The sequence below is a fragment of the Seohaeicola saemankumensis genome (assembly GCF_021021435.1).
GTDB lineage: Bacteria > Pseudomonadota > Alphaproteobacteria > Rhodobacterales > Rhodobacteraceae > Seohaeicola.
Window position 1 is genome coordinate 1 of the sequence record NZ_JAINWI010000005.1, and the last position, 56017, is coordinate 56017.

At 60.1% G+C, this 56017-nt stretch carries 57 protein-coding genes (1 of these 57 cut by a window edge); 29 read left to right on the forward strand and 28 right to left on the reverse strand.

Going from position 1 to position 56017, the window contains the following annotated elements; genetic code table 11:
• The first annotated feature begins 191 nt into the window (after nt 1-191).
• Both K7H22_RS03560 and K7H22_RS03565 read left to right on the forward strand, forming a co-directional pair.
• Complete coding sequence (locus tag K7H22_RS03560) at nt 192-683, forward strand: oxidoreductase (protein WP_230799368.1); 492 nt, start codon at nt 192-194, stop codon at nt 681-683.
• Between the two features lie 145 nt (nt 684-828).
• The gene (locus tag K7H22_RS03565) at nt 829-3324 is read left to right on the forward strand and encodes a hybrid sensor histidine kinase/response regulator (protein WP_230799369.1); all 2496 of its coding nucleotides are present in this window, start codon (nt 829-831) and stop codon (nt 3322-3324) included.
• A gap of 95 nt (nt 3325-3419) precedes the next feature.
• Here the strand turns inward: K7H22_RS03565 and K7H22_RS03570 are convergent, their stop codons facing one another.
• Both K7H22_RS03570 and K7H22_RS03575 read right to left on the reverse strand, forming a co-directional pair.
• A complete protein-coding gene (locus tag K7H22_RS03570; RefSeq protein ID WP_230799370.1) occupies nt 3420-3599 on the reverse strand; it encodes a hypothetical protein in 180 nt (59 codons plus the stop codon).
• Nucleotides 3600-3971: 372 nt separating this feature from the next.
• Nucleotides 3972-4397 carry a hypothetical protein gene (locus tag K7H22_RS03575; RefSeq protein WP_230799371.1) on the reverse strand — a complete coding sequence of 142 codons (426 nt, stop codon included), beginning with the start codon at nt 4395-4397 and terminating at the stop codon, nt 3972-3974.
• Between the two features lie 75 nt (nt 4398-4472).
• On the opposite strand from K7H22_RS03575, the gene flgB reads away from it, so the two are divergent.
• The 11 genes from flgB to K7H22_RS03630 all read left to right on the forward strand — a co-directional run bounded on the left by flgB (nt 4473) and on the right by K7H22_RS03630 (nt 16249).
• On the forward strand, nt 4473-4862 hold the full coding sequence (gene flgB, locus K7H22_RS03580; protein WP_230799372.1) for a flagellar basal body rod protein FlgB: 390 nt from the start codon (nt 4473-4475) through the stop codon (nt 4860-4862).
• A gap of 1 nt (nt 4863) precedes the next feature.
• Entirely contained in the window at nt 4864-5274 is a 411-nt protein-coding gene (gene flgC, locus K7H22_RS03585) for a flagellar basal body rod protein FlgC (RefSeq protein ID WP_230799373.1), read from the forward strand.
• A 22-nt stretch (nt 5275-5296) separates the two neighbouring features.
• Nucleotides 5297-5962, forward strand: a complete 666-nt coding sequence (locus K7H22_RS03590) for a flagellar hook assembly protein FlgD (RefSeq protein ID WP_230799374.1) — start codon at nt 5297-5299, stop codon at nt 5960-5962.
• Nucleotides 5963-5988: 26 nt separating this feature from the next.
• Entirely contained in the window at nt 5989-7260 is a 1272-nt protein-coding gene (locus K7H22_RS03595) for a flagellar hook protein FlgE (RefSeq protein WP_230799375.1), read from the forward strand.
• 8 nt (nt 7261-7268) lie between these two features.
• Nucleotides 7269-8036 (forward strand): flagellar basal body rod C-terminal domain-containing protein, encoded by a 768-nt coding sequence (locus tag K7H22_RS03600; protein ID WP_230799376.1) that lies wholly within the window; start codon nt 7269-7271, stop codon nt 8034-8036.
• A gap of 73 nt (nt 8037-8109) precedes the next feature.
• Entirely contained in the window at nt 8110-8898 is a 789-nt protein-coding gene (gene flgG, locus K7H22_RS03605) for a flagellar basal-body rod protein FlgG (RefSeq protein WP_230799377.1), read from the forward strand.
• Between the two features lie 6 nt (nt 8899-8904).
• The gene (locus K7H22_RS03610) at nt 8905-9555 is read left to right on the forward strand and encodes a flagellar basal body L-ring protein FlgH (RefSeq protein ID WP_230799378.1); all 651 of its coding nucleotides are present in this window, start codon (nt 8905-8907) and stop codon (nt 9553-9555) included.
• Complete coding sequence (locus K7H22_RS03615) at nt 9552-10676, forward strand: flagellar basal body P-ring protein FlgI (protein ID WP_419248142.1); 1125 nt, start codon at nt 9552-9554, stop codon at nt 10674-10676. Before K7H22_RS03610 ends, K7H22_RS03615 begins: the two co-directional genes overlap by 4 nt.
• A 10-nt stretch (nt 10677-10686) precedes the next feature.
• Nucleotides 10687-10980 carry a rod-binding protein gene (locus K7H22_RS03620; protein WP_230799379.1) on the forward strand — a complete coding sequence of 98 codons (294 nt, stop codon included), beginning with the start codon at nt 10687-10689 and terminating at the stop codon, nt 10978-10980.
• Between the two features lie 5 nt (nt 10981-10985).
• Nucleotides 10986-14993, forward strand: coding sequence for a FlgK family flagellar hook-associated protein (locus K7H22_RS03625; protein WP_230799675.1), 4008 nt, complete (start codon nt 10986-10988; stop codon nt 14991-14993).
• 11 nt (nt 14994-15004) lie between these two features.
• A complete protein-coding gene (locus K7H22_RS03630) occupies nt 15005-16249 on the forward strand; it encodes a flagellin (RefSeq protein ID WP_230799380.1) in 1245 nt (414 codons plus the stop codon).
• Between the two features lie 54 nt (nt 16250-16303).
• Here K7H22_RS03630 and K7H22_RS03635 read toward each other — a convergent pair whose 3' ends face one another.
• Nucleotides 16304-17026, reverse strand: coding sequence for a lytic transglycosylase domain-containing protein (locus tag K7H22_RS03635; RefSeq protein WP_230799676.1), 723 nt, complete (start codon nt 17024-17026; stop codon nt 16304-16306).
• A 203-nt stretch (nt 17027-17229) separates the two neighbouring features.
• Here K7H22_RS03635 and K7H22_RS03640 point away from each other — a divergent pair, with 203 nt between their 5' ends.
• Nucleotides 17230-18471: a hypothetical protein gene (locus tag K7H22_RS03640; protein WP_230799381.1), complete on the forward strand. Its 1242-nt coding sequence runs from the start codon at nt 17230-17232 to the stop codon at nt 18469-18471.
• A gap of 71 nt (nt 18472-18542) precedes the next feature.
• Here K7H22_RS03640 and K7H22_RS03645 read toward each other — a convergent pair whose 3' ends face one another.
• The 3 genes from K7H22_RS03645 to K7H22_RS03655 are packed head-to-tail and all read right to left on the reverse strand — an operon-like array spanning nt 18543 to nt 22346.
• The gene (locus K7H22_RS03645; RefSeq protein ID WP_230799382.1) at nt 18543-19256 is read right to left on the reverse strand and encodes a sigma-70 family RNA polymerase sigma factor; all 714 of its coding nucleotides are present in this window, start codon (nt 19254-19256) and stop codon (nt 18543-18545) included.
• Nucleotides 19234-20169, reverse strand: coding sequence for a hypothetical protein (locus K7H22_RS03650; protein ID WP_230799383.1), 936 nt, complete (start codon nt 20167-20169; stop codon nt 19234-19236). Before K7H22_RS03650 ends, K7H22_RS03645 begins: the two co-directional genes overlap by 23 nt.
• Nucleotides 20170-20174: 5 nt before the next feature.
• Entirely contained in the window at nt 20175-22346 is a 2172-nt protein-coding gene (locus K7H22_RS03655) for a flagellar biosynthesis protein FlhA (protein ID WP_230799384.1), read from the reverse strand.
• A 202-nt stretch (nt 22347-22548) separates the two neighbouring features.
• Here K7H22_RS03655 and K7H22_RS03660 point away from each other — a divergent pair, with 202 nt between their 5' ends.
• Genes K7H22_RS03660 through K7H22_RS03680 form a run of 5 tightly spaced genes read left to right on the forward strand, consistent with a single transcriptional unit; the run spans nt 22549 to nt 25729 of the window.
• On the forward strand, nt 22549-23139 hold the full coding sequence (locus tag K7H22_RS03660) for an LPP20 family lipoprotein (protein ID WP_230799385.1): 591 nt from the start codon (nt 22549-22551) through the stop codon (nt 23137-23139).
• 2 nt (nt 23140-23141) lie between these two features.
• Nucleotides 23142-24254 carry a flagellar assembly protein T N-terminal domain-containing protein gene (locus K7H22_RS03665; RefSeq protein WP_230799386.1) on the forward strand — a complete coding sequence of 371 codons (1113 nt, stop codon included), beginning with the start codon at nt 23142-23144 and terminating at the stop codon, nt 24252-24254.
• A gap of 20 nt (nt 24255-24274) precedes the next feature.
• Nucleotides 24275-25024 (forward strand): flagellar basal body P-ring formation chaperone FlgA, encoded by a 750-nt coding sequence (gene flgA, locus K7H22_RS03670; RefSeq protein WP_230799387.1) that lies wholly within the window; start codon nt 24275-24277, stop codon nt 25022-25024.
• Nucleotides 25012-25314 (forward strand): flagellar biosynthesis anti-sigma factor FlgM, encoded by a 303-nt coding sequence (flgM, locus tag K7H22_RS03675; protein ID WP_230799388.1) that lies wholly within the window; start codon nt 25012-25014, stop codon nt 25312-25314. Before flgA ends, flgM begins: the two co-directional genes overlap by 13 nt.
• A 10-nt stretch (nt 25315-25324) precedes the next feature.
• Nucleotides 25325-25729 carry a hypothetical protein gene (locus K7H22_RS03680; RefSeq protein ID WP_230799389.1) on the forward strand — a complete coding sequence of 135 codons (405 nt, stop codon included), beginning with the start codon at nt 25325-25327 and terminating at the stop codon, nt 25727-25729.
• A 138-nt stretch (nt 25730-25867) separates the two neighbouring features.
• Here K7H22_RS03680 and K7H22_RS03685 read toward each other — a convergent pair whose 3' ends face one another.
• Nucleotides 25868-26464, reverse strand: coding sequence for a sel1 repeat family protein (locus K7H22_RS03685; protein ID WP_230799390.1), 597 nt, complete (start codon nt 26462-26464; stop codon nt 25868-25870).
• A gap of 326 nt (nt 26465-26790) precedes the next feature.
• On the opposite strand from K7H22_RS03685, the gene K7H22_RS03690 reads away from it, so the two are divergent.
• Complete coding sequence (locus K7H22_RS03690) at nt 26791-27912, forward strand: sigma-54 interaction domain-containing protein (protein WP_230799391.1); 1122 nt, start codon at nt 26791-26793, stop codon at nt 27910-27912.
• A gap of 37 nt (nt 27913-27949) precedes the next feature.
• Here the strand turns inward: K7H22_RS03690 and fliD are convergent, their stop codons facing one another.
• The 3 genes from fliD to K7H22_RS03705 form a co-directional block, all read right to left on the reverse strand.
• Nucleotides 27950-29587, reverse strand: coding sequence for a flagellar filament capping protein FliD (fliD, locus tag K7H22_RS03695; protein ID WP_230799392.1), 1638 nt, complete (start codon nt 29585-29587; stop codon nt 27950-27952).
• A gap of 64 nt (nt 29588-29651) precedes the next feature.
• On the reverse strand, nt 29652-30746 hold the full coding sequence (locus tag K7H22_RS03700) for an OmpA family protein (RefSeq protein WP_230799393.1): 1095 nt from the start codon (nt 30744-30746) through the stop codon (nt 29652-29654).
• A gap of 27 nt (nt 30747-30773) precedes the next feature.
• On the reverse strand, nt 30774-31538 hold the full coding sequence (locus K7H22_RS03705) for a motility protein A (RefSeq protein WP_230799394.1): 765 nt from the start codon (nt 31536-31538) through the stop codon (nt 30774-30776).
• A gap of 144 nt (nt 31539-31682) precedes the next feature.
• Between K7H22_RS03705 and K7H22_RS03710 the strand changes: the two genes are divergently transcribed.
• Nucleotides 31683-33155, forward strand: coding sequence for a flagellin (locus K7H22_RS03710; protein ID WP_230799395.1), 1473 nt, complete (start codon nt 31683-31685; stop codon nt 33153-33155).
• Nucleotides 33156-33361: 206 nt separating this feature from the next.
• Nucleotides 33362-34723 (forward strand): RNA polymerase factor sigma-54, encoded by a 1362-nt coding sequence (gene rpoN / locus K7H22_RS03715; RefSeq protein ID WP_230799396.1) that lies wholly within the window; start codon nt 33362-33364, stop codon nt 34721-34723.
• Between the two features lie 80 nt (nt 34724-34803).
• Here the strand turns inward: rpoN and K7H22_RS03720 are convergent, their stop codons facing one another.
• The 18 genes from K7H22_RS03720 to K7H22_RS03805 all read right to left on the reverse strand — a co-directional run bounded on the left by K7H22_RS03720 (nt 34804) and on the right by K7H22_RS03805 (nt 50157).
• A complete protein-coding gene (locus tag K7H22_RS03720) occupies nt 34804-35505 on the reverse strand; it encodes a hypothetical protein (RefSeq protein ID WP_230799397.1) in 702 nt (233 codons plus the stop codon).
• 63 nt (nt 35506-35568) lie between these two features.
• Nucleotides 35569-36297, reverse strand: a complete 729-nt coding sequence (locus K7H22_RS03725; RefSeq protein WP_230799398.1) for a hypothetical protein — start codon at nt 36295-36297, stop codon at nt 35569-35571.
• A gap of 337 nt (nt 36298-36634) precedes the next feature.
• Nucleotides 36635-37780 (reverse strand): EscU/YscU/HrcU family type III secretion system export apparatus switch protein, encoded by a 1146-nt coding sequence (locus K7H22_RS03730; RefSeq protein ID WP_230799399.1) that lies wholly within the window; start codon nt 37778-37780, stop codon nt 36635-36637.
• A 1-nt stretch (nt 37781) separates the two neighbouring features.
• Complete coding sequence (fliR, locus tag K7H22_RS03735; protein ID WP_230799400.1) at nt 37782-38594, reverse strand: flagellar biosynthetic protein FliR; 813 nt, start codon at nt 38592-38594, stop codon at nt 37782-37784.
• Between the two features lie 6 nt (nt 38595-38600).
• Nucleotides 38601-38867, reverse strand: coding sequence for a flagellar biosynthesis protein FliQ (fliQ, locus tag K7H22_RS03740; protein WP_230799401.1), 267 nt, complete (start codon nt 38865-38867; stop codon nt 38601-38603).
• Entirely contained in the window at nt 38867-39607 is a 741-nt protein-coding gene (fliP, locus tag K7H22_RS03745) for a flagellar type III secretion system pore protein FliP (RefSeq protein WP_230799677.1), read from the reverse strand. Before fliP ends, fliQ begins: the two co-directional genes overlap by 1 nt.
• 29 nt (nt 39608-39636) lie before the next feature.
• Nucleotides 39637-39924, reverse strand: a complete 288-nt coding sequence (locus K7H22_RS03750) for a flagellar biosynthetic protein FliO (protein WP_230799402.1) — start codon at nt 39922-39924, stop codon at nt 39637-39639.
• A 95-nt stretch (nt 39925-40019) separates the two neighbouring features.
• Entirely contained in the window at nt 40020-40304 is a 285-nt protein-coding gene (gene fliN / locus K7H22_RS03755; protein ID WP_230799403.1) for a flagellar motor switch protein FliN, read from the reverse strand.
• A gap of 38 nt (nt 40305-40342) precedes the next feature.
• Nucleotides 40343-41317, reverse strand: a complete 975-nt coding sequence (fliM, locus tag K7H22_RS03760; RefSeq protein ID WP_230799404.1) for a flagellar motor switch protein FliM — start codon at nt 41315-41317, stop codon at nt 40343-40345.
• A gap of 6 nt (nt 41318-41323) precedes the next feature.
• The gene (locus tag K7H22_RS03765; protein WP_230799405.1) at nt 41324-41914 is read right to left on the reverse strand and encodes a flagellar basal body-associated FliL family protein; all 591 of its coding nucleotides are present in this window, start codon (nt 41912-41914) and stop codon (nt 41324-41326) included.
• Nucleotides 41915-41924: 10 nt separating this feature from the next.
• The gene (locus K7H22_RS20140) at nt 41925-43046 is read right to left on the reverse strand and encodes a flagellar hook-length control protein FliK (protein ID WP_230799406.1); all 1122 of its coding nucleotides are present in this window, start codon (nt 43044-43046) and stop codon (nt 41925-41927) included.
• Between the two features lie 263 nt (nt 43047-43309).
• A complete protein-coding gene (locus K7H22_RS03775) occupies nt 43310-43720 on the reverse strand; it encodes a hypothetical protein (RefSeq protein WP_230799407.1) in 411 nt (136 codons plus the stop codon).
• Nucleotides 43717-45090 (reverse strand): FliI/YscN family ATPase, encoded by a 1374-nt coding sequence (locus K7H22_RS03780; protein ID WP_230799408.1) that lies wholly within the window; start codon nt 45088-45090, stop codon nt 43717-43719. The genes K7H22_RS03775 and K7H22_RS03780 overlap by 4 nt, the downstream gene beginning before the upstream one ends.
• On the reverse strand, nt 45080-45931 hold the full coding sequence (locus K7H22_RS03785; RefSeq protein WP_230799409.1) for a FliH/SctL family protein: 852 nt from the start codon (nt 45929-45931) through the stop codon (nt 45080-45082). Before K7H22_RS03785 ends, K7H22_RS03780 begins: the two co-directional genes overlap by 11 nt.
• Before the next feature lie 2 nt (nt 45932-45933).
• On the reverse strand, nt 45934-46938 hold the full coding sequence (gene fliG, locus K7H22_RS03790; protein ID WP_230799410.1) for a flagellar motor switch protein FliG: 1005 nt from the start codon (nt 46936-46938) through the stop codon (nt 45934-45936).
• Between the two features lie 13 nt (nt 46939-46951).
• The gene (gene fliF, locus K7H22_RS03795; protein WP_230799411.1) at nt 46952-48646 is read right to left on the reverse strand and encodes a flagellar basal-body MS-ring/collar protein FliF; all 1695 of its coding nucleotides are present in this window, start codon (nt 48644-48646) and stop codon (nt 46952-46954) included.
• 28 nt (nt 48647-48674) lie between these two features.
• Nucleotides 48675-48974 carry a flagellar hook-basal body complex protein FliE gene (fliE, locus tag K7H22_RS03800; protein ID WP_230799412.1) on the reverse strand — a complete coding sequence of 100 codons (300 nt, stop codon included), beginning with the start codon at nt 48972-48974 and terminating at the stop codon, nt 48675-48677.
• A gap of 10 nt (nt 48975-48984) precedes the next feature.
• Nucleotides 48985-50157 carry a sigma 54-interacting transcriptional regulator gene (locus K7H22_RS03805; protein ID WP_230799413.1) on the reverse strand — a complete coding sequence of 391 codons (1173 nt, stop codon included), beginning with the start codon at nt 50155-50157 and terminating at the stop codon, nt 48985-48987.
• 338 nt (nt 50158-50495) lie between these two features.
• On the opposite strand from K7H22_RS03805, the gene K7H22_RS03810 reads away from it, so the two are divergent.
• The 7 genes from K7H22_RS03810 to K7H22_RS03840 all read left to right on the forward strand — a co-directional run.
• Entirely contained in the window at nt 50496-50801 is a 306-nt protein-coding gene (locus tag K7H22_RS03810) for a hypothetical protein (RefSeq protein WP_230799414.1), read from the forward strand.
• 117 nt (nt 50802-50918) lie between these two features.
• A complete protein-coding gene (locus K7H22_RS03815; protein ID WP_230799415.1) occupies nt 50919-52130 on the forward strand; it encodes a chemotaxis protein CheA in 1212 nt (403 codons plus the stop codon).
• Nucleotides 52127-52951 carry a CheR family methyltransferase gene (locus K7H22_RS03820; protein ID WP_230799416.1) on the forward strand — a complete coding sequence of 275 codons (825 nt, stop codon included), beginning with the start codon at nt 52127-52129 and terminating at the stop codon, nt 52949-52951. The genes K7H22_RS03815 and K7H22_RS03820 overlap by 4 nt, the downstream gene beginning before the upstream one ends.
• Nucleotides 52948-54054, forward strand: a complete 1107-nt coding sequence (locus K7H22_RS03825; protein WP_230799417.1) for a protein-glutamate methylesterase/protein-glutamine glutaminase — start codon at nt 52948-52950, stop codon at nt 54052-54054. The genes K7H22_RS03820 and K7H22_RS03825 overlap by 4 nt, the downstream gene beginning before the upstream one ends.
• Nucleotides 54051-54578: a chemotaxis protein CheW gene (locus tag K7H22_RS03830; protein WP_230799418.1), complete on the forward strand. Its 528-nt coding sequence runs from the start codon at nt 54051-54053 to the stop codon at nt 54576-54578. Before K7H22_RS03825 ends, K7H22_RS03830 begins: the two co-directional genes overlap by 4 nt.
• Complete coding sequence (locus K7H22_RS03835) at nt 54578-55303, forward strand: ParA family protein (RefSeq protein WP_230799419.1); 726 nt, start codon at nt 54578-54580, stop codon at nt 55301-55303. Before K7H22_RS03830 ends, K7H22_RS03835 begins: the two co-directional genes overlap by 1 nt.
• Nucleotides 55303-56017 carry the 5' portion of a methyl-accepting chemotaxis protein gene (locus tag K7H22_RS03840; protein WP_230799420.1) on the forward strand. Its footprint extends 1274 nt past the window's final position, so only the first 715 of its 1989 coding nucleotides appear in the window; it begins with the start codon at nt 55303-55305; the stop codon falls past the right edge of the window. The genes K7H22_RS03835 and K7H22_RS03840 overlap by 1 nt, the downstream gene beginning before the upstream one ends.

A 56017-nucleotide genomic window follows, 5' to 3' on the forward strand; every position in this document is an offset into this window, starting at 1 on the left:
GAGTCTCGCTCACGCTGGATAAAAGTTGGGGGCAACGTCAGAAGGCAACGCAAACGTCGAGGTGTCGTCCAGTAACCCTGTCAAAGCAACTATGACTATCGTTAGATATAGGACAACGGCTTAGGATACTATTGTCTGACACTAAGTGCGGCGCTAGCAGTGGGGAAGATTTTAACAAAGGTAGAGGATAGATGTTTAGAAGAGAATTTCTTGGGGCGATCGGCTCTGCCGGTCTGTTGGCTGCGCTCACAGGGCCCGCATTTGCTGAAGATGTTCTGCTCAGCATTGATGCCCAAGGTGACGGCTCGGCGATCAAGACCTTCACTGATACAGACCTACTTGCTTTGCCGCAGATTGAATTCTCAACATCTACGATCTGGACACCTGAACCGGCCACCTTCTCGGGGCCAAGCCTTGCCTCGGTGCTTGAAGCGGCAGGCGCGGCCAAGGGCGCCCTGAGCATGATCGCGGTCAATGAATACAAGGTCGAGATACCGACAGACCGGATCGAAGACAATGCGCCGATTATCGCAAACCGTATCAATGGTGCGCCGTTCAGTATCCGGGACAAAGGGCCGCTTTGGCTGGTTTTTCCGTTCGACTCGAATCCGCGTTTCCAGACCGAGGAAGTCTATTCCTTCTCAATCTGGCAATTGACCCAGATAAAGGTCGTTCAAGGTTGAGATATTGTTGGCGATCATAGGGTCCAGAGTTCTAAAAAAGGACAGTTCCCGTAGGTTTACGGCGTTCTTTCTGCTGTTCCTGCTGGTGTTGTCCTGTGCTGCGTTGGTGTATAGCGCGCAATCCTTCCGTGACCGGTTGGATGATGTGCGCGCGTCTGACTCCGACAATGCAGGCTGGCTGGTCTCGCAGCTTGATGTCGACCACAAGGCTTTGGCACTGGCACTTGACCGTACCTTGATGGCTTCGGTCTATCCCGAATACAGCAGGGAAGCCGATGGTTTGGATGCGGCGCGTATCAGGTTCGATATCTTTTACAGCCGTGTAAACATTCTTCTTGCGACCTTAAACCGCGAAGAGATTCCGTCGAGCCTGGCTGACAGGCTGCTGGTTCTTGATGATGTTCGCAGCCAGCTTGCCACCGAGCTTGATGCTATCGCGGATGACGATATGAACGCGGTATTGCGCTTTGCGGAAAGCGTCCATCTGGCGGCGCCGTTGGTGCGCGAAATCACGACCATGTCTCTTCAATTCCATGTTGCGCAGTCGGATCGCGTCCGAGAGATGGAGCAATCCCTGCTCAGGCGCTTCTGGGTCCAAAGCATCGTGCTTCTGGTGCTGATGCTCGGGTCGGCCGTTCTGGCGTTGCGCCTGTGGCGCGAGCTTGAGGATCGGACGGTCAAAATGCACCGCGCCTTGGACACGGTTTCAAGGGTCTTTGACGTATCTCTGAGCGCGATCGTCATTGCCGACATGGCGGGACGCATCCAGTTGGCCAATCCGGCGGCTGCTAAAATATTTGGCGTTCCGGCAGACCAGATGGTCGGTCTACCGCTGGAGCAGGTGATAACCCCGTTCGACTTGCGCGAGGTCCATCGCCAGAAAATGGAACTTCATCGACAGGACGGTCACCGCACCATGATCGGTGCAGGGCCGTTGCGTATGGATGCCATGCGGATGGATGGCACACCCTTCCATGCCGAAGTCTCGGTCGTGACTGATTCCGATCTTGAAGGGAAACCGATCCTGATCGGCTTTATCCGTGACATCTCTGATTTCGTCGCAGCCGAGGAAAAGCTGTTGGAAGCGCGCGACGAGGCGCAGCGTCATGCCTCTGCAAAGACAATGTTTCTTGCCACGATGAGCCATGAAATGCGCACACCCCTGCACGGCCTGATGGCGTCGCTTGACTTGCTGGACGGCACGGCGCTGGGGCCCGAGGATCGCGCGCTTTTGCAGACCGCACGCGATTGTAGCGACCGCGCGTTGCAACAGGTCAACGATGTCCTCGAGATAACGCGGCTGGGTGAAAGCACATTGGGCGAAGTAGCCTTCCGGCCCAAGGATCTGGCCGGGGATATCCTGCGCGAACTGACACCGATGGCTGGCGCCAAGGGCACGAAACTGGATCTGGTGCTGAAAGGCGCAGGTGCGGACCGGCTGTGCCTTGGTCTGGCCAATGCCTTTTCGCGCGCCCTTTACAATTTGGCAGGCAATGCCGTGAAGTTCACAGATAAAGGCGGGGTCGCCATTACCCTGACATTCAACCCGGTAGCGGATAGCGCGCTGCGACTGCGTGTAGAGGTCAGCGATACCGGTATCGGCATCGCGCCCGAAGATCAGGACAGAATTTTTGCCGAATTCGAAACCGTCAACGCTTTGGCACGCGGGCGCGATTCAGGTACTGGTCTAGGGCTGCCGATCGTGCGCCTTGCAGTGGCGCGGATGGGCGGAACGCTGTCCCTGCGCAGCGCCCCGGGCGAGGGCAGTGTATTCTCTTTCGAACTCACTCTGCCGATAGCGCCAGACTTGCCCGACCTCCAAAGGGAACAGGCCGAAAATGTGACTTCGAGAGTCCGTCATCTGAAACAGGAAACGCCACTGGATGTGCTGGTTGTCGACGACAACACCGTCAATGTGACGCTGATGAGCAAGATGGTCCAACGCATCGGTCATCGCACAGACCAGGCCACAGACGGTTTGCAGGCTGTGGCCATGGCATCGGCCAAACCCTACGACATCATTCTGATGGATGTCAGCATGCCTGTCATGGACGGGCATGAGGCCACTGGCATTATCCGGTCCGGCGGGCTTTCAAGCAAAGCCGTGATTATCGGCGTGACAGCTTTCAGTGACGAGGAACGGCTGGCAGAACTGACCGCAGCAGGCATGGATTCCGTTCTCACCAAACCTGTGAATACAGCTGAACTTGCCAAGGCAATGGCGCAGCAATGGGGCAATCGCCTTTCCGGTACACAAGCCGACGCGGAATACGAGGCTGATAGCTCGGGCGACTTCGCGCAAGCCTTTGGCCAGTTGCAGGACATGCTGGACCGCCAAAGTGCCTTGCGTTTTCTGGGGCAGGCTTTGACCGAAGCCGACAGGACGACGCAAGGTCTTACCGAGGCGGATATCGACATGGACGCCGCCGCAGACCTGATTCACAGCACAGTCGGCTCTACAGCAGTTGTCGGGTTTTCGCAGTTGTCCCGCCTGATGGCGCAAGCTGAAGACGCGGCCCGCACAGGTAACAAAGCGACCCTCAAGGCACTTTATTTGCCATTAAAGGAAAAGCTGGATCAGGAATTGGCTGCTATGGCGCTTGCAACACACCAGCCTGCAAACGCGGCTGATAGCGACTGATACGCCAAAGAGCCTTGGAATGCTTCATTAGCCGCCAGATAGAAATCTGGCACATAACGGAACCGGCAGGCCGGTTCAGGTAGAGTTTCGGTCGCTCAGTCGATGTTGAACGTGACCGTGAACGCTTGGTTAACCTTTGTAATCTTGCTGGTCAGATCCTGCTGGATCGACGAGGTCAGCACAAGCGTCAGTATGACAGCGCCGCCCGCCAAAGTAATCCAGTCCGCAGTGATCGAGCCGCGTTCGGCTTTGATGAAGGTGATGATCTGTTTCATGGCAGCTATTCCTCTTTGATCCGGTATTTTCCCGTCGGTGCGCGTGCGTGTTATTTCGTGTTGCAATGATCGTGCCTGACGTTTGCTTTCGTTAAAGAACTGGGCGCAAACATGGGGCGGACAATCAATTTTCTCTAAGAAGGAAGAAAATTACATTTTCCCTAAATATATGTTATTAAATGGTAATAATTATTTATTTCGGTGGCGTTTCGGCCTCCGATGCCAATTGCGGCATTTTCGTGCAGGGGCTTGCGCGCCTTCGTCTATAAGGCATCTCTTTGGATAAGTTGGCGCCCGAATGATTGGTCTGAATCCGCTCTAGAGCCAGTTTCTTGCAATCGCTGCGCGCCTTCTCTGGCCCGCAGAAAAGACCTACCCGAAATCCGGATCGACTTTCTTGTCCGACATGTCCGATGCGGTGTCATCGGTGTCTCCGAAGCCTGCGCCCAGCAGAAGGGCCGCATCCTCCAGCCGGACTGACGACATTGACATGCGCGCTTTCTTGCGCTGCGGTTCGGGTGGGGGCGGGGCAACGACCGATGCCTCGGGTATCGGGTCTTCTACCGCTTCCACCGGCACGGGTTCCACGACCGGCAGTACAGGCGTCGCCTGTATTACACAGGCCGCTGCCCGTATCATTGCAATCCGCAAGGCAAGACGGGTGCGTCTTTGCAGTCCTGTCTCGTCGTTCTGATCGAAAGGCGCGTTGGCCCAGTGGATCAGAGCCTGATCCACGGTCGCGTTGGGCAGTGTTTTTTGCAGCGCAGCTACAAGACCTTTGTGCTTCTGGGCATTCATTCCGGTCTCCTCGGACAATCTGGCACTGCTCTTGCAAGGATTGGGCCAGAACTTGCCCAAACTGCAGAGGTCAACATGACAAATGCCCTGAGTGCACATCTTGGAATTCATGCCGAAGCTCTCAAGCTTGGCGAGAGGCGCGGCGCGCTGCTAGCGACGAATATCGCACAGGCGGCGACGCCCGGATACAAGGCGCGCGACATTGATTTCACAACGGAACTGGCGAGGCGCACAGGCGGCGCGGGCGTCTTGGCCGCAACGCATCAGGGACATATCGCGAATGCGGCAGCGGTTGGTGGTGGCGCGGGTTACCGTGTGCCTGTCAACGTATCCCTTGATGGCAACACGGTCGAACCGGCTGTGGAACAGGTGCAATTCGCCGAGAACGCCCTGCGTCAGCAAGCAAGCCTGACTTTTCTGAACCGCCGTATTTCCGGACTGATGTCCGCGATCCGAGGAGAATGACATGACCGAAATCCGCAACGTCTTTGATATTGGATCGCGCGCCCTGTCGGCCCAGATGCAACGGTTGAACACCACAGCCTCGAACCTTGCCAATGCTGGCAGCGTGGCGACAACTGCGGAAACCGCGTTTCGTCCGCTGCGGCCTGTCTTTGTCGTTGATGAAGCCGCACCGGGTAGCGGTTTGTCCGCCCCGCGCGCCGACCGGATCGTGGCACTGGACCGCGAACCAGCCCGCATGTTCCGGCCCGATCATCCGAAGGCGGATGCCGAGGGCTATGTCTACGAGTCCCCCGTTCAGGTCGAAGAGGAAATGGTCGAGATGCTGGAAGCCAGCCGGAATTACCAGAACACGCTCGAGACACTCTCGACACTCCGGGCGCTGATGGCCCGTACCCTGACCATGGGCCAATAAGGCCGCATCAAGGACATTTCCCATGACCCAGATTTCCCAGATCACTCCGGCGACGTCACTTTCACCCTCGCTGAATACGCCAGCTTCCAACGCACTGGGACAAAAGGACTTTCTGACCCTGCTGACTGCGCAGTTGAAAAATCAGGACCCTCTCAAGCCGATGGAGAATACCGAGTTCCTTGGCCAGATGGCCCAGTTCTCGACCGTGGCCGGGATTGACCGTCTGAACGAGACTTTGGCGGGGCAGGGCGGCGGCCTGCGCGACTCGAGGCTGACGATGGCGACCAACCTGCTGGGGCATTCCGTGCTCGTCCAGACGCCCGTCGCGCGACCGGATAATGATGGTGCCATCCGTGGCGCGGTCAACCTGCCGGACGCCGCCGAGGCGCTCGTCATCAGCTATTCCGACGCCACGACAGGCGCCATTCTGCATACCCAGACAATGGGCGCCCAACCCGCAGGCAAGGCCGCTTTCGAATGGACGGAATTGCCCCCGAATATTCAGGCCAACCGCAACCCGGTGCGCGTGACGGTGACGGCCTCGCAGAATGGTGGGACGCGGATGCATGACCCGATGGTCTATGCGCGCGTCCTTTCGGCCAGTGCAGACGCCGGTGCGGATGATGTGAGCCTCCAGATCGAGGGCTATGGCGCTCTGAGCACGCTCGAGATCGAAGCCTTCCGCTAGTCTTTTCCCTCCAAAGGAGTTTCCGAATGTCGTTGAACACAGCCCTGTCCGGTTTGACTGCCGCGCAGACAGATATCGCCGCTACCTCGCATAACATCGCCAATGTCGGCACTATCGGCTTTCGTGGAAGCCGCGCCGAATTCGCCGATGTTTTCAGCTATACACCCCAATCTGTAGCAGGCACGACCGTTGGGTCGGGCACGCAAGTCAAGCGGATTGCACAGGACTTTTCCCAAGGCAGCATTGTCGGTACCGGCAAGCAACTGGATGTCGCGATCGAAGGACCAGGATTCTTTGCGTTGCGCGCGACGACCGAAGCTGCGGGTGCTCAGGCGACGACAGTATTCTCGCGGGCGGGTGCTTTCGGCATGGCCGCGGATGGTACTATTGTGAACGCCTCGAACCAGCAGCTTCTGGGGTGGCCGACAGCCGCGAACGGTCAGGTTCTGTCCGAGGCACTCACGGCGGCGGTCCCGTTCCAAGTTCCGCTTTCGATGGGCACACCGGTCGAGACAACCAGCCTGTCGCTGGGTCTGCGCCTTCCGACCGATCCGGCCATGTCCGGCAGTCAAGCAGCAGTTCCCCCCGCCGCACCCTTTGATCCGGCCCAACCCGAGACTTGGGCGCATCGCAGTCAGGTTCCTGTCTTTGATGACGCCGGCCTGCCCGTTGAGGCCGAGATGTTCTTGGTCCGGCTTGCCGACCCCACGCTTGCCGCGCCCGAAACTACCTATGAGGTGCATGTTATTCGCAATGGTGCCGCGATGGCACCGGATGCGGGCAACACCGTCAGCTTTGGCGCGGATGGCGCCTTGCTGCCCGGAACGGTGCCTTTGGTCTTCAACGGTACGGCTGGCTCCTTGTCGGTCGATCTGGAAGGATCGGCACTGAACGACGCCCCGTTTCAGGTAGTTTCGGCCTCGCATGACGGTCGGAGCGTTGCAGCGCTCAGCGCGCTGGATATTGATCCGCAGGGCACAGTATGGGCCACTTATGGCGCAGAACAGCGCGTCTCGCAGGGCCGCTTTGCCTTGGTCAATTTCGCCAATCCGGGCGGTTTGCGGGTTATGGGCAATGCCGCTTTCTCGGCCACGGCACAATCCGGTGACCCACTGACAGGCAGTCCGGGCGCGGCGGGGTTCGGGCAACTTCGCTCGGGCGCGCTTGAAAAGGCCAATGTCGATCTGACCGAGGAGTTGGTGGATCTGATCACAGCGCAGCGTAACTATCAGGCCAGCGCAAAGGCGATGGAAACATCGACAGCGATGACCCAGACCATCATGAACATGCGAACCTGAGGCGCATCATGGACCGTCTGATCCATACGGCGCTAAACTCTCTGGCCAACTTGCGTGATACGCGTGTCACCTCGGCGCAGAACCTTGCCAACCTTGCGGTTCCGGGGTTCCGGCGCGACCTGCAAAACGAAGGTTCGGCACACTTCCTGAATGTGCTGAATACCCAAAGCGCCCGCGCCTTTCAGCTTGAGCGGGCCGATAACGGATTTTCCCGTCAAGCCGGACCGATGGACCGTACGGGCGATCTGATGGATCTAGCGATTGCGGATCGCGGGTTTTTCTACATCCTGCCCCCCGAAGGCGGAGAGCCTGCATTGACGCGCCGCGCCGATCTGCAAATCAATGCTGCTGGTGCCCTGATGAACGGCGCGGGCGAGGCGATGTTGAGCAACGAATTGCAACCGATCATCCTGCCGCCTTTCCGCGACATGGTGGTGGACGATCTGGGGCAAATTTCGATCACCCCGATTGACGGTCCCGACGGGCAGCGGGTGCAGATCGCGACGTTGGCGACCGTGGATCCCGCCGACAACCTGCCGCTGCAAAAATCGCAGGACGGGCGTATCCGGACACCGGACGGCACACCATTGCCCCCGCCCGACCAGATGGCGCGCGTGCTTCAGGGAATGCGCGAGGGCAGCAACGTCAACGCAACCGCCGAGTTGATCGCTTCGGTCGAGTTGCAACGCACATTCGAGCTGAACTTGCGGATGATCCAGACCGCCCGCGAGATCGACGAGGCAGGTTCGTCGCTATTGCAAATGCCGTCAGGCTGATCTGGCACGTGGTTTGCAGGTTGCAGGGTGACACCCATCACGGACCCCTTCAACCAGCAGGCTAGGACAACAGATGTCGACCAACGCGATGCACGTCGCCCGAACGGGCCTTGATGCACAACAGACCCGCATGCAAGTGATCGCCAACAATCTGGCGAACGTCAACACCACAGGTTTTAAACGCGATCGCGCAAATTTCGAAACGCTGCTCTACCAGACGCATCGTCCGGGCGGCGCGCAAACTTCGGACACGACTGCCCTGACCGGCTCGCTGTCTGTCGGCACCGGAGTGCGTGTGGTTGCCACTGAGAAAATCCATTCTCAGGGAGGCCTGACCAGCACCGGCAACGCGCTGGACGTGGCAATTGACGGGCAGGGCTTTCTGCAGATCCTGATGCCTGACGGCCGCATGGGCTATACCCGCGATGGCAGTCTGTCGCGCTCTGCCGAGGGGCTTCTGACAACCGATAGCGGTTATGTCCTCCAGCCCGAGATCACCATTCCCGAAGGCGCATTGTCGATCGTCATTTCCGGTGACGGGATCGTTTCCGTCAACCTACCCGGCGAAATCGAGGCACAGGAAGTCGGCCAGATCACACTGGCCTCGTTTGCGAACCCGCGTGGCCTTGCCCCTGTGGGTGAGAACCTTCTGGTTGAAACGCCGGCTTCGGGGGGTGCTGCAGTTGCGGCGCCAATGGCGGACGGCATGGGCAAACTGAACCAGGGTGCGCTTGAAGCGTCGAACGTGAACGTCGTGCAAGAGCTGGTCGACATGATCGAGACCCAGCGCGCTTACGAGATCAGCTCGAAATCTATTTCAGCATCCGACGAGATGCTGCGCTTCCTCTCCAACAAACTGTGATCCGCAATGACCCGTTTTCCATTTTTTCTGCTTCTACCCCTTGCGGCCTGCTCGACCTATATCGAGGAAGAAGCCTCTCGCAATTATGCCCCTGTCTATGATGAGCCCGCGCCGATGACCGCGATGGCCAGCGGCAGTATCTATCATCAGGGCGCGCGGGGGCTGTTTGTGAATGACAGCCGCGCAACGCGTGTCGGCGATGTCTTGACCGTGCAGTTCAGCGAGAGGTTTCAGGCCAGCAAAAGCCAGACAGCCAATGCATCGCGCTCCACCTCATACGAGGTTGAACTGCCCGAACTGCTGACAGGTGGTTTCGACATGGGCGAACTTGGCCATTCTGCCGCACAAAGCTTTGCCGGTAAGGGCGGTGCAGCGCAGTCCAATTCGTTCACGGGACGTCTGTCTGTGTCTGTCGTGAGGGTGCTGCCAAACGGCCATCTGGAAGTAATGGGCCAGAAGCGCCTGACGCTGAACAACGGTAACGAATATGTCCGCCTGACCGGAGTGGTGCGCCCTGAGGATATCAGCGCCGGCAACATCGTGTCCTCGGACCGGATCGCCCATGCCGATATCTTCTATGTCGGCGCTGGTGACACAGCAGATACCGGCCGCAAAGGTTGGCTGGGCCGTGCCATCGGCACGGTCTCTCCGCTATGAGCGTGTTCAGGCTCTGTATGGCTCTTGCGGTTGTTCTGCTTGGTGCGGGCATAGCCTGTGCTGACCGGCTCAAGGATCTGGCCTCTGTGTCGGGTGTCCGGTCGAACCAGTTGATCGGCTATGGTGTGGTTGTGGGCCTTCTGGGAACTGGGGACGGCAATTCCGGTCTGACGCTGCAATCGCTTGAATCACTAATCTCGCGGCTTGGCCTTCAGATCGAAGCGCGCGATCTGAATACCAAGAATGCGGCTGCGGTGATGGTGACGGCGGATCTTGGGCCCTTCCTGAAGGAAGGGCAGGTCGTGGATGTTACTGTGTCGGCAATCGGCCAGTCGAAATCGCTGCGCGGCGGCACTTTGCTGATGACGCCCCTGATGGGGGCGGATGGTGAGATCTATGCCATTGCACAAGGCAATCTGGTGGTTGGCGGTCTGGGTGTTGACGGCAATGATGGATCGTCCCTGACGGTGAATATTCCAACTGTTGGCCGCATCCCCGGCGGTGCGACTGTCGAAAGGATCGTCGAGACCCCTTATCACGATACGGAATTTCTTGTTCTGAACTTGCACCGCCCTGATTTTTCGACCGCTGCGGCGGTCGCGCAGGCGATTAACACCACCTTTGGCGATGGCACAGCCAGCCCTGTGGACGCCTCGTCGATTGCGGTGCGCGCGCCTTCAAGTCCCAGCCAGCGTGTCGCGTTTACCAGCCTTCTGGAAAGCGTTGAAGTCACACCGGATGCGCCACGTGCCCGCGTTGTTGTCAACTCGCGCACTGGCACCGTAGTGATCGGCGGCGAGGTCAAGGTCACACCTGCGGCTGTCACCCACGGCTCTTTGACCGTGCGGGTGACCGAGGACATGAAAGTCACCCGTGGCAACACTGTCATCGCGGGTCCTGGTGGAACTGTTGTCGTCCCGGACGATGGCGTTGCTAATCCTGACAGCCAGATTGCCGTTCTGGAAGAACCAGCGCGTGCTTTTGTTTTTGACCCGGGCGTGTCGCTTGCAAGTTTGGTGGATGCGATCAACGCCGTGGGCGCCACACCGTCGGATCTGGTGGCCATTCTGGAAGCTCTGCGCGAAGTCGGCGCTTTGCGTGCTGAACTCGTTGTTATCTGAAGAGAAGATCATGGACCTGACGGTATCGAATCTGAAAAGCACCATGTCCGCGACAGCGGATACGCGGCCTTCAGCGCAGGAGTTGCAGAAGGCTGGCGAAGGGTTTGAATCGATGTTTCTTGGCATTCTGCTCAAGGGCGGGCGGGCCGGTCTGCCCGGTGACGAGTTGACCGGTAGCGCCGCTGTCAGCTCCAGCCTCGAGATGCTGGACACCCAACTGGCCAAGGATGCCGCGGGACGTGCCTGTCTCGGAATCGCGGCTGCCGTGGTGCGCCAGTTTTCAGGCGGCGGGGTTGCATCGTGACGAATATGCTGGATATCGGACGCAGCGGTCTGCTGGCTTACCGGACAGCTTTGGCAGTGACATCCGAGAACGTCGCCAATGTTGGTACCGAAGGCTATCGTCGCCGAGACGTGTCGACGGTCGCCGCCGGTGGCGGTCAGGCGACGCCGACAACGGCCCCGTCAGGCGGGCAGGGCGTCAGCGTGACCGATATCCGCCGTGCCTTCGATGTGCTGGCATCGGATCGCGCGCGTGCAGCCAATGCCGGACAGGCCGCCGCACAGTCACATCTGGACGGGGTAACTGCGATCGAAACGCTGATGATTCCCGGTGATGATGGCGTTGACGGAACTCTGCGGCGGTTCTTTGACAGCATTGCGATTCTTGCGGGCAATCCGACAGACCCCGTCACGCGCATGGTCACGCTCCGCAATGGTGAAGCCGTGGCCAGCGATATCTCGGGTCTGGCGCAGTCCATGGTCGGGTTACGCAACGACATGGGGACCGAAGCCGGTCAGGTCGCCAGCAATGCACAAGGCATTCTGGAGGAACTCGCGCATTTGTCTTCGCGGATGGGCGGGTTTTCCAGCTCGAACCCCGCAGCGGCCGCAGCAGCGCATCCGCTGGCTGATATCCGCGACAACCTGCTGGACAAGTTGTCATCCCTGCTTCCGGTCTCGGTCAGTTTGGATCAGGGCGGACGACCGACAATCCGTCTGGGCAGTCAGGCTGGTCCCTTGCTGCTGGACGGGGATCGCGCTGTTGCGCTGAACACATTGGCGACAGATCAGCTGACCCTGCAAATCCGTTCACCCGATGGCAGCATGCGCGAGACACGGTTGTTGCCCGAAGGCCGGATCGGTGGCCTGTCGCGTTCTTTGGGGTCGCTGGATATGGCGATCGCGGAACTTGACGCTTTCGCGCGCACCTTGGCGGATACGATGAACGCCGTGCATCGCAGCGGTACCGATCTGACCGGTGCTGCTGGCGGTGATCTGTTCGAGATGGACGGCTGGCGTGCAACTCCCGCAGCTGGCAATGGCGGACGGTTTCAGGTCGTTGTGACTTCGGGTCCGACAAACGAACCGCGTCAGTCGCTGGATCTGGTCTATGATGCGGCGGCAAGCCTCTGGCGGGCCTATGATGGCGACGGTGTTGAACAGGTCTCGGGCGCCGAAACCCTGCTTCTGCCCGGCGGTCGGGTCGACCTGGTCGGCGCTGCGCGGGATGGCGACAGGATCAGCCTTGCACCAGTCACCGGCCGCGCGATTGATCTGCGCTGGGCTTTGACGGACCCATCGGCACTGGCTGCGGCCTCGGCGTTCGCAACAGCGGCTTCGCCTGCCAATAGCGGCACAGCAAGACTTGCCGCGACTCTCCAGCCTGCGCCTGCCAGCACCGTGCCGGTTCTGGATCAGGGCCCCGGACTTGCGCCTGTGGATCTTCTGGGGGGCGTGTTCGGCCTTGTCCCTGCAGGGACAGACAGCCTGAACCTTGGCAGTCTAGGACGACCGGCCAGCACTATGCTGGCGGTGCCAGCAGATGCCACCCTTCTGCAACTGGCGTTTGACGGCGAGCCCCATGATTTTGCCTTTCCCGTACCGCTTGATGCCGAAGCGATTGCCGGTGGATTGTCTGATGGCAGCCTGAGAACGTCGGAGGGGCGCAGCCTTGCATCGCTGGGGCTGGTGGCCGGACTTGATGTGAACGGTGCGCTTGTGCTGTCACGACCGGGTCAACCGGTTCCCGTTGCGGCAACTTTGTCAGGCGCTGGCGGCACCGAGACCGGAATCGGCACCGCGCCCGAGGCAGCAGGCGCGACAATCCAGATCATCACGCGCAACGGCGTGCATATCGCGGGGGCACCTCTTTCGGCGGCTGATGCGGCCGGTTTACTGACCCCTGCGAACGGCTTTCTTCCGGGCGCGGTTTATGACCCTTCGCCCCTGACCGCCACGGATGGAACAGGCTATCGCGGCACGCAGATCGACCGCTTCGATGTATCGGCATTGCAGACCGCGACCCTGTCGGCACCGGCTTTGCTGACAGCACCGGCATTGCCATTTGCCACACTACCGGCGCGCGAGATCACCCTTGCCAATGATCAGGGCACCACAACCGCTGTTGCCTTGCCGCAAGGGGCGTCGGCTGCCTTGATCGCAGAGCGTCTTGGCGCGGCCCTTCCGGGGATCGGGGCGCAAGCCGCCACAACGCAGGAACTGTCGGGATTTGCGGCGGGCACGGTCCGTTTTGGACTGACCGGTGCGAACGGGCAACCTTTGGAGATTTCCACGACACTGGCCGGACCGGATGCAACGCCGCTCGGTCTTGCGATCAACGCGCTGCGTGCCGCAACCGGTATCAGGGCCGAAGTCTCGCCCGATGGTGCGCGTTTGATGCTGGTTCAGCAGGATGGCCATGATATTTCGTTAACCGGCCTGTCAACCACAGGAGCCACGGGCCTTCTGGTAAGGCAGGTCGACGCGCAAGGCCAGCCGCTAGGTCCAGTAACCGGCTGGGCCGAGGGAAGCGCCATCCGCCAAGGCGGGCAGGTCACCCTGTCTGCCGGGCACGGGTTCAGCTTTTCGGAAGGCCTGTTTTCGACAGGGTCTGTGATCGTTGGATCAGGCAATGTCGCACAGACAACAACAAACGCAGGCGCACAAGTCGCGCTGGCATTTGCGGACACGCCCGAAACCGCCGAAGGCGGGTTACTGCACCGGATCAGCCTTGGCGGCATGTCAGCCGAAGCTGCACATACTGCGGGGACGAATGGTGCCGTGATCGCCGCCAGTCTGGCCGAGGCGTTGCGCCGCCCCGCGCCGGATGTCGTTCTGACAGGCCAACCTCTGGCGGCCTTGCCACCGGATGGCAGCGCGCTGGTGCTGCGGGTTGATGGTGCGTCCTATACGCTGAGGATGGAACAGGGCACACCCGTGGTGTCTGGGATCGAGCCGGACCGTCTGAGCGCGCAATTCGATGCACAGAACCGGCTGATTGTCACAGCACGGGGCGTCACGGACGGAACGGGGATCGGCGTTTCGACTGCTCCGACTTTTGGGTTTGATGCGGGCGAGGGGGTGATGACACTGACCGGCCAGGCGCCTGATCCAGCAGGATTGCCCGCAACCGTTCTGGTCAGCTTGGCTGGCACCGAATACCCACTAGAAATGGCGACAGGGGGTGGTTTGGCTGTTCCTGCCGGTTTTCCGGGCACGGCCAGCCGTGACGCGGCAACGGGTGCTTTGTCCATAGCTCTTTTGACGCCCGCAGATAACCTTGCAGTGACCGCACCGCCGGCTACCGGCTTTGGTGGTCCCGGCGTGGCGATCCGTTTGCAAGAGGCGACACTCCAGCTTGCTGGACGGTCTGCACCGCTTGATCTTGACGTCGATGTCCGCGGTGCGCTGGGCCAGTCACTCAGATTGACCGACCTGCCGCCTGAAGACCTGATCGTGATGACCAGCGGCACCGGATCGCTGCGTCTCGCTGGCGACATCAATGCGGGGACAGCCCCGACAAACCTCGGCGCACTGGAACTGACCGTTACTGATGCAAGCAGGGGGCTTGTCGCTTTGCGCGACAGCGTGACCGGCGATGCGGTGGCGTCGGGCATTCTGGATGCGTCGGGCCGCGTAACCCTTGGAGGGATGGCGCTTGCGCTTTCGGGCACAGCGTCAACCGGTGACCGTTTCGCGATCCTGCCTGCTATGGCGGGCTCTGCAGATGCGGGAACCGCACGGGCGCTGGCCGCCTTGCGCAACGGTGATGTGGCGACTGGCAACCTTGGATTGACCGAACGCCTGACAGGCTTGCAAGCCGATGTCGGAATGCGGGTTGCTGCCGCCGACCGCTCGCTCAAGACAGCCACGGCAACGGCCGAGGCGGCAGAGCGCGCGCAGGCCGCGATCGGTGCGGTCGATCTTGATGTCGAAGCCGCGCGCCTGCTGGAATTGCAACAGGCCTATCAGGCCAACGCGCAGTCGATGACTGTCGCCCGTGACCTTTTTGATACCCTTCTGCGTATGTTCTGATCGGAGACATGATGACAATCGGAGATGCCCTTTTCGCCCGTTTTTCCATCCGGAGCATGAATGCTGTCGGGTTGGAAATCGCGACTTTGCAAGAACGTGTGTCGTCGGGTCTGAACGACCCGCGCGCCTCGGCAGATCCGACCCGCGCGACCGAGCTTTCGGCCTTGCGGGACGTGCGCGCAAGGCTGGACACGCGCGAGGCCGTGGGCCGTAGCGCTGCCGACCGTCTGGCCTTCACGGACCAGACATTGGAAAGTCTGTCCGAGAATCTTCGCCAGCTAAAAGAGATTACCTTGCGCGCGGCGAACGACACTCTGACATCCGAGGCGCATGCCGCCTTGCGTATGGAAGCGGTCACCCTGCGTGACGCCATGCTGTCGGCTGCAAACGCCAAGGATATGACGGGCCGCCCGCTGTTCTCCGGAACATCCCCCGGACCGGCTTTTGTCGAAACCTCCGAAGGTGTGGTCTATCGTGGCAATGATGCTGTGACCCTCAGCCAGATCGGTGAACGGGGCAATCTTGCGACCAGCCTGTCAGGTCGTCAGGTTTTTGGTGAAGACGAACAGAATGTGTTCCGCATCCTTGATGATACTATCGCTTCTTTGACAGAACCGATGTTGTCGGCGCGCCCGATTGTGCGCGCGCAATCGCCTGCCGATCTGGATATTGTCCGAACACGCGGTGACGCCAGCCTTGATGTCGTGCTGACAGGGCCGCTTGGCGCGTCACCTGTTAGGCTGGGTCTTAGAATTGATGCACCGGGTGAAACAGTCGCGGCTATCAACGCCCAATCCGCTGTGACCGGCGTGATTGCCGAACTGGGAACGGATGGCAAGGCTATCCGCCTGCGTGCAGATGGCGAGGTATCGCTGTCAGCCCAGACTGGCGGCGACCGGACCCGCCCCACCCTGACGCTGGGGGCGGTGCAGGAGAACGGTCAACCGGCAGGGCCGGTCACAGGCTTGCGGCCAACCGCCCTTACCGCCAATGCGCTTGTGGCGGATGCGGGTCTGGCGGTCGATCACATGGCAACGATGCGCGCTGCGGCCGGCAGCCTTGCCGCCGAGATGGACCGCCAGCTTGAGGCTTTGGCCAAGCAGCGCCTGACCGTCGACCAGTCTGTTTCGAAATTGCAGGATCTGGACGTGGCGGCGACGCTGACAAAGCTCCAGTCACTGCTGATGACCGAACAGGCCTCGCAGATGACCTTTGTGAAGATTGTCGGGCAGTCGCTGTTCAGCTACCTGCGCTAGTGCACTGGCGCAGGGCCAAACTGGATGTGCAGAAAAACTCCAACTGGAATTGTCTTAGAAGTTCAACTCGCCGATGGGAATGCCGCGTGAATGGCGCAGGTCACCTGCGCCAGAGGCTTGCATCAATCCGCCTGTCGGCACAACCAGCAGGCCAATCAGTCTTGGCGGCTCAGCTTCATCCGTATCGGCAAGCAGCCGGGTTCTTCTGTCACTATCGGGAGGCGGTGCCTTGGCTGACAGACCGACCGTTTCCAGCACGGTGGCCACACGGGCGGCATAGCGTTTGCCGCGCTCAGGATCCGCAGAATGGTAGTGGGCCACAGCAACCGACCAATCGCCGTGACGGTCATGCAGGTCACGCAGAAAACTGGCGGCGTAGCGCGTGTTCTTGACAGGGTCCATCATTTCGGCAGCGTCCGAAAACGCATCGCGGTGCCATCGCCAGTTCAACTGCATGCATCCCAGGTCGACGTTCCTGATGCCCTCGGCAAGGATCGTGTCCAACCGCGACAGCGCGTCGGCTTTGGTCTTGTGATACGAGCCTATTCCGCCTTGATTGAGGGTCCAGGGCCATGCTTTCACGCCATTTTCAGTTCCTTTGCCTGTCTCTACGCGGGCGATTGCCACCAGCAGGCCGGGTGGCAGGCCTGCTGCCTCTCCGGCATCGGCGGCCAGCACCTCGCAATCAGCAGATGGCGTTCCGGCAGATACGGTTCCGGGAAGCAGACAGGCCATGATGGCGGTCAAGACAAGGTGGTGGGGGCGCGGAATAGACATGGCTTGCAAACTGCAGGTTCCGTGCCAATCCGGTACCACCATCCTTTGGGATGGGTCCCCATACCAATGCTTGATGCGCCGTGCGCTCGCGCGATTGTTGGTGCCCATATCGCATGGAACAGTGGTGGTAAAATTTTGATCCAGATTTATGGGAACCTGAACATGACCGGCCTTCTTTTCGTCCGCAGCAATGGTGAATGACCATGCCCGCACTTAAACATCCCGCACTGACGGAATTCCTGATCCACAACCTGCGCGAGACTTGCGCGGGTCTGGCCTGTCTTGTCGGTGCCCAACAAACCGTTTTATATCTGCCATCGGAACTGCAGATGTTCAGCCCGACGCTGGTTGCAGATGGTCTGGCTATCGAGCCTTTCGAAAATAACACTGGTGGCCAACAGGCATGGCCTGCCTATCCGCTTCTGCGGTTGCTGCCTGCCAAGGATGCATCGCCGACCGACCTTGTGAATATTGCTTTGGTCCTGACGGATCCGGATGCTCGTCCGGTGGCCATCATCGCATTGCATGGCGTGGCCCAAGCATGGGATACGCGTTCGCGGCTTGCGACCTGCGAAGTGTTGAGAGGAATGTTGCAACGTCAGATCGTGGCGCTTGGCAAAGGGCCTGCGCTGGTTGCCGGTTCGATGCTGTCACTTGTCAGCAAATTGCAAGAGTTTGATCGCGACGCCGTCTCCCAGATGCTGAAAGGGTTTCTGACTGTCCTGTCCGGCCACCGACCCAGTCCGGCAGAGACTACCGCTTTGAGGATTGCCGGTTTGTCGGATATGCCCTCTGCCTCGGTAGCGAAACCGGATGTAAGCCTGAATGATGTAGCGCGCGATTTGCTGAACGAGGTGGGTTTGCTACAGTTTACCCTGCCTTCTGCTGTCGGCGGCGAAACACAGCCTGATCTGTCAGAGACCGAGCAGCCGCAGACCGGCGATCCCAAGGTTTTTGCAAGGCTGACACTTCTGGATCGTGACTATGGTGTTGCGGAGTCCGAAGGGTCTGCGCAGCTTTGGTTCAAGCCGATGAATACCGAAGACGACTGGTCAATCCTGACAAGCCGGACAGCAGATGGCTGGACCGAGATTGCAGCGGAAGTTCTTGGGAAAACCGCTGATATCTTGCAGGAATTCTCGCGCATGCACCTGATCCGCAGGCGTGACATTCCGACCGATGAAGTAGCGGAAGTCTATGATCTGCACGGCATCTTGTGGTGGCTTCGCAACGGAGAATCCGGCTATGAGGGGCGTCTGGATGATGGCGAATGGACTGTCTGTCCGGTTCCCGCAACACTGGGGCCGAAGGATCGCGCGATTGCTGCGTTGCTTTATCTTGCACCCGACATGAAGGCTGTGCTGGCGGACAGGGCGAGGGATTGGGCAAACCGTATGGCGCAATCCGTACAGGTGACCCCTGCCTTCGCGATGGCGGCAGAATGAATACCACCACTGCAACGCAGTAATTTTACCCCGCCCGGTGAACACTGTGGCGGGTTTCTTGTTATTCTTCCTCAGGCGTGCACGTCTTCCTGCATGAAGCCACGCAACCGCTCGACCGCGGCTTTCTTGATCTGCGAGACACGCCCCGTGGTGACTTTCAGCACCTCGGCGATTTCGTAGACGTTCAACTCCTCGACATAGTAGAGTTGCAGAACCAGCGCCTCGCGCTCGGGCAGTCTTTCGATGGCTTGCTTGAGATGCACTTTCATCCGGTCCTGCGTCAGCCGGTCCTCGGCGCTGGGCGACGCGTCGCGGAACAGCATGGAGTGGTCCGTGTAGATCTCTTCGATTGATTGATGCTGCCCGCTGTCGATCTCGACGCGCCAGCGGGCCAAATCTTCAAGCGACAGCGACAACTCGGCCGCGATCTCGGTTTCTTCAGGACGACGCAACAGGCTTTGCTCCAGCCGTTGCTCTGCTTGGCGCAGCCTGCTTTGCATTTGCAGCACACCGCGTGTCTGGCCAGCCAGATGGCGCAGGTGATCCATGACCGCCCCGCGGATGCGGATACCGGCATAGGCTGCAAACGGGGTGCCCGGCTGCGGGGTATACCGCTGTGCGGCGTCCATCAGACCCATATAGGCGACCTGTAACAGGTCTTCGATTTCGACCCGCCGCCCGGTTTTCATATGAATATGCCATGCGATGCGGCGGGCAAGATTGAGGTTTGTCTCGATCAATTGCTCGGGTGTGGGCAATTGCTCAGAATAGGCGCGCGGTAGCATTGGGCAGGTCCTCCGAAGGTTGGCGCCTGTGGCGGATGAAAATTGATTGTGTGCCGGCCTGCAGCGCGACGGATGTCGGGATGTCGCGGCTATGCGTGTCCGCTGGATGCAGGCTGTCCAGAAGACCGCTTCCGCCAGACAGCAGCGCGACCTGAAGCCCGAATCGTGCGGCAAGGGTCATGTCATCTGCGGTAGGTGGCAGAATATCCGTGCGCGTCAGAACGATAAGACGGGCGATACCGGCCATAGGGGCGCAGATCCGGTCCTGCATCACGGGATGCAACCCGGTCGGCAGAACAAGCCAGACCGCCGTGTCGGGTAGCTGTGCCAGTCTTGCCAGAGCGGTGGAATCAGGCTGCGGCATGTCCGAAAGGTCGATGATCTGGGTCTCGCGGGCATCGGTGGGCGACAACGTTTCGGGCAGCCCGTCTGCCCAGACGGGGCGATGTGGCGTCAGACCCATCAACCGTCCCAAACCGGACAGACGACCAGAGGCAGCAAGCAGATCGGTACGCGGCGCAACAAGAACAGGCACAGCTGCGCCGGGCATACGCATTGCATATGCCGCGAGCCTTGCCGCCAGCATGGTGCGGCCAGATCCGGGGGGGCCGGTCAGGATCACCCGGCCGGGAAGATGCGGGGGCAGCACCTGCGCGGGCATGTCTGTCCGTACAATTTCCTGATACAGCCGATGACGGAAACTGATCCGTGACGGGGTCTGGTTGCCTTTCGTCAAGACGGGCGCATCCGTCGCCGGACGGGGTGAGTGGAATTCCTCGCCGGTGCTGGCCTCAACTTCGACCATGCCATTGTTCTGGCGGGTCGACAGGATCAAGGCATCGGGACCAAGGCGCCGCAGCACCTCTTCGAGGGCCAGTGCGGAATCAGCGGCGCGGATTGTGATGGTAGTCATCGGCATCAGGCTCCGTCAGAGGGCGTGAGAGAGGACAGAAAGGCGCTGGGAAGACTGATGCTCTGCGTGACTTCGACCCTGCGGTTCTCTGGCAGATCGGTCAGGGACAGCACGATGGCATCTTCAAGATTGGGTCGCAGGAAAGCTGCCATGGAACGGCGCAGTGACGGCGTGACCACGATCATCAGCATGTGACCGCCCGCTTGTGCGGCATCCTGCGCGGCGCCCAGATCCTTGAGCAACCGACCCGCGAAATCGGGATCAAGCGTCAACCCGTCCTCTGAAGGGCGTTTGCAGCGCATCAACAGTTGCTCCAACTCGGGCGAGAACGTGACCAGCTTGAGCGTCGCGCTGATCGACCCCATCTGTTGCAGCAGAAGTGGCACTAATGCGGGGCGCAATGACTCGGCCTGTGCGGCCACCGGCATGTTGCGGTCCGCCATTTGTGCCAGCCCTTCAAGGATGCGGCGCAGGTCTGCGACGGGAAGACGGTCGGCCAGCAACTGGCGCATCACGGCCGTCAGCATATGCAGTGGGACAAGTTTCGGCACGACGGTTTCAACCAGAGTTGGGGCCGCCTGTGCCAAGGCAGTCAGAAGCGCCTGCACATCGTCCGGCCCCAGAAGGTCCCCTGCATGGCGTTGCAGAACTTGCCCCATATGCGTGGCAACTACGGCTTCGGGGTCCACCACAGTGTGATCATCGGCTTCGGCCTCGGCACGCTGATGCGGCATGATCCAGACGGCATCCAGACCGAAAGACGGATCTTTGACTGCAATGCCAGCCAGTTTCCGTGTCGAGCCATGCCCCGGAATGGCAAGCTTGCGATCCGCCTGCACCATATCCTCGGCCACGATGGTCTGACCGATCCGGATGCGGTAGGTATTCGGAGGCAAGGACAGATCATCGCGGATTCGTACACCGGGTACGACGATGCCCAATGCCCGCGACAGCTCGCGCCGGATCGCGGTGATGCGGGACACAAGCGTTCCGCCATCCTGACCACTGGCCAGCGAGATCAGGCCATAGCCGATCTGCAACGAGAGCGGTGCCATATCGGTGACTTCTTCGGCTGTGATTGCCGCGGTTGACGAATCCGCGCGATCACTGTCCGGCGCGGATGATCCCGCGAAACCGTCCGATGATGGCGCGCCTGCGGGCCTTGCGGATGGCTGCGCCTTCACCTGCTTTGCGCGGCGCTGCGCCGTCACAGCCGCAATTGCTGCCAGTGCGGACGCCAGCAGGAAAATCAGGTTGGGCATGCCGGGAACAAGGCCCAGCATGAATAGTACAGCCGCAGCCGGTGCCCATGCAGTGGCGATATTGACCTGCTTGCTAATCAGCCCGCCCATGTCCGATGACGAAGAAGACCGCGTGACGATAATCGCCGCTGCCAGCGACAACAGCAGCCCTGGCACCTGTGCCACCAGGCCGTCACCAACGGACAGGCGGACATAGGTTTCGCCGGCAACGGCAACGGACAGGCCATGCTGTGTCGTGCCGATAATGATACCGCCGACGACATTGATAGCCAGAATGATCAGGCCAGCAATCGCGTCGCCTTTGACGAATTTCGACGCACCGTCCATAGAGCCATAAAAATCGGCCTCGGCCGCAACCTCGGCCCGCCGCGCCTTGGCCTCTTCGGGTGACATCAAGCCCGCGTTCAGGTCGGCATCAATCGCCATCTGTTTGCCGGGCATGGCATCCAGCGTGAAGCGTGCGGACACTTCCGACACACGACCTGCCCCTTTGGCAATCACAACCATGTTGATGATCACAAGGATCACAAAGACCAGCAGGCCGACAATGAAATTGCCGCCCACGACAAAGCTAGCAAAGGCTTCGATCACAGCGCCCGCTGCACCCGGTCCGTTGTGACCCTCGGCCAGAACCACACGTGTCGAGGCCACGTTGAGCGCCAGTCGCAGGGTGGTCGCGATCAGCAGAAGCGACGGGAAACTCGAGAAATCCAGCGGCCTTTGCGAATGCACCGCAACCATCAAAACCAGAAGTGACAGCAGGATGTTCGATACAAAGAACACATCCAGCAAAGCGGCGGGCAATGGCAGGATCATCATGGCAAGGATCGCCAGAATACCTGTCGGCATTGCCAGCCCGCCCAACTGGCCGCGCAGTCCGCCAGACTGCGGCCCGACATTGGTCATCGCGCTCATGCAGTTGGTCCCGTTATGGGGTCGTGATGGGCTGGGCAGGAATGGAGCATTGCAGGACTTTCACTGGCGAGGTTTCTTGGCCGGAAAGGTGCAAGTGTCGTGCCAGTCCTGATGGCTCGACACGAAGATGGACCGACCGGCTGGCACGAAGGTTGCAGTAGTTGTCGCAACGCTGCTTGCAGCTCTTGCCATAGGAGATTCCATGACACCCTCGCCTGATTCCCCCTTTGCCCTTACAGCAGAGCGGTCCTTCACCACGAAGGCCCTTGGTGTTGGTGTGGCGATCCTTTTGCTCAGCGCGCTTTCGGGGTGTTCTTCGTCGGAAAAACGCGCGATCGATGCGCTTGGTCCTGATGCAACAGCTGCAACCCGTATGCTGGCCGAGACAAAAGACAGTCTTGATGCGCTGGACCAGGCCACCGTTCCGGCTTCTGCGATCCCGACGATGCAGGCTGTGACCAGCCCCGCACTGACAGGGCGCGGGTTTTCCCAGGTGGCCGGTCAGCCCGGACATACGTTGAACGAAAAACGCCTACTGGCGATCAGGGCGGCGCGGCTGGATGCGCTGCGCGATCTGACCGAACAGATCCACGGTATCCGGATCAGTTCGGACAGCCTTCTGCGCGATGCGATCATGCTTAACGACGTGTTGGCCGCCCATGTTTCAGGGGTCCTGCGCGGTGCGCGCACGGTGGCAATCGAACCCAAAGGCGAGGACGGATATTCCGTTATCATGGAATTGGATGCCGATACCGTCGCTTATATCCTACGGGCTGTCGGCGCGGGTGCATGATCATGCAGTCACGACGTTCCTTGTTGGCGCTCTGCTTTGCGGTCGCAAGTGTATCGGTTCTGCGGATAGATACCGCCGAGGCAAAACAAGCCGGATGGCTGGAGGTGATGGGCAGCGCGACAGCTTTGAACGCCTCTGACCGCGATGCAGCAAGGCGGCGCGCGATGGCCGACGCGCTGTTATCTGCCGCACTGGCAGGCGGGGCGCAGGTTCAGGGCCATTCGGTCATGTCAAATGCCCGCATGACCTCGGATCTGTTGATCGTCCGTCCTGTTGGGCGGGTCTTGGCGCATCGCATTCTGTCAGAGGATTTCGACGGTCAGATATGGCGGGTTACGATCGCAGCACAGGTCGGACAGCCACAAGCAGGCAGTTGTTCCGACCGGCGGCGTCTGGTGGTCACAGCCTACCCGCCGCAAGTCGCCGTGTCACCGCATGCGCCCGCCTGGGCGGATCAGCTGGGGCGGCAGGTTGCAGCCACTTTGCTGCAAAGCGCGTCGCGCAATGCAGTCGTGGCCGAACTGACCCTTGCGGACAGGCTGCCGCGTCACGATCCGTCGCGTGACGCGACTGATTACATCAGCCTGACGCGTGGCACTGCCCGCGTGGTCCCTGGTGGTCACGGTCTACATCTGGATCTGGACCTGCGTTCCGAGGGTCGCCATCTGGTCTTGACCCTGAGAATGCGTCTGGACGGATCGGCACAGGAACGGATGGAAGAAAGCCATGAAGCGCGCGTGCGCATGGCGGGGCCTTCGGTTTTTGGTCGCGCGGCACCCTTGTTGGAAGCAGACAAACAATCCCTGTCCCTGACCCTGTCGCGCGGGGTGCAGCCCGCATTCGAAGCATTCCTGATGCGCGCGGCCTGTCGTCCGCCGCTGGCGGTTCTGACGCTGGCACAGGGAAAGCTGGTTGTACCTCTGGGCCGCGCAAATGGTCTGGGCAGGTCCAGTCTGGCCTTTACCGCCGATAGCGATGCAAGCACCGAAATGCTGGAGGTCGTTGCATTGTCCGAGCGCAGCGCAACGCTGGCACCCTTGGACCCCGCTCGCGCGGCAACTGCGTTCAATGGGCGACCTGTCCGTTTTCTGGATGTGGCGGAGCGGCTGCCGTGAGACATGGCCTGGTTGCCCTGATGACGTCTCTGGCTTGTCTGGGTGGATACCCCCTGAATGCAGGCGCGATTACGGGCGAAGAGGCCGTGCGCCTTGTCGCACAGGCTATGGTCGATGCAGGGCAGGTGCCGCCGCGGATGCAAGCGCCTGTCAGGGCCTTGCCGTCCTGCAGGGGCACACCGCGTGTCACCCCTCTTGCAGGGAACTGGAGCAGCGCCGAGATTTCCTGTGATCAGCCGACTGTCTGGCGTCGCGTTCTGCGCACCGGTGCCGCGCTGTCCATGCCGCTGTCCACGCGCGATTCAACCGGTGCTGCAAAGAATGATTTGCCCCTGCAGACGGTGCTGTCTGTGACCAGACCCTTGCCGCGTGGTGCGCGTATCGGACCGGATGATGTGATGCTGCTTTCGCAAGCCGGGACTGATCCCGCACAGGTATTGTCCGACCCCGATCTGGCTGTGGGCCGCAAGTTGCGCCGTGCCATAGGCGCAGGGCAGCCCCTGCTCGAACGGCATCTGGACCCGCTGCTGGATATCGAGGAAGGCCAGACCGTCACCGTGCAGTTGCAGAGCCAAGGCATTGATATTGCAAGCACGGGCAAGGCTTTGGCCGGTGGCGTCGCGGGGGACCGCATTCTGATTGATCCCCCCTCTGGCGGGCACCCGGTCGAGGCGATGATCCTTGCGCCGGGTATCGTGCGCGTCCGCTCTAACATGCCGCGGCGTATTGCCGTTAAGCAGTCTAAACGGAGGATGTCATGGTCAGTCTGACCCCAACCAACATCACCCGCTTGCGCACTGCAGGCGATGCTGAAACCCAACGTGCCCAAGGCGCGGCCCCAGCACCGGCACGTCCGGCGGGGACCGATACTGCGCGGGCCGATACATTGAGCCTGTCCACGGCGGCGCGCTCGCTGCCCGAGGTCATGCTGAAAGGTCCACCCGTCGATACGGCTTTGGTCGATAGGCTGAGCGCGGCCATAGCTGACGGCAATTATCCTATCGACTCCGCGAAGATCGCCGCAGCGATGTTCAGCGCCTCACTTGACCTGTCCAGCTAAAGGAAGACAGATGAACATGACCCTTACTCTTCCTGCAATGATTGCCGTGACGGCGCTCGTGTCCGGTCTGGTCTTTGTGCTGATCGGTGTTCTGATGGGCTGGCGTGAGGTTGTGCGCCAGTCTGCCCGCATGAAACAGGATCTGATCGCCGAGATCTCGCCGTGTCTGACGGAGCACGCGCAGAAGATCGAAACGATCCTGACAACGCATCAAAGCCAGCGCCAGACAGGCGATGACGCCATGCGTCAGGATCTCTCGGCAATCCGCGCGGATGTCGAATGGCTGGCGGGCGAGCGTATGATCGAACAGGCACTGGACATGTTCCGTGACGGTGTCTCGGCCAAGGATGTGGGCAAGGAACTGGGCCTTCCGCTTGAGACTGTGCGTTCCTTGCAACTGCTGCGCGCCCATTGATCCGCTGAAACCCGCCACAAGGCGCAATGCAGAAGACCGGATCGGCTTGCCGATCCGGTTTTTTATCTGTTCCCGGCACGGGATAACCGGATATTCGGTGCCGGGAACGGATCGGTTCAAGGATAGATGAAAACGGCCTTACTTTGTAACAGGAACGCAGGCAGCAGGGGCATTCTGTGCCTGTCTGCCGCACCAATCCTTGAAAGCGGTCATAGCCTGATCTTGAACCTTCTGGCGGTGTTCCGGCGCAGTGGATTCAAGCGTGGCGTTCCGCGCCGCAATGGCACCAGGCACGTCAAGCGCCGCGGCGATGGATTGCCAGGCATGGGCGGTTGCAAAATCAGGTTCCGGTCTTGCAGCGCTATGCACCGCCGCCAGAGCCAGCATAGCAGCCCCGTCACCGGCTTCGGCGTCGGGGGTCAGTGTTTCCTCTAGGCGGGTTGCAACCGTCGCCTGTCGCTCTGCCGTGAGATCCTGCATCAACTGTATGACCAGTGGTGCGGCTTGGCGCAGGCCCGCAAGTCGCGCCCGCCACGCCCAGAACGCGGCCTCGACGCTGTTTTGCGGCAAACCGCGGCCACTGGCAAAAAGAATGGCCAGATTATGTGCGGCCTCGGGATCGCCTGTAAGGGCCAGTTTGTGGAAACCTGCAGCGGCCTCTCCGTAATTGCCGGCCGCCGCGTCGGACATCGCTTTCTCGAAATCATCCGCCCCCGCAGGGGTTGCCAGAATCATGAGTGAAATCAAAGCGTGTTTGAACCAACCCACAGATCTGTTCCGGCCTTTGGAGGAAAGTGGCAGAACAAACGTTGATTCAGGCATGACGGGTCTCCGGCCAAGGGGCAATGAAGCAATAAATCCTTGGAGCATATACGGCAGGAAGTGCCCTGCGTTTTAGGCCCATCCGAAAGGATGGGGTTTGCCGACCTCTGACAGAGTCTTGTCTTTCGTCACATCCCTGCATCCGACTGGACGATTGTCGGAAAACCCACAATCAGCGATGTGTTGGATAACCGACACCGTCCGGTTTATTAACGAGTGCAACTTCACGAGTAGCCGTCATGACCAAGCATTTCTCGCCTACCCAACACAGTGCCCTTTCCATTCTGGGCGTCGGGCAAGACGAGAACATGCGCGGCGTGCAGGTGGATCGCATGATCCCCGGCGCGTCGCAGGTCATGAGGTCAATGAAACGTTTGATCGTGACAATGGCGCCCGCAGATGCGCCGGTCCTGATCACAGGCCCCAGCGGGGCCGGTAAAGAACTTGTCGCGCAAGCCTTGCATGACCTGTCAGACCGCAGTGGCCCGTTTATCGCGGTCAACTGCGCGGCCATTCCCGCGGATTTGCTTGAGGGTGAATTGTTCGGTTCGGAACGGGGTGCCTATACTGGTGCGGACAGGGCCCGCGCAGGTCTGATCGAACAGGCCGAAGGCGGCACTCTGTTTCTGGACGAGATCGGCGACCTTCCGCATGCCCTGCAAGCCAAGCTGCTGCGCGTGCTGGAAACCCGCACGGTGCGCCGTCTTGGTGGCGGTGCGCCAGTCCAGCTGGATTTCCGTCTGGTGGCCGCAACGCATCAGGATCTGGCCGCCATGACCCTCGGCAACCGGTTCCGCGAAGATCTCTACTACCGTCTGTCGGTGTTCCCCGTTACAGTCCCCTCGCTGTCAGAACGTGTGTGCGACCTGCCGCTGATCCTTGGCCGCCTTCTTGACGATTGCGCCACGGCACAGCCTTCAACGCCCTTGCCCCAGTTCGATGCCTCAGCCTTGCGCGCGCTGTCTCTGCATCCTTGGAAAGGCAATATCCGCGAGCTAAAAACAGTCGTTCTGCGCGCCTGCCTTCTGTTCCCCGGTCGCGCCGTGACCGCGCGCGAGGTGCGCGACAACCTTTTGTCTTTCGCCAGCCCGGCACCGGATGCGGATGCAGGCGCATGGCCCGAAGCGCCGCTTCCCTCCGAGATCGGCCTGCCAAGCCCTGATCGCTTCAGCGAGGCGCTGACCCAGTTCAAATCCGATATCGACCTGAGAAGCTATCTGCGGGATATCGAGATTGCCTTCATCACCGCCGCATTGGAACGGAACGGTAATTGCGTCAGCCGCACCGCCGATACCCTGCGTCTGCGTCGCACGACATTGATCGAGAAACTGCGGAAATACGGCATAGCTTCACAGCGTTGACAGCCTCAGGCGCCAGCCATTCACGGGCAGGCTGTCCTCATCCTTTGGACCAGCTTTCGACAAGACTCTCTAGATAGTTGCCGGTGCTTTTCATTTGCGTGACAACTTGCTCCATTGCGGCAAACTTCGTCAGATAACGCTTTTCCAGCAAGGCGGCCCGTGCTTCCAAAGTCTCGATCTGCCCGGTAGCATCATCTGATAGTTTGCTGATCTCTGCTTCACGCCGCCCCAGAAGTCCGGTGCTGGTGCCGGCTTCGCCCAAAAGCTGCGTCAGCGAGTCCGCAAAGCTGCGACCAAAGCTGAATGTTCCAGAAGTCAGACCTGCCTCCGTGGTCAGCCGCAGGCCCTGCAGCGGTCCTGTCTGCGGAAAATGTGCAAGCCTTCCGTCACCAAGATCAAGGCTCAGCATCCGGCTTCCATCCAGTATGGCATTGCCCTGGGCGTCCAACACAAAACTGTAGCTGCCCGCTTTCATGTCCGCTCTCGGACTTCCCGAGACAGCGACCCCTTCCGTCATGCCGCGCAGGCTGTTGGTAAACAGGGCGTCAAAATCCTGCGCGCGCTGCGCAAAGGTTCTGTCGAAGGCCGGAGGATCGAACCGCAACAGACCGTCGCGCTGAGTGGCAATCCCCAGATCGGCAAGGCTGATCGGTCGCTCGTCGAATCCTGCAATCGGTGTCGAGATAAGGCGGCGCAAACCCTGCTCCAAGCTTTCGACTGTGCGATCTCCTGAAAGGGTGCCCGACGTTTCTTCACCGATCCCGCGCTGTGTCAGCGATTTCATCAGCGACAGTGTCTCGTTCAGCCCCCCGATCAGTTTCTCGAGGTTTTCCTGTGCAACGAACCTGTCACGTTCGATCACAAGACTGCCGGATATGACAGCCGACAGCGTAATCTCCATACCGGGCAGGATATCGCTGACCACGTTGTCGGATCGCGTGATGGCGATCCCGTCAACAAGAAGTCGCGCATCGGTTGCGGCCTGCACCTGCCTTGCTGCGTTGGTCGCTGTCGTATCCAGATCGGACAAGACGATATCCCCGTCGCCGCTACCATTGCTGGCCGTCAGCCGGATGCCGTTCACGGCCCCTGTCTCGCCAACAATACCCAAGGAAAAGCTGCCGTCGCCCTTGTTCAGAACGCGCGCGGTAACGCCTTCGGTTTCGCTCAGCAGAGCGGCAAGCTCTTCCAGCGTGGTGCCTGGCGGTACGGTCAGAGTGACCGGTTCCCGCGTCGTGCCAGCCGTGAAAGCCTGCGGTTCCGCATCGTTCCATTGACCAAAATCTATCGTCAGGCTGCCTGTTTCAACAGTGCTGTTTGCAGCGCTGAAGCCTGCGAATTCCAGCACTTGCCGCGTGGCAAGTGACTGCACCTCCAGCGGAACAGTGCCTTGTGTCAGCAGGTCGCGATTGGTTACGCGAGGCATCAATGCCTGACTGCTGGTGGTCACTGTTAGGACCGGATTGCTGGCAGCTTCGGCCAGAACCCCGCCTAGCTTGTCGAACTGTCCACGGATCTGGGACAGGGCCGACAGGCGTACGGAATCAGTCTCGACCTTGTTTTGCAAAGCAACCAGACGCGGCGTGGTCTCAGCGCTGGCCAAAGTCTGAGCCAGTTGTCGCAGATTGATGCCGCTACCGTTTGTGTTCAGCGTGCTCAGAAGGTCGGAGGACATGATAACCCCTTGCTAAAGTCGTTCAGGGACAGAAACGGCTGATGGCTAGAATATGTTAGGCAGTTCACGGCGCGCTGCCGAAATCGATGACGATCTCGATCCTGCGATTGGCCGAACGGCCGTCTTCAGTGCTGTTATCCGCGACCGGATTGCTTTCGCCGCGGCTGACTGCGGTCAGGCGGCTCGGGTCAATCAGACCCTGTCCACCCAGTTCGCGCACGACCGATGCGGCGCGGGCAGCGGCCAGCCCCCAGTTGTCCACGAAAGGACCACCGCCAAGCGGGACGCTGTCGGTATGGCCGGTCACGGTGATCTGGCCGCGGTCTCCCGCCGAGGCGAGGGCGATGCGGGCCATAACCTCGCGCGCCTCTTCGCTCAACTCTGCCGAGGCGGATTGAAAGGCCCCTCCTGCACCGATGGTTACGATGACTTTGTCTTGCTGTTGCTCGACATCAACTAACCCTTGGGCTTGGATCTCGCGCAGGGCGACCTTCAGCCGAGCTTCGGCAATCGCCGCGCGCCGGGTATCGCTGGCACCGTCATCGCCCGGTGCGGACTGGTCCTGAGGTGAAGAACCTTGACCCTGAAGGTCGGAGGGCTGATCTGTCTTGTCGCCCTGCGCGGTCGCTTCGGGTGCTGCATCGGCCAGCGCCTGCGCCAGCTCGCCTGTTTCGTCGGGCAATTGCAATGTGACCTTGCCATCCTCCGTTCTGACGGTGGCACCTGCCTGCTCAAGCGCATCAGCCAGCGCCTTGCCTAAACCATCCATGGTGTCGGAATTTTCCGCATGTTCACTGCTTTGTCCGGGCGCTGGTTCCTGATCCGGCTCAGGGCTATCCTGCGGTGAAGGTGGTGCGCTAGCGGGGCGGTAGTTCACTTCCAGAACGGTCGTACTGTCGGGGTTTTGCATAATCTCGATCACGGTGGTTCCGAAATGTTCACGCAGCGCGCCCGTCATTTTCTTGAACGAGACCTCGTCGAAATTCGCGAAAGACAGGATCAGCACAAAGAACGCCATAAGCAGGGTTGCCATATCGGCAAATGTGGCCATCCATGCCGGTGCGCCGACGGGCGGGCAGCGCGGGCAGTCTTGCTCGTCGTCGTCATCTTCACGCGGGCCCTGTGGGGCAGGCGTCGGCAATGCCTTGATCTTGGCCATCGGTCAATCCTAGCTGGGATATGCGTTTTAGGCAGCGGCGCGCATTTTTTCCTGATCCGGCGGATCAAGTGCCGCGATCATCTGGTCTTCGATCAGGCGCGGGCTGTCGCCGCGCGCGATTCCGCGTAGACCTTCGATCACCAAAGTGCGGTATTCCACCTCGGCAGAGGTGCGTGCCTGCATCTTGGTCAGCAAGGGGCCGAAAATCACATTGGCAATCATCGCCCCGTAAAGCGTTGTCAGCAATGCCACGGCCATCGCGGGACCAATCGCCTGCACATCGGACATATTGCCCAGCATCAGAACCAGACCGATCAGGGTGCCGATCATGCCCATCGCCGGGCCGATATCCACCCATGCCTTCACCACCCCTTGCAGGTTTTCGTGGCGGGATTTCAGCGATTTTATTTCCTGCTTGAGTTGCTTGACCAGTTTGACCTCGTCAGCGCCGTCCACCAGCATTTGCAGGCCTTTTTCGAAGAACTTATCGGGCACCTGCTGCGATTCCAGCGCCATCATCCCTTCCTTGCGCGCGATGGCTGCAATCTCGGTCATCTGCTTGACCAGCACATCATTCTGCAGGGGCGATGCTTTGAACATCTTGCCGATAGCTTTGAAGCTGCCGGTGAATGTGGACAAGCCGGTTGTAGACAGAACGGAGAAGGCTGTACCCCCGAACACGATCAGGATCGAGGGAACGTCAAGAAAAGGGCCAAGGCCCCCTGCAAAGATCATGGCACCAAGGATCATGCCAATCGCCCCGAGGAATCCGATCAGTGTTGCGATATCCATTTTCTATCCTGTGCTGGCGTTACCCCCGATCAGAGGCAAGCCGCATGCCAGAAATTTTGCGCCCGAGATTAAACTTTTCTGAAAACCGCCGTTCAAAGAAACCAGCGCCACACGGCGTGCAGGTTTTCACCAAGGAGTCCACCGATGACCAGCATTAACACGAATATCGGCGCACTGTCCGCCCAGGCGAACATGACCCGCGTCAACGACCAACTCAACACCGCTATGACCCGTCTGTCGACAGGTCTGCGGATCAACGCTGCCAAGGACGATGCCGCAGGCATGGCCATTGGCGAAAAAATGACATCGCAGATTATGGGTCTGAACCAGGCCGTTCGCAACGCAACCGATGGCAAGAACCTGATCGATACAACCGAATCCGCGCATGTCGAAGTGTCGAACATGGCACAGCGTCTGCGTGAACTGGCCGTTCAGTCCGCGAACGATACCAACACCTCGTCCGACCGTGGTGCGATCGTTTCCGAAACCCGCCAGTTGATCGCAGAGATCAACCGCGTGTCGGAGACAACAACCTTCAATGGCATGAAGGTCATGGATGGCAGCTTTGCCAGCAAGCAGTTCCAGATCGGTGCCGACGCCAACCAGACGGTTTCGGTCAACGTGGAAAGCACCCGCGCAACCGATATCGGCGCCTTCACCTTGAAGTCTGACGTCAACGTTGCCGCTGGTGCATCGGCCATCGCAGGCGGCACCACGCTGGTGATCTCGGGCCATGCCGGATCGGCGGAAGTTGACCAGATTGCCGGAATGTCTGCAAAAGACATGGCGGCTGCCGTCAATGCCAAAACCTCGCAGACCGGCGTTCAGGCGCAGGCATCCACTGTCGCAAAAATCTCGGGTTTGGACGCGGAAGGCACGATGTCGTTTGAAATCAACGGCACGGGCGTCGGTCCTGTCGCTATCTCGGACGCATCCGACCTCCGCTCGCTGCGCGACGCGATCAACGCCAAAACATCGGAAACCGGCGTGACTGCGACGATGGGTGATGACGACAGCGAGATTATCCTGAAAGATTCGACCGGCTCGAACGTCGCAATCACCGGCTTTACGTCAGATGACGGAGCCGGCGGCACCCTGACGATGGATGTCGAGGGTCTGAATGCCGATGAAAGCACGCCTGCTGGCGGCTTTACCGTCACCACAGCCGTAACCGATGGCGACGATGCGACTGTGACCGGTCAGGTAACAATGTCCTCGACCAAGGGCTTCTCGGTCCACACATCCGACAACACTACGGACGCGGCTTTCTTTGAAGCGTCGAACTCGGGTTCGAAGCTTGAGCAGTTGGCTGAGATTGATCTGTCCACTGCGGAAGGTGCGGCAAAGGCGATCAACGTGATCGACACTGCCCTGTCCAAAATCAGCCAGTCGCGCTCGGATCTGGGTGCTGTGTCCAACCGTCTGGACTCGACCATCTCGAACCTTACCAACATCTCGACCTCCGTTTCTGCCGCCAAGTCGCAGATCATGGATGCCGATTTCGCGGAAGAATCGACCAACCTCGCACGTGGTCAGATTCTCAGCCAGGCGGCGACAGCGATGCTGGCGCAGGCCAATGCCTCCAAGCAGAACGTGATGAGTCTCCTGCGGGGCTGACGGAAAACCGACAGTTCAGAAATTCACCCCGGCGGGTTCTCTCGCCGGGGTGTTTTATTTCAATGGCTTAGCGGGCGGCTTTTCAGATCGAACGTCAGAATTCCGACAGTTTAGAGCTGTCATTTAGATTTTTTGCGCCTTGGCACAATTCAGGAAAGATTAGCGGAAAGACGCGGTTTTTTACCGAGTGCCAAAGGAGTTTTCCGATGAATTTCAACCACAGCCATTCCCTTGTTCAGCGGCAGTCTCTGGTCGTTAGCCAGCAACTCCGGCAGGCTATTGTTCTTCTGCAAATGGGCAACCCCGAACTACAGACATTCATCGAGGCGCAGGCCGAAGAAAACCCTTTTGTCGAACTGGCCCCCACACATCCGTCGCAGGCGCCCATTCCACGCGGTGTGGCAGGCGGATCGTCTGGCGACTGGGACCAGATCGCAGCCCTTGCCGATACGCGCGGGCCTTCACTCTATACCCATATCGCGACGCAGATCGGTGCCTTGGGATTGACCGAGGTCGAGATCGAACTGGCTTCTGTCTTTGTTGACGCGCTGGAGCCATCTGGTTGGCTGGGCAGCAGTTTGGAACAGATTGCTGCGCGTGCGGGTGGGACGTTTGAGCAAGCCCAGCAAATGCTGTCGCGCTTGCAGGGGCTTGATCCATCTGGCGTTTTTGCGCGCTCGCTGGCCGAATGTCTGCGCCTGCAGGCGCTCGATCAGGATTTGCTGACGCCGCTGTTCAGCGCTGTTCTGGACAACCTGCCTTTGTTGGCCGCCGCTGATCTGGCCGCACTGGCCCGCGTGTGCAACTGTCAAATGGCAGACCTGCGACCCATCCTGCGCGATCTTCGCAGCCTGGACCCTAAACCGGGGACACAGTTCGACAGCGCACCCGAACCGATCCGTCCACCTGACCTGATCGTGGCAGCCGCACCTGAAGGCGGCTGGCAGGTCGAGTTGAACCGCTCCACTTTGCCGCGTGTGGTGATCAATGACGACAAGGCAGAAGAACTGACAGGACAAAGCCAGTCATCGACCCGCGATGTGCAACGGCAGTCCGAGACACGTGGCTATGTCTCCGAACGGCTGTCTGTTGCACGCTGGCTGTCCCGGGCGGTCGAGCACCGCAACCGCACAGTTCTGAAAATCGGCGAGGAAATCCTGCGCCGTCAGGTGGATTTCTTCGCGAAAGGCCCCGAATATCTGCACCCGATGATCCTCAAGGAGATTGCAGCCGTTGCCGGTGTGCACGAAAGCACTGTCAGCCGTGTCACGACCGGCATTCTGATGGCCACACCGCATGGCACATTCCCGTTGAAGCATTTCTTTACCGCAGCACTTCCTGCGCGCGACAAGGTGAGCGGCTCTGCTGGTGCCGTACGCCACCGTATATACAGGTTGATCCGCGCCGAGTCGGCCGCCAAACCCTTGAGCGATGACCAGCTTGTGCGCCTGATGCATGCGGAAGGCGTGTCTGTTGCGCGACGCACAGTCGCAAAATACCGTGAGCAACTGAATATCCCTGCATCCTGTGTGCGCCGGCGGCAGGCGATCCTTTCGGGTCAAGCCTGAGCTTTCAAGCGCCAGCACCGGGTAGCACACAGTTGCCAAAGCCCCCCGTTTGGGGGGGCGTTTGCACGGTCAAGATCCGATCAGGATGCGGTCGCTTCTGTAGATAGCGATGTGTGGGCCTGCGGGCTGTCAAAGCGAAATCGCGTGCCGGGCGAGATTGCACTCCACGCATTACGCGCTTCGGTCTCGTTACGCGCAGCTACAACGCCGCGCGTGCGGTATCCTGTTTGCTGTCGGTCCTGCCTGACATGGTTTACGCCATTGCGCCAAAGATGCAGGCCGGCCGCAATCCACACACCAGCCATCAACAACGCCCCTCCCGGAAGCGCCAGCGCCAAAGCGGCGAAAAGGGTCGTCAGCAACGAGAACAAGCGAGCTTGCGCCATCCAGAGTGGCGGTGCCAGAAGTGCTAGTAAAGACGGGCGCTGTGGAAAAAGATCATGCGTCCCATCTGGGTGGGCCATGACCTCCCAGTTGCACAACTGTTCGACATGACCGATGGCAGGGACTTGGGCCGCAGGGGGCGGCACGCTTTCCCAGCGTCCAAGATCCCCGCTGTCGCTCAGAACGGTCAGCACGGAATCGCCCCGCAAAAAGCTAAGGGCCTCAGGCTTTTTCCCTTGGGCCACCCTTGCGCGAAACGCTTGTGCCGAGCCGGTCCACGCTTTGCCGCCTACGGCCAGTAGAACATCACCGCTATGCAGCCCAAGCGCGCGACCAGGATCGTCGATGCCGCAGCGAATAAGTTTGAGAGTCGAAGCTGGTGAATCAGTGTTTGTCATGGGGTGGGTCCGGTCCTGCTGAAAATGAAATCAAAAACGAGCGTGCAGCCAGATCAGGGCGCGCTAGGGAAAGCGGAAGGGATTGACGGCTTGGGCCTTTGGGGGCTTGGGACGTGCCACAGGCTTTTCTGTCGGTGTAGCGGGTAAAAGCGGCGATGGCCGAGCTGCCACGTCGGGCGCAACGCTGGCGGCAGCAACAGACCCGCCCGTTGCGCGCCCTGCCTGCATCAGACGCTCGGCCATCGACAGTTCTGCCTCGGCGATTGCGGCAAGGATATCTGCCCGAAGACTGGCAAGCTGCGGGTCCAGCGACATTGCGTCGCCGGTCAGGACCAAGGCGGCAGATGCAGCCGTTTGCTGTTCCTGCAGCGCGGGCAGACGTTCGTCAATCATCGCAATCAACTGGTCAAGCCGCCCGTTTTCCGTGGCGGTTCTGACTTCGGTCGCGTCGATAGCGCCATCCATACGGTCCAGCGCTGCATTCAACTCGGTCAGGCGTTCAACAAAAGCTGCGGCGGCAGTGGCCTGCACCTCGGCAGCTGTTTGCAGACCGCCCGACGTTTTGAACCAGATCGCGCTGCCCGCCACCAGAGCAAGAAGCGAGGCGCCACCGGCGACAGCGGCCATAAGCGCCGTACGCTTTGCGGTGCGCTCCATTGCTGTCGCGGCGTCAGACCGGGCTGTCAGCACGGCCTCGGCCTCATGTGCAGCATCCGTGGCGGCTTGCGCTGCATCAAGTGCGCGGGTGATCGCATCCGCAATCGTGTCTTTCGAAGAGGTATCATCAGTCATTGGAGTATTTTCCCTGAACAGAACCAGGCCGCGCGCTGCGACGGCGGGACAAGCGGCCTACAAGATGCGCGATCGGAAACCGCAGCACAGCCAGACCTGACAGCGCGGCACAAAAGAGCATAAGCCCCTGTCTCAAAGGCGTTTCATCAGGATCGGAGGCCGCAAGAAAAAGCGCCAGCGCGAAGATGGCAAATACCATTGTCGAAATACGCTGACCTGCTGTGCAGATCCGGCATGGCGGATTGGGATGGGACAAATAAAGTCTCCCTGCAAAAGTGGAATGCTTGCTTTCCATGATGAAATGCAAGTCCTGTGCCACCTTCGCCTTGCGCGCCCTTTAGTTCGGCCTGTGACCGTTGGAGTCGAACTGCAGGTCCTGCGGCAACTCGATTTCGGGGATCTCCTCGCGCAGACCGCGGTCGATCCGCCAGATATGGGCCAGAACCGTCGCTACCGCACCGTAAAGCCCCTCGTGGATCGGCGTACCGATATCGCCTGTGAAATAGAGCGCGCGTGCAAGGGGTGGCAGTCGCAGGATCGGCACGCTTGCTTTGCGCGCTGTCTCGATCACCTGTGCAGCCATTCGGTCGCGGCCTGTTGCGATGATGTAGGGCGCATCGTCCTCGCCAGCGCGGTAACGGACGGCGACCGCAAAATGCGTCGGGTTGGTGATGATCGCCGTGGCGCTGGGCACATCCGGCAGGGCGGCACGCTCACGTGCGCCACGGCGGCTTATCTCCATCTGCATGCCCCGCAATTTGCCCTTCATTTCGGGCGATCCGTTGTCCTCGCGCTGCTCGCGCTTGACCTCGTCGAGGGTCATCTTCAACGAGTCTTTCAGTTTTTTGGCTTCCCAGAGCAGATCGACAAGACCGATCAGGCCGAGCACAAGGGTCAGCCCGATAAAAAGTTGCAGCACGAGCGCGAACAGGATTCGGACCGCATCACCTGTGGGCATCTGGCCAAGACTGGTCAGTTCCGGCAGGCCGTTCAGCACCACGGTCAGGGCCACGGCAGACAATAGCGCGACCTTGGCGACCGCTTTGCCAAGTTCAACCAGAGCGGACATTGACACCATCCGCTTGAAGCCCGCCAAAGGATTGATCTTGTCGGGCTTGACCGCATAGCCTTTGTTGGTCCAGTGCAATCCACCCATAGCAGCTTGCGCCAGCACGGATGTCACCGCAACGGGCACGGCAATGAACAGGGCGAGAGCCAGAACCTCTTTACCCGCTTCTGTAATGGCAGGCAGCATTGCGGCATCAAGAGCATCGCCGCTTGCGATATCCAGATGGGCAGCCCAACGGGTCGCCGTCATCGGTCCAAGCGCCGCAAGGATCACGACAAAAAGCGTTCCGGCGGCCATCGAGGCGAATACCATCATCTCTTTCGAGGTCAGGATCTGCCCGTTACGGCGTGCGTCATCCAACCGCTTTTGCGTCGGGTCCTGATTGCGTTCTGCTCCGTCATCGGGGCCTGCCATCTTATAACTCCGTTCCGAGGCGGCCGAACATGTCGCGCAAAGCATGCAGGCCGCTATTGGCGATCGTGACCAATCCTTCGATCATCTGCGGGGCGGTCAGCCACATCAGGACAAGCAGCGCCAGCAGCGCAAGCGGAAAGCCCACCGAAAACAGGTTCAACTGCGGGGCTGACCGTGAAATCACCCCGACCGCAAGGTTCAGAATCAACAGACCCGCCACTACTGGCAACATGAGAGCCGAGGTCAGGGTAAACATGATTGTCCCCGCGCCAATACCCGCCGTGAGCAGCGCAGAAAGATCAAGATCATTGCCCGGAGGATAGCTTTGGTAGCTGTCGAACATGATCCGCAGCGCGACAAGATGGCTGTCGGTGCTCAGGAAAACCATCATCATGGCCAGTCCGAGCAGTTGCGCGATTACAGGGCTCTGCCCGCCTGCCGACGGATCGACTTGCATGGCAAATCCAAGTCCCGCAACATTGGCGATCTTGTCACCAGCCATCGCGGCTGCTGCAAAAAGTGTTGTCAGGACAAGGCCGGCTGTCAACCCTATGGCGATCTCGGACAGAATCATCGGAATGGCGGATAGTTTCGCCAAATCCCGTGCACCGGGCAATTCGGCCTGCGTCGAAACTGCAAGCGTCAAGCAAACCGCTGCAACGATCCGGATCGGCACAGGTACAAACCGACCGCCAAATACGGGCGATGCGATCAGAAAGGCGCCGATCCGCAGCATGACCACAAAGAATCCGGCCATAGGATCGGCCAGACGCGCCAAATCAAGCGCCGGAATGTCAAAAATCGCCCCGTCCATTTCCGTCTACCGGATGCTGCGGATGCTGTCGAAGACGAACAGGAAATAGTCCGTCAACGTGGTGAGCATATAGCTTGAGATCAGCGCCATCGTGATGAAGACAATGACCAGTTTGGGCACAAAGCTCAGCGTGGCTTCGTTGATCGAGGTGGCAGCTTGCAGAATGCCGATCAGCAGACCGACAGCCAGCGCCACGGCAAGAATCGGTCCGGCTGTCTTGAGGATCGACAGATAGGCGAGTTGCAGATGTTCGATGCCGGTTCCGAATTCCATCAGCCCGCACCTCCGGGCACAACACCGTAGCCCGCGGCTAGCGAGCCGACGGTTAAGGCCCAGCCATCCACAAGAACAAATAGCAGCAGCTTGAAGGGCAGGGCCACCAGCACGGGAGAGACCATCATCATGCCCAGTGCCATCAGGATGGATGCGATCACGATGTCGATGACAAGAAACGGCAGAAACAGCAGAAAGCCGATCTGGAAAGCGGTTTTCAACTCGGATGTCATAAAGGCAGGCAGCAGAACGCGGAACGGCACGTCATCAGTCTCGGCATAGGGTTCATTGCCAGCCAGATCCGCGAACATGGCCAGATCATTCTGGCGGGTATTCTCGATCATGAAGGCTTTCATGATCTCGCCACCGCGTGCCAGCCCGTCTTCCTGCGTCATTTGCCCGTCAAGCACGGGGGCCAGCGCCTCTGCATAGGCTTTTTCGAGCACGGGTTGCATGACGAAGAAGGTCAGGAACATCGCAAGCGCGATCAGCACCTGATTGGGCGGTGTCTGCTGGGTGCCAAGGGCCTGCCGCAAGATCGACAGCACAATGATGATGCGTGTGAATGCCGTCATACCCAACAGGATCGAGGGCAGCACGGTCAGGGCTGTCATCAGGGCAAGAACCTGCAACGACAAAGACCAGCTTGCGGCGCCATCCGCCGTTTCGTTCAGCGTGAGGGCAGGAAGGCCCTGTGCGAAACCGGCGAGCGGAGCGACGGTCAAAAACACTGCCAACAGGACGGGCGCAAGGAAAGGTGCTGCGTTTTTCAAACTGCATCCTCCGGCACGGCGGTTGCGGACGGTCCGGACAGAGGATGCAGCGAGATACCGGCCCCTTTGATCTTGAGGATCAGAAACTCCTGCTGGTCTACCCTCAGGATCATCGCCCTGTCTGTTGGACCAAGTGCAGTCGTTTCTGCCAACCGCATGCGCTTGCCGCGTGCCAGTTGCTGCGACAGGCCGCCTTTGTGTCGCTGGACCACCAGCCAGAGCAGAAAAAGTGTGCCAAGGAAGATTACAAGCGTCGCGATCTTGTCGAAGGGGAAAAGCTCCATGTTAGGATCCGTCTGTGAAAGTGGCCGAGTTGCAAGTGATGCTGCAACTCTCGTGCCACCGTCAGACGCCCTGTAAGTGCTGCGGCTCTTCCCGATCAGATCGCATCGGCGCGCTCCTCGGGGGTGATGATCTGACCGAATCGGATACCAAAACGGTCGCCCACCATGACAACCTCGCCCTTGGCAATGGGGGTGCCGTTCACAAGCACATCCAGCGGATCGCCCGCAAGGCGGTTCAACTCGACAACCGACCCTTCCGACAAGCGCAACAGATCGCGGATGGTCAGGGCGGTGCGGCCAACTTCGACTGTGAGAGCGACATCAATGTTTTCCAGCATCCGCAACTGGTCGGAACTGGGTCGGGTGATCGCATCGGTCATGTCAGGGTCCTTTTCATGGGATCAAATTTTTGGAAATGTCAGACAAGCTGGCGTCGTGTAACGGAAACGGCTGCATGTCCGGCCTGCTCGCCGGGCTGCGCCTGAAACATCGGTATACCTTCAACCAGCACATCCACCGCGCCGTTCAGGTTGACAGGCAGAACCTCGCCCTCGACCAGCGACATCAGGCGCGACAGCGGAACAGCCGGTTCACACAGCCGCACTGACACGTCTAACGGCACACGCAGGACCGCCTGTTCAAGCTTCTCGCGCCATGTGATGTCTTCGGTCAACTGGTCGGACTGCATCCGCGAGCGCAGCAAGCTTGCAATCGGTTTCAGGATCTGGACAGGATAGAGGATATCGAACGTGGCCGGTTCCTGATTGGGAAGCTGAACCATGAAAGAGCAGTTGACGACCATCTCGTCATTATCCGCAAAGGCCACGAACTGCATGTTCTCCTCGCGGCTAGTGACGGTGAAACTCAATTGCATCAGATCGCGCCACGCCAGTTGCAACGCCGCATTCAACCGGTCTGAGACCAGTTCGATGACACGGTGTTCTGTCGCGGTGAATTCGCTCCGGTTCACCGATACGCCGGTGATGCTGCCGCCGTAGTAGGCATTGGTCAGCAAGGACACGAAAGAGGGGGACAGCACCAGAAGCTGGTTACCCCTGAGTTCATCGGTTGCGCTGATGGTGAGTGAGACAAAATTGTCCTGCCCGTTGCGGTAATCCTCGAAAGTCCGCAATTCGGGCGGGAAACTGGACAGCCTTGGCTGAAAGCGCAGCATCGGCAAAAACGCTGTCCGCGCAATACGACAGAAGCGTTCGTTGATCATCCTCAACCCGTGGTAATTGCCAAAGCCCGACAGGTCGTTGGATCCGAATGCATAGGGGCGGACAGGCTGGCCGTTAAGCTGGTCTGTATCGGTATTGTCAAAGTCGCCTCCGATCAGGCCACCGACAAGGGCAGCCACTTCGGAGGATGAAAGTCTGGTCGGTTTGGCCATGATGGATCACTGGATGACGAATGAGGGGAAGAAAACGCTTTCCACGCCACCAAAGCCTTCAAGACTTTCAAGCCGCGTGTTGATCGCGTCCCGCAGGGCAATGGCCAGTGCTTCGCGTCCCGCCAGCCCTGTGATCTGCTCTTCGGTGAAGCTGCTGACCACGGCCAGCATGTCTGATCGCAGCGCTAGCTTATGCGTTTCGACATGCTCGATGACTTTGGCGTCATATTGTGTCGACAGGCTGACCCCAAGTTGCACAAAGCGCCGCGATCCGGCGGGATTGGTCGTCAGAGTTTCGTCAAAACTGTAATAGCTGGTGATAAAGCCGCTATTTTCGGGAAACGGTCGCGCCGCCTTCTGCAAACCATCCTTGCCGGGTTCTACCTGCGTGTTCCCATTGTCACGCTCGATCAGGCGTAAGGCATCGCTCATCGGTGATTGCGCGTCCGAGAACATGAACCAGCCGCCTGCAAAACCGCCACCGGCACAAACGCCTGCCCCGATAACAAGGCCGAGAATGCGCAAGATGCCGCCTGCGCGGCCTTTGCTGGCAGGGAGTGTGGCATCACCCTCGAGAGTTGCGGTCTTGGTGGTCATTGGGAATACCTCAGGCGATCAGATTGATAACCCCGCCTGCGACTGGCAGGCGGGTGTTGAGTTGAATGTCGGGCTCGTCAGCTGTGTGATCTTTGCCCGCGTTCTGGCCGGACTGCTGGCCCTGGTCCTGCGACTGTCCGCTAGTGGCGGCATCATGCTTGCCCAGCGTCAGGCCGTGACGATTGAATTCTGTCGAAAGCTGGCGCTCGGCCTCATTCAGCAAACGCGCGGCTTCAGGGGTTTCGGTCTGGAAGCGGACAGTCGCGGTGTCCCCCTCCAACGTCAGTGTGATCCGCAGCGGGCCAAGGGCTTCGGGTGACAATTCCATGATCATCGTGCCGCCATCAGCCGATAGACTTGTGACAGTCGCGGCAACCGCCGTGGCGGGCCAGTCGGGGCGTGTCATCTGTAACTGTGGCATTGGTCCCGTGCTGCCGCTCGCGGTCGTGGTCGCCGTAGCAGTCGCGGATTGCGCCAACGAGTTTTCGCCGAGCGGCTGGGTCGGCAGGGTCATTGCAGAGGTCTGTCCAGCCGTAGCGGAACGCGGCTCAATTCCGGACTCGGGCACTGCCGCTTGCGCTAACGGCTTTTTTTCGGTCGCCGAGTCTGCTGCCCCCTGATCAGAAGCGGGAAGCTGCGCCGCCGGCTGTGCCTTGTTCGCAGGTGCATCGTCGATTGTCATGTCCTGTTGCGATTTAATGGCTTCGCTGGTTGTAGGGGCAGATGCGGCCTGCGGGGCTACACTATCGGGCCGCTGCACTGGCAGGGTGACAGAATCGGATCGGGGCGTGGGCTGTTCGACGTTCTCGTTGGGCGTAGCGCTTGCTTCGGTCTGCCCCGTTGGTGTGGCGATAGATTCATCGGCGGCTGTAGCCAGTTCCGGCAGCAGGGACATCGTAGCCTCGCCCGTTTCGTCGGGCAATGGCGTTGCTCCCGTCGCAGCGCCTTCGCCTGCGACGATGGCGGGGCTGCGCTCTTCAAGTGGCGCTTGGGTGTCAAGGCTTGCAACATCCATGATTGCCCGCGGCATTTCCACGCCAAGCTGCTCTGCGGCAAACATCATTTGCGGGTCAAGTCCTGCCTCCGCATCAGGCAACAAGGCTTTGCCAACCGCAGGAGCGTGTAATTTCACCTCGCCCGTTCCTGACGGGGGTATTACCATACACAAGCGTAGGTTTTCCTCAAAGCCTGTAGGCACTGTGACTGCCGCTGCGTCCCCCGCACCGTTGGCAGGAAAGGCACTGACCCCCTGTTCCGGCATAGCTGTAATGGCGGACGGAAACATGATCCGGCTTTTTCCCTTGCTCTCTGTGCAGCTTCGTCTTCTGCGGTGCGGCTCAGGCTTGAATTGCAATTTCGGTGCCAGTTTTCCGCCGTGTCAGCGGAACCGGGATTTTATGTGCGGCGCGTGGCAGGATGTGCCGCCTCAACCCGCTTTTCCCGTTCTTCGGCATTGGCAAGGCGGGCAGCTTTGGCTGCGTCCTCACTTGTCTTGCGGCGTTGCTCATGCGTGGCAATCTGTTGCTGTAGCTTCAGAACCTCGTCGGCGGCGTTGCTTGCGCGTAGTCGTTGGCGTGCGGCTTCATCTGCGAATTGCGCCAGCATCAGACCTGTATTTCGTAAACTCGACACCGTGATTGCGCCTAAGGGAATTGCCATGTCCGACATCAATCGCTGCAAGCGCGCCTCAAGCGCGCGGGCGGCGTCGTGATCCGCTCCAGCTGCGCGCATCTCGCGGGCAAGGCCAGCCGCGCGCAGGGCTGCGGTCTTGGAATACAGATCCAACAGCCGTGCGCGCGACGTCATGCCTGCCCTGCCAAGGAAACCGCGCTGTTGGTGCCAGCCAGCGCCAGCAAGGCCGCGCGGCTTTCGGCCAAGGTGCTGCTCTCATGCCGCCCTTGGGAGATCAGCGCCCTGATCTGGGGCCAAAGCGCCATTGCCTGATCCAGAACCTTGTCCTGACCCGCCGAATAGCCACCCATCATCACCAGATCGCGGTTGTCCATATAGCTTGAGATCAGTTGCTGCAGGTGCAAAGCAGCGGCCCGGTGCTGCGGGTCGGTCACATCGCCCATGACGCGACTGACCGATTGGGGAACGTCGATCGCAGGATAGATTCCCGCCTGCGCCTGACGCCGTGACAGCACCAGATGACCATCCAGAATGGCGCGCGCTGTATCCACCATCGGATCGTTGGTCGTGTCGTCACCATCTGCCAGAACCGTGCAGATCGCCGTGATCGTGCCTTGTCCCGGTAATCCCGGTCCTGCGCGTTCCAGCAGGGTCGGGATCATTGCCACTACCGAAGGGGGATAGCCCTTGGCCGTGGGTTGTTCGCCCAAGGCCAGACCGATTTCGCGCTGGGCATGACCCACGCGTGTCAGGCTGTCGAGGATCAGCAGAACCCGCTTGCCTTCGGACCGGAACCATTCTGCGATGGACATGGCGCGCCGCACACCGCGCAGGCGCAGCATAGGCGACTGGTCGGCAGGGACGGCCAGAAGACAGGTGCGGCGCGCCGCATCGCCGGTCATCAGACGACGTGAGAAATCCCCGACTTCGCGGGCACGTTCGCCAATCAGCGCGACGATAACAACATCGGCTTTTGCCTCGCGTGCCATCATCTCGATCAAGACGGATTTGCCCACGCCTGAGCCTGCGATAATACCGATCCGCTGCCCCTCGCCCAAGGTCAGGGCGGCATTGATCACGCGCACACCCACGTCCAGTGGTTTGTCCACCGGCGTGCGCATCAGCGGGTTCAGCGGCCGCCCGTGCAACGGCCAGCGGGCCTCGCAAACGGGTTGCGGGCCGCCATCCAGCGGATTGCCTTTCGCGTCGATCACGCGACCCAAGAGTGCTGGACCCACATCGACTTCCTGCCCGCCCTTGACCAGCCAGGCCTTGGCTCCGGCCTCGATCGGGGCATAGGGTTCGTTCAGGAACAACAGGTTGCGACCATCACGAAATCCCACGATCTCGGCCTCGGCAGGTAGTCCGCCCTGTGTTTCGATATGCACCAACGCACCGGGACTGGCCGGAAACCCAGTGGTTTCCAATTGTAAACCGTCATAGCTGAGGACCTGTCCGCTGAACCTGGGCTCGGGGTCCGGCATATTGCACAGGCGTTCGATCAACAGCGGGATCAGCCCTGAGGGCGGTAGTTCAACCAGCATCGTGCAACTCCGTTTCGGATGGCGCTGCCGCGAGGATCAGATCCTCGATATGCAAGGTGGCGGTTCTTAAATCTATGTCCCCGCGTGACAGGCCAGCGTCCGCCACAAGCCGCGCCCGCGCCAGGGCGGCTAGATCGCCAGAGCAGGCCTGATCGAAAACGGCGCGCACGGCCTCCAGATCCGAAGGATGCAGATGCAGCGCGACAGCGCCCAGTCCCGTCGATACGCGCGCAGCCAGAGCGGCGATGCGGCGGACAAACGGTTCAGGGGTGGCATCAATGACCTGCCCCGCCCGATCAGCGGCCATTCGCGCTACGGCCTGATCAAGCGCTGTCGACAGGGCCGCCACTTGCGCGGCTGACGGGTTCGCCAGACGTTCCAAAGCACTGGCCAAAGCGGTCGCAGCCATTGCAACCGTTTGCCTTTCGCTGTCGAGTTCGGCTAAAGCGGCGGCACGGCCTTCGGCCCGTGCTGTCTCCAACTGCTGGGCGGATGGAGTGGTGTTGTCCTGCATAGCGGGACGAAGCGCACTGGGCGTAGTCTCGATCCGTGGCTCTGTCGGAGCCGCGGGCTCTGATTGCGTCGGGGTTTGGGTGCCCGCGCTGTGATCGTCGGCCACCGTAGCAGCAGCCATTTCCGCGGTCGCGGCAGCCTCTTTCGCGGCTGTTTCAACACTTAAATCGGTTGCCATGACATGCACCGGAACCGCACGAAAACTGTCGGCACCCTGTGGGGTTTGCAAGCCGGATTGTTTCAGAAAAACCGACATCTGCCCGCTATCCTTTTTGTCTGGAAGGAAGGCTTTCGCTTCGGTCATATCGCGCAGGAAACTGCCATCCATGATCAAACCATCTCCTCACCGCCGCGACCGGCCAGCACGATTGTGCCCGCATCAGACATCTGGCGCGCCACGGCGACGATCTGTTTCTGCGCTTCTTGCACATCGGTTAGACGGACCGGTCCCAAGGCCTCCATCTCGTCGCGGATCGTCGCGGCGGCCCTGACCGACATGCAGGATAGCAGCCTTTCGCGCAGCACCTCGTCGGCGCCTTTCAGCGCCAGAACCAGCCGCTCGGGTTCGATGGCACGCAGTAGCGTCTGTAGACTGCGGTCGTCGGATTTGCCCAGATTGTCGAACACGAACATATTGTCCTGAATTGCACCCATAAGGTCTTTGTCGTCCTTGCGGATATCCCTGAGAATCCGTGCCTCTATGCCAGAACGGGTAAAGTTCATGATCCGCGCCGCAGCCTTCACGCCTCCGATCTGCGAGGCGCTGGAACTGGTCGAGGCTTTGAATTCCCGCTGCAAGACCTGCTCAAGATCGCTGAGGGCTTCGGGCGTGACGGCCGTCAATTCGGCTATGCGGCGCACGATGTCCGGTTGCAGGTCTTCGGGCAAGGATGTCAGGACTTCGGCAGCCTGTGCATAGTCGAGACAGGCAATAACCAAAGCCATGATCTGGGGATGCTCGCTCGAGATCAGTTCCGAGATGGATCTTGCGTCCATCCATTCCAGCAACCGGATCGGGCGTTCGGTGCTGTTGGGGCTAATCCGGCTGATGACCGATTGTGCCCTGTCCGGTCCCAGCGCCTGATGCATGATATTGCGGACATAGGCGGGCGTTCCGTGGCCCAATCCGGTCTCGCCTGCCAGACGCGACAGGAAATCCTCAAGGATGCGGTCCACCTCGTCCTCGGGAACATCTTCGACGGCATACATGGCCGATCCAAGATGCTGCACTTCGGTGGGTGTCAGATGACGCATCACATCGGCAGCAATGGGTTCGCCGAACATCAGCATCAGAATAGCGGCGTCACTGGTGGCTTGGGCGGAAGCGGTGGCCATGGCGTTTGTCCTGTCAGGCAGAGTCGAGATCGGATTTCATCATGCGGTGCATCACTGTGGCGATCCTGACCGGATCATCGGCCACAAGGCTGCGAAGCACGGCTTGTTTTTCCTCACGGGTGGCGCGGTTGCCCAGAACGCTGATCGCCAGATCCTTCTGGCGTCTCTCGGCACCACCTTCGAGATTGTCCATCTGCAACCCGCGCGCGCTGTCATAGGGCGCAAGGCCTGTGCCGCGTGCTGCAGGCTGGGTCTGCCGCATCAGCAACGGGCGCACGACACCCAGGCCGACAACCGCGACCAAAGCGATCAGCGCGAATTCTCGCAGGGCGCTGGGAACCCAGTCAAGGTTCATGCCCGGTGCCTCGGTCAGGATTTCGGGATGCGCAAAAGGTTGGGCAAGGATGGTCACACTGTCACCGCGATCTGCGTCGAACCCGATTGCGGTTTCGGTCAGGCGCTGAAGGTCCGCGATAAGTGTCTCTGGCATGGCGGGTGCGTCGGCGACCCCGCCATCGGCCCCCGCAGTTGTTGCGGGGGCCCTGATGACAATGGCCGCAAAGACACGTGTGATCTTGCCGATTTCCTCTTGCGTGCTGGCAACCGTGCGGCTGATTTCATAGTTGCGGGTGCTGCCTGTGGTCCTGTTGCGGATGTTATCCACCTCGCCGCCGGTGCCGGGGGCATCGGTCAGTTCGCCTTCGGCTGGCGGTGTATTGGCCACCGCGCCGGGGATGCCGCCTGCCGCTGCATCTCGGGTCAGGGTATCGGTCAGTTGCTCGCTGCGAAGGGCGTTGCCCTCGGGGTCGACGCGTTCCTCGGTGATCTCGCGACGGGTGAAATCCATGCTTGCCGTGACCTCGACCGACAGGTTGCCCTGACCGATAACAGGCGTCAGCAGGGCCTCGATGCGCTGCCGCATGAGGTTTTCAACCTCGACCCTGTGGCGCAACTGACGCTCGCTTAGCCGGCCTGCATCGTCCATGTCCCCGCGCGACAACAGGCGACCTGTCTGGTCTACCACGGTCACATCGCTTTGAGCCAGTCCTGAAACCGAGGACGAGACCAGATGCACAATCGCCTCGACCTGACCGGGGTCCATGACCCTGCCTGCGGCAAGCGTCAGGAACACCGAGGCGCGCGGCGGAAGACTGTCGCGCAAAAAGGCCGATTTCTCGGGAAGTGCCAGATGGACGCGGGCGGCCTGCACGCTGGCGATTTCCGTGATGGAACGCGCCAGATCCAGTTCCTGAGCCTGACGCAGTCTGGCCGCTTCCAGCGCACGGCTGGCACCCATCGGTAAATCCGACAGGACGCGGTCACCATCGGGCACGGATTGCGGCAAGCCCTGTGCGGCAAGCGCCAGTCGGGCACGATGATAGTCGCCCGAGGGCACAGTGATTTCGCCGCTTGTCCTGTCAACACGCGCTTCGATCCCCGAACCGCCCAATGTCTCGATCACGCGCGCCTTCTCGGCCTCGGCCATGCCCGGATAAAGGGTTGAACGGGGTGTTTCACGAAGGGCAAGCCATACCAGCAAGGCAAGCGCTGTTGCGGCAACCAGAATGATGGATGGTAAGGCGCGCCGCACGGCGGGCTGTTCGGTGAAACGGGTAAAGCCTCCGGTCAGGTCACGCAGCCGCGCAACCGCACCCGAAGCAGGTGCCGAGGGCAGAGTGTCTTGTCGCGGAACCGGAGACAGCGCCATAAGTTGAAACCTTAGTTTTCGGGCCGCGTCAGAGCGGCATGTTCATAATGTCGCGGTAGGCGCCAAGCGCCTTGTTCCGCACGTTCAGTGTCAACTGGAACCCCAGCGAGGCAACTTGCTGGTCGACCATCACAGCCGCCAGATCCTGCTCGATCCCCATCTCCCATGCTTTGGCGGACTGCGAGGCTTGCGCCTGCGATGCCTTGAGCTGGTCCAGCGCCGTTTCGATCCTGTCGCCAAAGCCCTTTGCTGCCTCGGCAGGTTTTGCGGTCTGCGCGGGTTGCAGGGGAACCAGATTAAAGCCGCTTCCAACGGGTCCGATTGTCATGGTGTTACCCTCACACAGCCTCGGCGAGGCGCATATGGTTTCCCATTTGGGTCAGAAAGCTCGGGTTGGAGGGCATCCGCAGACCCGTTCCGGTGTCCAGAAGGATATCCTCGATCCCGATGGTCTGCCCGTCACACAAAACCAGCGCGCGCTGGATGACATTTTCAAGCTCGCGCACATTGCCGGTCCAGTTGTGGCGGCGCAACGCTGCCATCGCCTCGGGGGTGAACAGCGGGGGCGTGCTATCGCGCCAGTGGCGGCGCAGCAACGAGACGGCTAGCGCGGCAATGTCTTCGGGACGTTGTGCAATGGCGCGCGTTGTCAGCGGGAAGACATGCAGACGGTAGTACAGATCTTCACGGAAGCGGCCTTCGCGCACTTCCAGCGACATGTCACGGTTGGACGTGGCGACAATACGGATATCCACGGCTACTTCCTCGGAAGAGCCCAGCGGCGTGACACGCCGTTCCTGAATCACGCGCAGCAGTTTGCTTTGCAATCCAAGCGGCATTTCCGAGACTTCGTCCAGTAACAGCGTGCCGCCATCCGCAGCGCGGATCAGCCCGCGATTGGCTGTCGCCGCGCCGGTGAAAGAACCCTTCTCATGCCCGAACAGCATCGCTTCCAGCATGTTTTCGGGAATGGCGGCGCAGTTGATCGCCACAAAGGGCTTGTCGGCGCGGCGGCTGGCGGCGTGGACCGAACGGGCCAGGACTTCCTTGCCGCTGCCGGTCGGCCCGTTGATGAACACAGTGACATCGGTGCGGGCTACGCGTTCGGCCAGATCAATCAATGAACCTGTTGCCGGATCGCAAGCGACCATCGGGCGCAGCGGGGCTGCAAGGATATCGACCAACATCAGCAGTGCAGGATCGTGCAAGGGGTCGCAGGAGGCGGCAGGCGTGGGCAAAGAGATGCGGATCAGACGCGCGCCCAACTCGCTTTCGATGGCGAAGGTCTCTGCATTTTCGCGCAGGATCACAAGGCTGCGGATACCGGCGGCGCGTGCCGCATCCTGCGCGCGACGCTCTGTGATGGCGTCGGCGGCTGTTGCGACAAACATGACTGCCCCGCATCCCCGTTCTGCAACACCGCGCGTCACGCCGATCCGGCGCCGCTGCAGCAGCTGCTCCAGAGCATCTGCCGAGGAGAACTGGGGATCGAGAAAATGCAACTTGGTCATGGTCAAATCCTTTTACGTCACCTGAACTTGTTAAGGCAGGAACCATGCCAAACCCCGCGTTTTAGAGGAGTCTCGAAAGATACTGCTCTCTTTCTGCGGAATCCTGCGGTGTGACTGGATTTTGCATGGAAATAGGGAGGGTAAACGCTGTCGGAAAACCCGAAAACAGCATTGCTATGAAAGGACTTGACGGAAATTCGACGCTCGAAAGCCTGCCTGCCTGGTCCGAAAGGATGGGTCGCTGCACCGAAAGGATGGGGGCTTTCTGAAGGGCGGTGTTAAATTTTCCGCCGTTCGGTCGTTACAGGAACAGATCCTGATCAGACAAGGCCCAGAGAATGCTCTCAAAAACATATCATTTAAAATTTCCAAGCCTCGATGCTGCACAGATCGCGGCCCCTTTTGTCGTCGAGACATTGGGCAACGCCATTCCGACCTGCAATCTTACAGGTCTGAACGTCGTGATCTCGAAAGAAGGCGATGTCTCTATCAACGTCTTCTTCCCCAACATCAACGATCTCAAAGGTTTCGAGAAGAAACACGGGGGTTTCCTCGACACGATGAAAAAGACGTTCCTGTTTAAATCCAACGGGTTTGACGGTGTCTGCATCTTCAACTTCGACCGGTCCGAAGAAGCTGCATGACGGCGGCTGGACTGGCCCCGAACTTGCAAAAGAGGCTCGGGTTCATCTGTCAAACACATAACCGAAAGAGAAAATGACTCAGTATCGTCGCCAGTCCTGCAACAGGTTGCTGCGCTCATGAGTGCCGCCGGTCCCGAGATTGCTCCCGAGGGCGGGCTCATGCGTGTGCCGTCCGAACGGATTGGCCGGCTCATGGATCTGGTGGCGGAACTGTCTTTGTCGGTGGCCGAGACCGTCCGGTCGCCCGATCTTGTCGGGCTGGAGCTGTCGCATTTCGAAACGGCGGTGCACCGGTTGATGATGATCGTCCGAGAGGTGCAGGACGCGGCCACGGATATGCGTCTGGTGCCTGTCGACGAGGTGTTCAAACGCCTGCGGCGCATGCTGCGGGAGCTTGAGCGTCAGACAGGCAAGAAAATCGAGATGGATATTCAGGGTGCCGAAACTCAGATCGACAAACTGGTCGCGGACCGTCTGTATGATCCGCTGCTGCATGTCTTGCGGAATGCTGCCGATCACGGGCTTGAACCGCCGCAGGATCGTGTTGCTGCCGGTAAGCCTGAAATCGGTAGTATCATCCTGTCAGCGGCACAGGTCGGCAGCGAGGTCCGGATCGTTGTCGAGGATAATGGTCGTGGCCTTGACCGTGAACGCATCCTGCACAAGGCACGCGAGCGCGGTTTCTTCGGTCCGGACGAAGAACCAGAGCCAGCCGCATTGTGGAAGGTGATCTTCGAGCCCGGTTTCTCGACCGCCGAAAATGTCTCCAACCTGTCGGGGCGCGGCGTGGGAATGGACGTTCTCAACACGACAATGGCGGCTTTGCGCGGCCGCATCGTGGTCGACAGTGCTGCGGGGCAAGGGACTCGCGTTTCCCTGCATATTCCGGTGTCGCTGGCCTTTCTGGATTGCATCATCCTGCGTCTCGGGCCGCGCCTTTTTGCGGTGCCTGTCGACATGGTCGCGGAAATCGCCTGTCCGGGTCCGCATGATCTGCCAAAGCTCTCGGCGGGTGGCGGGCAGGAGCTGTTCCGCCTGCGTGGTGGCAGTATTCCGGTTTGCCGGCTCGAGAATTTCTTTGACGGAATGCAGGCCGAGCCGCGCAGCATGGACGCCCCGCCGCAGGTCATCGTCGTGTTCCAGACCTCCAACGGCCCCCTCGCTGTGCCGGTCGACGAAATTCTGGATCGTCAGCAGGTTGTCATGAAACCGCTGGTAGGAAGGCTTGCACAAGTGCGGGCAAGTTATGGCTGCGCTCTTCTTGGCACTGGCGAGGTTGCACTTGTGCTGGATTGCGAACGGCTGGGTGCCGTGGGCGGTCTGCCATGACGGTAATGCGCACAAGCGAACAGGACGGTTTCCAGACGATCAAGCGCTGGCTGGAAGACCGCTGTGCGATCCACTACCCCGACCACAAGCGCAACTTGCTGCAACAAAGACTGGCGCGGGTTCAGCGATCTTTCGGGATGCCCGATTTTGCGAAGCTGGCCTATGAGATCATGCAGGCCCAGAACCATGAGGTTCAGCTTGCTGTCATGCATGCGGCCTCGACCAATCACACCTATTTCTACCGTGAAAAGGATGTGCTCGAGCATTTCCTCGGCAATGTTTTGCCGCAGCTTGCCCAACGCAACGAAATCCGTCTGTGGAGCGCGGCATGCTCGTCGGGTGACGAAGTCTATACACTGGCCATTATGATTGCCGAAACGCTTGGCATGGACACACTCAGGCGCACGACGATCCTTGGAACCGATATCAGCGCGCCGGTGATCGAGCTTGCAGAAAAAGGGGTGTATCCGGCGCGGCATCTGGAACAGGTGCCAGCGCATATCAAGTCGAAATACATGCAGCCCGTCGGGATCGGTCATTTCCAGATCGTGCCCGAGATCCGCCAGGCCTGCACATTCCGGCGCATGAACCTCAAGACGACACCCTTCCCCTTCCGCAAGCCGTTTCAGGCCGTCTTTTGCCGGAATGTTCTGTATTACTTTACCCATCAGGATCAGATCGAAGTGGTCGAGACCATCGCCGACCATGTCGAGGATAACGGCTGGCTGTTCACCAGTGTGACCGAGTCGGTGCGCGACCTGTCACCGCGCTGGCGGCAGATCATCAGTGGCGTTTCCCGCAAGAGAGGGGTTGCCACATGAACACTCTGTCAACGCGCCGCGCGGCCGTGCGTGTTCTGATCGTCGATGATTCAGCGATGATCCGCAAAGTTCTGTCCATGGGGCTGTCGACCGATCCGATGATCGAGGTGGTCGGCACCGCCTCGGGTGCGGAACAGGCATCCGAGATGATCCGCGATCTCAGACCTGAAGTGATGACGTTGGATATCGAGATGCCCAGGATGGACGGTGTCACCTTCCTGCGCCAGTTGATGCCGGTTAACCCGCTGCCAACCGTGATCATCTCAAGCGCCACGCAACGTGGTGCCGCGGTGACACTTCAGGCTTTGGAAGCGGGTGCCGTAGATGTCATCGCAAAGCCGTCGCTTGCTGTGGATACCGGCCTCAAGGATATCATGGCCGACGTCTGCCGCAGGGTGCGTGCCGCGGCTCTTGCCCGCCCCTCACAAATGGCAGGTTGGGTGTTGCCGATGGGGGTAAGACCCCCGTCGCGGCATCCGGAGAACCGGATCATTGCCATTGGTGCATCAACAGGCGGGGTGCAGGCTTTGGCCCGCGTCTTGCACACGATGCCCCAAGACGCACCGGGGATCGTTATCGTGCAACATATGCCACAAGGTTTCACCAAGGCATTTGCCGACCGTCTGAACGCCGAATTGCAAATCAATGTGCGCGAGGCGCAGGATGGTGACCGGGTTCAGTCCGGTGTCGCGCTGATCGCGCCGGGTGGGTCGCGTCATATGGTTCTGGCTGGGACTGGCCCGCATTGGCGTGTTTCGTTGGTCGAAGGCGATCCTGTCTGCTTTTCGCGCCCCGCTGTCGACACCCTGTTCCATTCTGTTGCCCGTCATGCCGGCAAACAGGCCAGTGCGGCACTGCTGACGGGCATGGGCAAGGATGGTGCCGCAGGGTTGCTGGCGATCAGACATGCCGGTGGAAACACGCTCGCGCAGGACGAGGCGACTTCGGTTGTCTGGGGCATGCCTGCTGCGGCCGTAGACCTGAACGCCGCAATGTCGGTGAAACCGCTTGATGCCATCGGCCCCTCGCTTCTGGCCGCGGCAGCCAACCCTGTTGCGCGCGGCACATATCGTTTCAATTCGCAGGAAGGAACTGCATCATGATGAACCAGACCACACCAGCGACGGCGTCGCAGGACGCTTTGATGGCCGCAGATCTGGAGACCGATACGATCGCGGACATGTATCTGACCTTTGATATCGGACCCGAGGAATACGGTGTTGGTATCGCGGGCGTGACCGAGATTGTCGGCATGCAGCGGATCATGCCCATTCCGGATATGCCGGACTACCTTAAAGGTGTGATCAATCTGCGTGGCAAGGTCATCCCGCTGATGGATGTCCGCCTGCGCTTCGGGATCGTGGAACGTTCCTATGACGACCGGACTGTGATCATCGTGATGGAGGTGGGAGACGCCCCCATAGGTCTGATTGTAGACGGCGTGCGCGAGGTCCGCGAGATCGCGGCCAGCCAGATCGACAGCCATGCGCAATTCGGGCGCGGGCAGGGACGTCAGGTCATTGCCGGAATCGGGCGTCTGGACGGCGGTGTTGCCGTTTTGCTTGACCCTTCCGTTCTGGTGTCCGACGGCGATCTCGCGCTTGGTCGCGACAAGGGCGTGGACTGATGCGCGTTCTGATCCACAATCAGAAAGGCGGCGTCGGCAAGACGACCACGGCGGCTAATCTGGGCGCGGCCCTTCTGCGCGGCCGTCTTGCCAGACATGTTGTATTGGCGGATCTGGACCCGCAAATGCACCTTACGGCTATGCTGACCCCTGCCAGATCAACGCCGGATTGGACCGTGTCCGACTGGCTTGCGGGCCGGCCCGGTCAACCCGTCGCCATCGAGGGCGAAAAGGGTTTGCTGCTGGTACCTGGAACGGACGCTCCGGTGCAGAACGTGGCGCCGCAGCCTGACACATTCAAGAAGAGCTGGACGCTGATCGACAGCGCGCCTGCATGGTCCGATCACACGGCGGTGCTGAGCCATTGGGCAGAGATCATCCTCTGTCCGCTCGAACCAGATTTTCTGGGCTTGTCGGGCGTCAGCCGTCTGCTAATGCGCTTTGCCGAAATCGGTGTCCCGCGCGCGCGTCTGCGCTTTTTGCTGTGCCGCTACTCGGCGCGCCTGTCCGTGCACCGCGATGTGCGTGCCAAGCTTGTCGAGCGGCTTGGGCCGGAACTCGTGCTTCCTGTCACGGTGCGCAGTTCTGTCCGCCTGTCCGAGGCGCCGGGCTTCGGACAGACAATATTCCGTCATGCGCCCGCAAGCACCGGATGTGCGGATTATACCGCGCTCGCGCGTCTTCTGGCGCGACCCGCTGCCCAACCCAGCCTGAGGAGTGCCTGATGACCGGCCAGAAAAAAACGACACGCAAACCGTCTGCCCGCGCAGGACTTGGCAAAGACCCGCTTGCATGGGTCGTGCCGCCCGCCGCGGTCGAGATTGCAGCACAATTGCCCGAAGACCTGCCGGAAACGGCCGCCAAACCTTTTCTCGCAGACGATACCCCCCATCCAGCGGACAACCTCCAGCCTTCAAGGACCAACGCCATGACCAATGACAACGAAGATCTGCTCCAGTGGGACAAAATCCCTGCAATGGATGCCCTCAACGTCTTGTTTAACCCTATTACTATTGCTGATGCGGACGCCATAATCCGCTTCGCCAACGAGGCAGCCTATAAGATGTTCGAAGCGATGGAGACCAGTATCCGCCGCGACCTACCGAATTTTGTAGCGCGCGATATCGTGGGTCAATGCATCGACGTATTCCATAAGAATCCGGCCCATCAGCGCCAGATGATGAACGGTATGAAGTCCCTGCATGAAGGTAAGTTCGTTCTGGGTGGTAATTCTCTTTCCTTCCGCGCAACGCCTATCTTGCAGAAGAATGGTCAGTTGGTATCTGTCTTTGTTGAATGGCAAGACCAGACTTCGGCCGTTGCGGAACAACACCAGATCGCCAATCTGATCACCGAAATCCAGAAAATGTCCGAAGCCCATGCCAACGGGATGATCAGCCATTTCATTCCGGTTGACGGAATGGACGACAGAGCGCGGA

Bases quoted from the DNA above. Each gene is read 5' to 3' on its own strand.
- K7H22_RS03560 (WP_230799368.1), top strand. From the start codon at position 192: ATGTTTAGAAGAGAATTTCTTGGGGCGATCGGCTCTGCCGGTCTGTTG.
- K7H22_RS03570 (WP_230799370.1), bottom strand. From the start codon at position 3,599: ATGAAACAGATCATCACCTTCATCAAAGCCGAACGCGGCTCGATCACT.
- K7H22_RS03575 (WP_230799371.1), bottom strand. From the start codon at position 4,397: ATGAATGCCCAGAAGCACAAAGGTCTTGTAGCTGCGCTGCAAAAAACA.
- flgB (WP_230799372.1), top strand. From the start codon at position 4,473: ATGACAAATGCCCTGAGTGCACATCTTGGAATTCATGCCGAAGCTCTC.
- flgC (WP_230799373.1), top strand. From the start codon at position 4,864: ATGACCGAAATCCGCAACGTCTTTGATATTGGATCGCGCGCCCTGTCG.
- K7H22_RS03590 (WP_230799374.1), top strand. From the start codon at position 5,297: ATGACCCAGATTTCCCAGATCACTCCGGCGACGTCACTTTCACCCTCG.
- K7H22_RS03595 (WP_230799375.1), top strand. From the start codon at position 5,989: ATGTCGTTGAACACAGCCCTGTCCGGTTTGACTGCCGCGCAGACAGAT.
- K7H22_RS03600 (WP_230799376.1), top strand. From the start codon at position 7,269: ATGGACCGTCTGATCCATACGGCGCTAAACTCTCTGGCCAACTTGCGT.
- flgG (WP_230799377.1), top strand. From the start codon at position 8,110: ATGTCGACCAACGCGATGCACGTCGCCCGAACGGGCCTTGATGCACAA.
- K7H22_RS03610 (WP_230799378.1), top strand. From the start codon at position 8,905: ATGACCCGTTTTCCATTTTTTCTGCTTCTACCCCTTGCGGCCTGCTCG.
- K7H22_RS03615 (WP_419248142.1), top strand. From the start codon at position 9,552: ATGAGCGTGTTCAGGCTCTGTATGGCTCTTGCGGTTGTTCTGCTTGGT.
- K7H22_RS03620 (WP_230799379.1), top strand. From the start codon at position 10,687: ATGGACCTGACGGTATCGAATCTGAAAAGCACCATGTCCGCGACAGCG.
- K7H22_RS03625 (WP_230799675.1), top strand. From the start codon at position 10,986: ATGCTGGATATCGGACGCAGCGGTCTGCTGGCTTACCGGACAGCTTTG.
- K7H22_RS03630 (WP_230799380.1), top strand. From the start codon at position 15,005: ATGACAATCGGAGATGCCCTTTTCGCCCGTTTTTCCATCCGGAGCATG.
- K7H22_RS03635 (WP_230799676.1), bottom strand. From the start codon at position 17,026: ATGTCTATTCCGCGCCCCCACCACCTTGTCTTGACCGCCATCATGGCC.
- K7H22_RS03640 (WP_230799381.1), top strand. From the start codon at position 17,230: ATGCCCGCACTTAAACATCCCGCACTGACGGAATTCCTGATCCACAAC.
- K7H22_RS03645 (WP_230799382.1), bottom strand. From the start codon at position 19,256: ATGCTACCGCGCGCCTATTCTGAGCAATTGCCCACACCCGAGCAATTG.
- K7H22_RS03650 (WP_230799383.1), bottom strand. From the start codon at position 20,169: ATGACTACCATCACAATCCGCGCCGCTGATTCCGCACTGGCCCTCGAA.
- K7H22_RS03655 (WP_230799384.1), bottom strand. From the start codon at position 22,346: ATGAGCGCGATGACCAATGTCGGGCCGCAGTCTGGCGGACTGCGCGGC.
- K7H22_RS03660 (WP_230799385.1), top strand. From the start codon at position 22,549: ATGACACCCTCGCCTGATTCCCCCTTTGCCCTTACAGCAGAGCGGTCC.
- K7H22_RS03665 (WP_230799386.1), top strand. From the start codon at position 23,142: ATGCAGTCACGACGTTCCTTGTTGGCGCTCTGCTTTGCGGTCGCAAGT.
- flgA (WP_230799387.1), top strand. From the start codon at position 24,275: ATGACGTCTCTGGCTTGTCTGGGTGGATACCCCCTGAATGCAGGCGCG.
- flgM (WP_230799388.1), top strand. From the start codon at position 25,012: ATGGTCAGTCTGACCCCAACCAACATCACCCGCTTGCGCACTGCAGGC.
- K7H22_RS03680 (WP_230799389.1), top strand. From the start codon at position 25,325: ATGAACATGACCCTTACTCTTCCTGCAATGATTGCCGTGACGGCGCTC.
- K7H22_RS03685 (WP_230799390.1), bottom strand. From the start codon at position 26,464: ATGATTCTGGCAACCCCTGCGGGGGCGGATGATTTCGAGAAAGCGATG.
- K7H22_RS03690 (WP_230799391.1), top strand. From the start codon at position 26,791: ATGACCAAGCATTTCTCGCCTACCCAACACAGTGCCCTTTCCATTCTG.
- fliD (WP_230799392.1), bottom strand. From the start codon at position 29,587: ATGTCCTCCGACCTTCTGAGCACGCTGAACACAAACGGTAGCGGCATC.
- K7H22_RS03700 (WP_230799393.1), bottom strand. From the start codon at position 30,746: ATGGCCAAGATCAAGGCATTGCCGACGCCTGCCCCACAGGGCCCGCGT.
- K7H22_RS03705 (WP_230799394.1), bottom strand. From the start codon at position 31,538: ATGGATATCGCAACACTGATCGGATTCCTCGGGGCGATTGGCATGATC.
- K7H22_RS03710 (WP_230799395.1), top strand. From the start codon at position 31,683: ATGACCAGCATTAACACGAATATCGGCGCACTGTCCGCCCAGGCGAAC.
- rpoN (WP_230799396.1), top strand. From the start codon at position 33,362: ATGAATTTCAACCACAGCCATTCCCTTGTTCAGCGGCAGTCTCTGGTC.
- K7H22_RS03720 (WP_230799397.1), bottom strand. From the start codon at position 35,505: ATGACAAACACTGATTCACCAGCTTCGACTCTCAAACTTATTCGCTGC.
- K7H22_RS03725 (WP_230799398.1), bottom strand. From the start codon at position 36,297: ATGACTGATGATACCTCTTCGAAAGACACGATTGCGGATGCGATCACC.
- K7H22_RS03730 (WP_230799399.1), bottom strand. From the start codon at position 37,780: ATGGCAGGCCCCGATGACGGAGCAGAACGCAATCAGGACCCGACGCAA.
- fliR (WP_230799400.1), bottom strand. From the start codon at position 38,594: ATGGACGGGGCGATTTTTGACATTCCGGCGCTTGATTTGGCGCGTCTG.
- fliQ (WP_230799401.1), bottom strand. From the start codon at position 38,867: ATGGAATTCGGAACCGGCATCGAACATCTGCAACTCGCCTATCTGTCG.
- K7H22_RS03750 (WP_230799402.1), bottom strand. From the start codon at position 39,924: ATGGAGCTTTTCCCCTTCGACAAGATCGCGACGCTTGTAATCTTCCTT.
- fliN (WP_230799403.1), bottom strand. From the start codon at position 40,304: ATGACCGATGCGATCACCCGACCCAGTTCCGACCAGTTGCGGATGCTG.
- fliM (WP_230799404.1), bottom strand. From the start codon at position 41,317: ATGGCCAAACCGACCAGACTTTCATCCTCCGAAGTGGCTGCCCTTGTC.
- K7H22_RS03765 (WP_230799405.1), bottom strand. From the start codon at position 41,914: ATGACCACCAAGACCGCAACTCTCGAGGGTGATGCCACACTCCCTGCC.
- K7H22_RS03775 (WP_230799407.1), bottom strand. From the start codon at position 43,720: ATGACGTCGCGCGCACGGCTGTTGGATCTGTATTCCAAGACCGCAGCC.
- K7H22_RS03780 (WP_230799408.1), bottom strand. From the start codon at position 45,090: ATGCTGGTTGAACTACCGCCCTCAGGGCTGATCCCGCTGTTGATCGAA.
- K7H22_RS03785 (WP_230799409.1), bottom strand. From the start codon at position 45,931: ATGGATGGCAGTTTCCTGCGCGATATGACCGAAGCGAAAGCCTTCCTT.
- fliG (WP_230799410.1), bottom strand. From the start codon at position 46,938: ATGGCCACCGCTTCCGCCCAAGCCACCAGTGACGCCGCTATTCTGATG.
- fliF (WP_230799411.1), bottom strand. From the start codon at position 48,646: ATGGCGCTGTCTCCGGTTCCGCGACAAGACACTCTGCCCTCGGCACCT.
- fliE (WP_230799412.1), bottom strand. From the start codon at position 48,974: ATGACAATCGGACCCGTTGGAAGCGGCTTTAATCTGGTTCCCCTGCAA.
- K7H22_RS03805 (WP_230799413.1), bottom strand. From the start codon at position 50,157: ATGACCAAGTTGCATTTTCTCGATCCCCAGTTCTCCTCGGCAGATGCT.
- K7H22_RS03810 (WP_230799414.1), top strand. From the start codon at position 50,496: ATGCTCTCAAAAACATATCATTTAAAATTTCCAAGCCTCGATGCTGCA.
- K7H22_RS03815 (WP_230799415.1), top strand. From the start codon at position 50,919: ATGAGTGCCGCCGGTCCCGAGATTGCTCCCGAGGGCGGGCTCATGCGT.
- K7H22_RS03820 (WP_230799416.1), top strand. From the start codon at position 52,127: ATGACGGTAATGCGCACAAGCGAACAGGACGGTTTCCAGACGATCAAG.
- K7H22_RS03825 (WP_230799417.1), top strand. From the start codon at position 52,948: ATGAACACTCTGTCAACGCGCCGCGCGGCCGTGCGTGTTCTGATCGTC.
- K7H22_RS03830 (WP_230799418.1), top strand. From the start codon at position 54,051: ATGATGAACCAGACCACACCAGCGACGGCGTCGCAGGACGCTTTGATG.
- K7H22_RS03835 (WP_230799419.1), top strand. From the start codon at position 54,578: ATGCGCGTTCTGATCCACAATCAGAAAGGCGGCGTCGGCAAGACGACC.